Source organism: Streptococcus oralis (assembly GCF_023109315.1).
GTDB lineage: Bacteria > Bacillota > Bacilli > Lactobacillales > Streptococcaceae > Streptococcus > Streptococcus oralis_BS.
The window spans coordinates 1-46,385 of record NZ_JALDUF010000010.1; the positions used below are offsets into that span (position 1 = coordinate 1).

General features: G+C 41.6%; 28 protein-coding genes and 2 pseudogenes. 23 read left to right on the forward strand and 7 right to left on the reverse strand.

Annotated features, from left to right (window positions below; genetic code table 11):
* Positions 1-132: 132 nt before the first annotated feature.
* Entirely contained in the window at positions 133-903 is a 771-nt protein-coding gene (locus tag M1F74_RS09575; protein WP_080980817.1) for a response regulator transcription factor, read from the reverse strand.
* Positions 896-2,545 carry a sensor histidine kinase gene (locus tag M1F74_RS09580; RefSeq protein WP_247946976.1) on the reverse strand — a complete coding sequence of 550 codons (1,650 nt, stop codon included), beginning with the start codon at positions 2,543-2,545 and terminating at the stop codon, positions 896-898. Before M1F74_RS09580 ends, M1F74_RS09575 begins: the two co-directional genes overlap by 8 nt.
* A gap of 147 nt (positions 2,546-2,692) precedes the next feature.
* Between M1F74_RS09580 and leuS the strand changes: the two genes are divergently transcribed.
* The 8 genes from leuS (at position 2,693) to M1F74_RS09620 (ending at position 10,205) form a co-directional block, all read left to right on the forward strand.
* A complete protein-coding gene (gene leuS, locus M1F74_RS09585; protein WP_247946977.1) occupies positions 2,693-5,194 on the forward strand; it encodes a leucine--tRNA ligase in 2,502 nt (833 codons plus the stop codon).
* 257 nt (positions 5,195-5,451) lie between these two features.
* Positions 5,452-5,865: a YjdF family protein gene (locus M1F74_RS09590; protein ID WP_000407103.1), complete on the forward strand. Its 414-nt coding sequence runs from the start codon at positions 5,452-5,454 to the stop codon at positions 5,863-5,865.
* Positions 5,866-6,376: 511 nt separating this feature from the next.
* Positions 6,377-7,243 (forward strand): ABC transporter ATP-binding protein, encoded by an 867-nt coding sequence (locus M1F74_RS09595; protein ID WP_084941155.1) that lies wholly within the window; start codon positions 6,377-6,379, stop codon positions 7,241-7,243.
* A complete protein-coding gene (locus tag M1F74_RS09600) occupies positions 7,243-8,085 on the forward strand; it encodes an ABC transporter permease (protein ID WP_195215977.1) in 843 nt (280 codons plus the stop codon). The genes M1F74_RS09595 and M1F74_RS09600 overlap by 1 nt, the downstream gene beginning before the upstream one ends.
* 18 nt (positions 8,086-8,103) lie before the next feature.
* Positions 8,104-8,559 carry a LytTR family DNA-binding domain-containing protein gene (locus tag M1F74_RS09605; RefSeq protein ID WP_009729708.1) on the forward strand — a complete coding sequence of 152 codons (456 nt, stop codon included), beginning with the start codon at positions 8,104-8,106 and terminating at the stop codon, positions 8,557-8,559.
* A 9-nt stretch (positions 8,560-8,568) separates the two neighbouring features.
* Positions 8,569-8,988, forward strand: coding sequence for a DUF3021 domain-containing protein (locus M1F74_RS09610; RefSeq protein WP_000825488.1), 420 nt, complete (start codon positions 8,569-8,571; stop codon positions 8,986-8,988).
* 93 nt (positions 8,989-9,081) lie between these two features.
* A complete protein-coding gene (locus M1F74_RS09615; RefSeq protein WP_247946978.1) occupies positions 9,082-9,777 on the forward strand; it encodes a GNAT family N-acetyltransferase in 696 nt (231 codons plus the stop codon).
* Positions 9,778-9,788: 11 nt separating this feature from the next.
* Positions 9,789-10,205, forward strand: coding sequence for a GNAT family N-acetyltransferase (locus M1F74_RS09620; RefSeq protein WP_247946979.1), 417 nt, complete (start codon positions 9,789-9,791; stop codon positions 10,203-10,205).
* A gap of 190 nt (positions 10,206-10,395) precedes the next feature.
* Here the strand turns inward: M1F74_RS09620 and M1F74_RS09625 are convergent, their stop codons facing one another.
* On the reverse strand, positions 10,396-11,274 hold the full coding sequence (locus tag M1F74_RS09625; RefSeq protein WP_247946980.1) for an AraC family transcriptional regulator: 879 nt from the start codon (positions 11,272-11,274) through the stop codon (positions 10,396-10,398).
* Between the two features lie 75 nt (positions 11,275-11,349).
* Positions 11,350-12,549 (reverse strand): L-lactate MFS transporter, encoded by a 1,200-nt coding sequence (locus M1F74_RS09630; RefSeq protein ID WP_247946981.1) that lies wholly within the window; start codon positions 12,547-12,549, stop codon positions 11,350-11,352.
* Between the two features lie 218 nt (positions 12,550-12,767).
* Between M1F74_RS09630 and M1F74_RS09635 the strand changes: the two genes are divergently transcribed.
* The 9 genes from M1F74_RS09635 to M1F74_RS09675 all read left to right on the forward strand — a co-directional run bounded on the left by M1F74_RS09635 (position 12,768) and on the right by M1F74_RS09675 (position 24,073).
* Positions 12,768-13,376 carry an NADPH-dependent FMN reductase gene (locus M1F74_RS09635; RefSeq protein WP_049478933.1) on the forward strand — a complete coding sequence of 203 codons (609 nt, stop codon included), beginning with the start codon at positions 12,768-12,770 and terminating at the stop codon, positions 13,374-13,376.
* A 25-nt stretch (positions 13,377-13,401) separates the two neighbouring features.
* Entirely contained in the window at positions 13,402-15,813 is a 2,412-nt protein-coding gene (locus M1F74_RS09640) for a flavocytochrome c (RefSeq protein ID WP_247946982.1), read from the forward strand.
* A 287-nt stretch (positions 15,814-16,100) separates the two neighbouring features.
* Positions 16,101-17,099, forward strand: coding sequence for a Holliday junction branch migration DNA helicase RuvB (ruvB, locus tag M1F74_RS09645; protein WP_282184767.1), 999 nt, complete (start codon positions 16,101-16,103; stop codon positions 17,097-17,099).
* Entirely contained in the window at positions 17,080-17,664 is a 585-nt protein-coding gene (locus tag M1F74_RS09650) for a nucleotidyltransferase family protein (RefSeq protein WP_247946983.1), read from the forward strand. The genes ruvB and M1F74_RS09650 overlap by 20 nt, the downstream gene beginning before the upstream one ends.
* A gap of 209 nt (positions 17,665-17,873) precedes the next feature.
* Entirely contained in the window at positions 17,874-18,632 is a 759-nt protein-coding gene (locus M1F74_RS09655) for an isoprenyl transferase (protein WP_247946984.1), read from the forward strand.
* Positions 18,633-18,640: 8 nt separating this feature from the next.
* On the forward strand, positions 18,641-19,444 hold the full coding sequence (locus tag M1F74_RS09660) for a phosphatidate cytidylyltransferase (RefSeq protein WP_247946985.1): 804 nt from the start codon (positions 18,641-18,643) through the stop codon (positions 19,442-19,444).
* 15 nt (positions 19,445-19,459) lie between these two features.
* Positions 19,460-20,716, forward strand: a complete 1,257-nt coding sequence (gene rseP / locus M1F74_RS09665) for an RIP metalloprotease RseP (RefSeq protein WP_247946986.1) — start codon at positions 19,460-19,462, stop codon at positions 20,714-20,716.
* Positions 20,717-20,732: 16 nt separating this feature from the next.
* A complete protein-coding gene (locus M1F74_RS09670; protein WP_000814035.1) occupies positions 20,733-22,586 on the forward strand; it encodes a proline--tRNA ligase in 1,854 nt (617 codons plus the stop codon).
* A gap of 107 nt (positions 22,587-22,693) precedes the next feature.
* Entirely contained in the window at positions 22,694-24,073 is a 1,380-nt protein-coding gene (locus M1F74_RS09675) for a glycoside hydrolase family 1 protein (RefSeq protein WP_247946987.1), read from the forward strand.
* Between the two features lie 38 nt (positions 24,074-24,111).
* Here the strand turns inward: M1F74_RS09675 and M1F74_RS09680 are convergent, their stop codons facing one another.
* Positions 24,112-24,525 (reverse strand): EamA family transporter, encoded by a 414-nt coding sequence (locus M1F74_RS09680; RefSeq protein WP_045617748.1) that lies wholly within the window; start codon positions 24,523-24,525, stop codon positions 24,112-24,114.
* Positions 24,526-24,739: 214 nt separating this feature from the next.
* On the opposite strand from M1F74_RS09680, the gene glmS reads away from it, so the two are divergent.
* The 3 genes and pseudogenes from glmS to M1F74_RS09695 form a co-directional block, all read left to right on the forward strand.
* A complete protein-coding gene (gene glmS / locus M1F74_RS09685) occupies positions 24,740-26,548 on the forward strand; it encodes a glutamine--fructose-6-phosphate transaminase (isomerizing) (protein ID WP_247946988.1) in 1,809 nt (602 codons plus the stop codon).
* A gap of 111 nt (positions 26,549-26,659) precedes the next feature.
* The gene (locus M1F74_RS09690) at positions 26,660-27,712 is read left to right on the forward strand and encodes an LLM class flavin-dependent oxidoreductase (protein WP_247946989.1); all 1,053 of its coding nucleotides are present in this window, start codon (positions 26,660-26,662) and stop codon (positions 27,710-27,712) included.
* A gap of 105 nt (positions 27,713-27,817) precedes the next feature.
* Positions 27,818-28,321 (forward strand): annotated as a pseudogene (locus M1F74_RS09695) (amino acid ABC transporter ATP-binding protein); the annotation flags it as partial.
* A gap of 202 nt (positions 28,322-28,523) precedes the next feature.
* On the opposite strand, the gene M1F74_RS09700 reads toward M1F74_RS09695, so the two are convergent.
* Positions 28,524-32,240, reverse strand: coding sequence for a pullulanase (locus M1F74_RS09700; protein ID WP_247946990.1), 3,717 nt, complete (start codon positions 32,238-32,240; stop codon positions 28,524-28,526).
* A 442-nt stretch (positions 32,241-32,682) separates the two neighbouring features.
* On the opposite strand from M1F74_RS09700, the gene rpoB reads away from it, so the two are divergent.
* Both rpoB and rpoC read left to right on the forward strand, forming a co-directional pair.
* Positions 32,683-36,294, forward strand: coding sequence for a DNA-directed RNA polymerase subunit beta (rpoB, locus tag M1F74_RS09705; RefSeq protein WP_061598817.1), 3,612 nt, complete (start codon positions 32,683-32,685; stop codon positions 36,292-36,294).
* A 32-nt stretch (positions 36,295-36,326) separates the two neighbouring features.
* Positions 36,327-39,992 (forward strand): DNA-directed RNA polymerase subunit beta', encoded by a 3,666-nt coding sequence (gene rpoC, locus M1F74_RS09710; RefSeq protein ID WP_247946991.1) that lies wholly within the window; start codon positions 36,327-36,329, stop codon positions 39,990-39,992.
* A 71-nt stretch (positions 39,993-40,063) separates the two neighbouring features.
* Here the strand turns inward: rpoC and M1F74_RS09715 are convergent.
* Positions 40,064-40,207: pseudogene (locus M1F74_RS09715) on the reverse strand (ISL3 family transposase); the annotation flags it as partial.
* Positions 40,208-40,495: 288 nt separating this feature from the next.
* Here M1F74_RS09715 and M1F74_RS09720 point away from each other — a divergent pair.
* On the forward strand, positions 40,496-46,385 hold a 5,890-nt coding region (locus tag M1F74_RS09720; protein ID WP_247946992.1), incomplete at its 3' end, for a Cna B-type domain-containing protein.

Sequence of the window (46,385 nt, forward strand, 5' to 3'; positions counted from 1 at the left end):
TATCTTCATAACTCAATTTCATAATAAAACACCCCAAAAGTTAGATTCTTTCTGTCTAACTTTTGGGGTGCAGTTCATTTCGATGGGAAGTACAAAATAAAAAGATTGCTAGAGTTGAGCAATCCTTTTACATCAATGGTTTTTATCCATAAGTTTTAATTCTTTTGGAGAAATATGGAGATACTTTTTAAAAACTTTGGCAAAATATTTATAGTCTGAAAATCCAACTTGTTCAGAGATATCGCTTAAGGGAGAATTAGGGGATTCAGCCATTTTATCTATAGCTTGCTTGAGGCGGTAGCGTAAGATATATTCATTTAGCGTCATTGGGAAGTCTTCTTTGATAACCTTATATAGATAACTTTCGCTATACCCTAGATTCTCTGCAATGGTAGAAATGGTAAAGTGCATGCAGTAGTGTTGATGCACAAATTCCAGAATTTGCTGAATGATTTGGTTTTGTGTATCGACTTGTTGGATAGAGGTGAGTAAAGTTTGATATTCTTCTAAAAAAGGAGTTTCTTGATAAGTGCTAACTCGTAATCGCAAAACAATTTTTTGAAGACATTCTGTCAATTCCTTGGTATCAATTGGTTTGGATAGAAAATCAACTGCCCCATATTGCATGGCTTTTTTGGCATTTTGAAAATCGTTATAACCTGATAAGATAACTTTTTCATAGGAGAGAGTACGAGTGGCTTCAAACATCATAAAAGCATCCATAATTGGCATGGTGATGTCTGTTAAGACAATATGAGGTTCTTTTTCTTGGATGAGTTTCATACCCTCTTGACCGTGACTGGCAGTTCCTACGACTTGGATGCCTAAGGCAGAGTAGTCTACGGCAATCTCTAGCCATTTTCGAATGAGGTGTTCATCTTCTACGATGATGAGCTTAAACATGAGTTAGTCCTTTCGTTACAAATTTTACCCAAGTTTCTCCATGGCGATTGACTCCTAAATCTAGCTGGACATCAGAAAAGAAATTGCTCAATCGTTTGTAGCTGTTAACGATACCATGCTGGGTATGAGGGCTTTCTAAAGAATCTAAAATAGCGAGTCGCTCTTGTTTTGTGAGCCCTCCGGCATTATCCTTGACTAAAAAAGTCAGAGAATCTTCTTCCAAGGTAATGTGGATATCTATATGAAGATCAATACGGTATTGCATCCCATATTTTATAGCATTTTCTACTAGAGGAAGCAAGAAAAGCTTAGGGATAGGCTGATTGTCGACAGTTTCTGGACAGACAATATCATAAGAAAAGTGCTTAAAACGAATCTTATGGATCGTAAGGTAATCCTCTATAATCTTTAAATCCTGACAAATGGTTGTTTCTTTTTCTAAATCGGTGATACTGTAGCGAAGAATGCGCGTGAGATTTTGAATTAGGTCTTGTGTAAGAGCGGCATCCATTAAAGAAGTGATTTTAATTGTCTCAAGTGTATTGTAGAGAAAATGAGGATTGAACTGAGCTTCCAGCATTTTTCTTTCAAAAATCCACTTTTCTTTTTCTATGGTCAACATTTTCTGATGAAGTTGATCTAATTCGTACAACATATTGTTGATTTTTTCTGCCATAAACTCAAACTCATCACCTGTTTGTAGAGAAAGCCTTTTTTCTGCTTGTTTAGGAATTTCTTGAAGTTGGTAAACCAAACTTTCAATAGGAACAGCATTGTGTGTGGCGATTTTATGAGCAATTCGCCTTGCTTGCCAGAAGTAGAGGAAGAATATACATAAGGTGAGAATGGAGGCTAGACCGAGTAAGCTAGGAATGGGAAAGAAGGATTGAAAAGTATAGATTGAAAAAATAGCACCGACTTTTTCTTTTTGAACAATAAGCGGTTCATTCGCATACCAGTGGGTGCGAGAGTGTAGGAGTTTTTCATCAAATTTTTCAAGAGTGGAACGAGTGAACTGATTTGTATTGTTAGAAAACATATTTCCAAAACTATCGGTAATGATGTATTTGGAATTGATCATTGGAAAACTTGAGATGAAATCATTCTCATTTACGAAAGCAATAGTATAGGACTTAACTCGTTGGTTTTGAAGTAGTGGTTTGATAAAGAGTGTGTAGTGTTGCTTGTCTGAAGAGAGTGCAATTTTTTCTGTCACTTTTTCTTGAGAAGGATTTTGAATGAGCAGTTTTAGATAGTAGGGAGATAAAATACTTTCTTGATGATTTCGATTGGTACTAAATAGTAATTCACCTGTATCACTTAGGATAATGAGGTCAGAACTAAGTTTTAATTTAGCTTTTGTCTCGTAAAATAAGCTAAAGACTTCTCGTTCTGTGTGTTTACCATCCAAAAATCCAGGAATCATTTTATGGTTCATAGTAGTCAGGAGTTCATTATTTGCTTCTTTCATTTCTTGAACCTGTTTGACAATCTGTCTCGTATCTTTGGAGAGTTGTTGCTTTTGTAAAAAATAGGAAAAACCAAAAAGTAAAATGAGTAGTAAAAGAGAGGTCACAAAGGCTGCGATAGAGCTTCTATGGAGAATTTCTTTTTGGAGAGATTTTTTAAAGGAATGAGACATCCGCTACCTCCTTGGAAGGGTTTTCTGTTATAAGTATAGCAGTTTAAAAATTCTAGAGCAAGGTAAAATAGAAAAGTATAGAATAGAACGAGACCAAATTCCCTCAAAAATGGTATAATAGTAACATCACAAAATTGGAGAGAGACCATGAGTTTTTACAATCATAAAGAAATTGAGCCTAAGTGGCAGGGCTACTGGGCAGAACATCATACATTTAAGACAGGAACAGATGCCTCAAAACCGAAGTTTTATGCGCTTGACATGTTCCCTTACCCGTCTGGAGCAGGTCTGCACGTAGGACACCCAGAAGGCTACACAGCGACTGATATCCTTAGCCGTTACAAACGTGCCCAAGGTTACAATGTCCTTCACCCAATGGGGTGGGATGCTTTTGGTTTGCCTGCAGAGCAATACGCCATGGATACAGGGAATGACCCAGCTGACTTTACAGCGGAAAACATTGCCAACTTCAAACGTCAAATCAATGCGCTTGGCTTCTCTTACGACTGGGATCGTGAAGTCAACACAACAGATCCAAACTACTACAAATGGACCCAGTGGATTTTCACCAAACTTTACGAAAAAGGATTGGCCTATGAAGCCGAAGTACCAGTAAACTGGGTGGAAGAATTGGGAACGGCCATTGCCAACGAAGAAGTCCTTCCTGACGGAACTTCTGAGCGTGGTGGCTATCCAGTTGTCCGCAAACCAATGCGCCAATGGATGCTTAAAATCACGGCCTATGCAGAGCGCTTGCTCAATGACTTGGATGAGTTGGATTGGCCAGAGTCTATCAAGGACATGCAACGCAACTGGATTGGTAAATCAACTGGTGCTAATGTAACTTTCAAAGTGAAAGGGACTGACAAGGAATTTACCGTCTTTACCACTCGTCCTGATACGCTTTTCGGTGCGACTTTCACCGTTTTGGCTCCTGAGCATGAACTAGTAGATGCCATCACAAGTCCAGAGCAAGCTGAGGCAGTAGCTGACTACAAACACCAAGCTAGCCTCAAGTCAGACTTGGCTCGTACCGACCTTGCCAAAGAAAAAACAGGGGTTTGGACGGGTGCTTATGCCATCAACCCTGTCAATGGCAAAGAAATTCCAATCTGGATTGCCGACTATGTTCTTGCTAGCTATGGTACAGGCGCGGTAATGGCTGTTCCAGCCCACGACCAACGTGACTGGGAATTCGCCAAACAATTTGACCTTCCAATCGTAGAAGTGCTTGAAGGTGGAAACGTTGAAGAATCTGCCTATACTGAAGATGGTCTTCATGTCAATTCAGACTTCCTAGATGGACTAAACAAAGAAGAAGCGATTGCTAAAATTGTGGCTTGGTTGGAAGAAAAAGGCTGCGGTCAAGAAAAAGTCACCTACCGTCTCCGCGACTGGCTCTTTAGCCGTCAACGTTACTGGGGTGAGCCAATTCCAATCATTCATTGGGAAGATGGAACTTCAACAGCCGTTCCTGAAAGTGAATTGCCACTTGTCTTACCAGTAACCAAGGATATCCGCCCTTCAGGTACTGGGGAAAGCCCATTGGCTAACTTGACTGACTGGCTTGAAGTGACTCGTGAAGATGGTGTCAAAGGTCGTCGTGAAACCAACACCATGCCACAATGGGCTGGTTCAAGCTGGTACTACCTCCGTTATATTGACCCACACAATACTGAGAAATTGGCTGATGAGGATCTCCTCAAACAATGGTTGCCAGTCGATATCTACGTGGGTGGTGCAGAACACGCCGTGCTTCACTTGCTTTACGCTCGTTTCTGGCACAAATTCCTCTATGACCTCGGTGTTGTTCCGACTAAGGAACCATTCCAAAAACTCTTTAACCAAGGAATGATTTTGGGAACAAGCTACCGTGACCACCGTGGGGCTCTTGTGGCGACTGATAAGGTTGAAAAACGTGACGGATCCTTCTTCCATGTGGAAACAGGAGAAGAGTTGGAGCAAGCGCCAGCCAAGATGTCTAAATCTCTCAAAAACGTGGTTAACCCAGACGATGTGGTGGAACAATATGGTGCCGATACCCTTCGTGTTTATGAAATGTTCATGGGACCACTCGATGCTTCGATCGCTTGGTCAGAAGAAGGCTTGGAAGGAAGTCGTAAATTCCTTGACCGTGTGTACCGTTTGATCACAAGTAAGGAAATCGTTGGGGAAAACAATGGCGCTCTTGACAAGGTTTACAACGAAACTGTTAAAGCTGTCACAGAGCAAATCGAGTCCATGAAATTCAACACAGCCATTGCCCAGCTCATGGTCTTTGTCAACGCAGCTAACAAGGAAGACAAACTCTATGTAGACTACGCTAAAGGCTTTATCCAATTGATCGCCCCATTTGCGCCTCACTTGGCAGAAGAACTCTGGCAAACAGTCGCAGCAACAGGTGAGTCCATCTCTTATGTAGCTTGGCCAACATGGGACGAAAGCAAATTGGTTGAAGACGAAATCGAAATCGTCGTCCAAATCAAAGGTAAAGTTCGTGCCAAACTCATGGTCGCTAAAGACCTGTCACGCGAAGAATTGCAAGAAATTGCTTTCGCTGACGAAAAAGTCAAAGCAGAAATTGACGGTAAGGAAATCGTGAAAGTGATTAGTGTCCCTAACAAGCTTGTGAATATTGTGGTGAAATAACCAATTTATTTGCTCATTTGCAACCTCAAACAGTTCCCCAAACTGTTTGAGCCAACTAAACTCGTTAATATCGTTGTGAAATAAGATAGGAATCCTTCAGAGTAGAATCTGGAGGATTTTTAAATTGGATTATGCTATAATAGTCCCAACTAAGATAAAAACACAGTTCTGGTTGGTAGTCCAGACGTAGGCAAGCCTATCAGTAACCTTCCTCCTTGGTTGTCCATTCTTAGGGATAGATTTAAGGAGGTGCTGTCGTGGAAATCGTTTCAATTGGCTTGACAGTTTATTTTGAAGATGGATTTTGGCATGGATTGTTTGAACAAGAGTACGAGGGAACTTATCAAGTTTGTCGAGTGACATTTGGTCAGGAACCAAAAGAGGATGAAATTTTGAAACTTTTACAGACTCAGTTTGTTCGGTTATCTTTTAGTCCAGAGGCAACAGTCAAACAGCATGTGAAGATTAAGAATCCGAAGCGTCTGCAGCGAGCTGTAAAGAAACAGGTGAAGCAGAAAGTTTCTTCTAAGTCACAAGAACTTTTACAGTTGCAGTTTGAGGAACGAAAAAAGCATTCAAAACAACAGTCTAGTCTCCAAAAGCAATTGCTCAAGCAAGAGAAATTTGAACGCAAACAGCAAAAACGTAGAGAGAAGCACAAGGGTCACTAGTGACTCTCTCTTTCATAAAATAGAACAGCTCTTCTTGGATAACAAGAGCTGTTTTTGCTTGTATTGAAAATTCCTCTCCTAATAGCTCTACTTATCGTCAAAAATTTTACTAATGGCAGTTTCAAATTCAGGACAATACTTGCTTGCTTTAAATTCAATCCTGTCCTATTCAGCAGTTTCATTTTGCTAGAAGGGAGTGTGTGTCATGATTTCTGATTCATTTTTTATTGTTTGGTTTAGCGAGAACAATACTACCGACTCTTGGATTTTTCTGCCGGATGCTATAAAACACCTCTTTTATAGTGCATGTTTAAAAATATAATGTGTGGTTGTAAGTGATTTTCCACTTCCTCTAGTGATTCGATAGGAGAAAAACGGTTGCAGCCTGAACCACTTTAACTTAGCCCCCATTATTTTACCACTTGTCCTTTCATTTTAACTGTTTATCTCAAAAGTCGATTTTTCTTTCATTCTTTTTGTTAAACTAGTGAGGTAAAGAGGAGGGGAAAATATGATTTTACAAGCTAAACATTTGACTAAACGGTACGGTAATCATATGGCTGTCGATGATATTCAGTTAGAGTTTGAAAAAGGAAGTTTCAATGCTATTTTGGGACCCAATGGTGCAGGGAAATCAACCACTATTTCCATGTTAATCGGTTTGAAAAATCCGACACAAGGTCAGATTCGATATGCGCCAAATACGAAAATTGGAGTTGTTTTTCAAGCTAGTGTACTGGATGAGATGTTGACGGTTAGGGAAAATCTCACGATTCGTGCTCAACAGTATAAGGAGATTGCAGCAAGTCGTGTGGATGATTTGATCCATCAACTGGGTTTGACGGCTTTCCAGAAACAACTCTATGGAACCTTGTCAGGTGGACAAAAACGTCGGGTTGATATTGCGCGTGCTCTTCTTTCGCGACCAGATATTCTTTTCTTGGATGAACCAACGACAGGTCTTGATATTCAGACTCGCAAATCCATCTGGGATCTACTGTATCGACTACAAAAGGATGAAGGGATGACTATTATCTTAACGACTCATTATCTGGATGAAGCAGATGAAGCGGATCAGATCTATATCGTTGATCATGGGAAAGTGATTGCGCAAGGTTCTGCGACTGCTATCAAAAGTCAGTATGCATCTAATATCCTAAAAATTCGTTTTAAGGAAATGAAAGATTTAGAAAAGTTGCTACAGACTGGAATGACAGTAGAGGAAGAAAACAAGTTGGAATATCTTTTTTATCCAAGGACGTCACAGGAAGCCATTGAATATTTGGCAAAAGTTCGAGAAGAAATTGATTCTTTTGAGTTTCGCCCAGGTACTATGGATGATGCCTTTATTGCACTTACAGGAAGAGAGGTTCGCTAATGCTAGCTTTATTGAAACGGAATTTTATCTTATATTTTCGTAATCGTTCGGGAGTATTTTTCTCATTATTGGGGGCATTGATTTCCTTCCTCCTTTATATCATTTTTTTGCAGAAGAACTTGACGGATGCTTGGTCCCAACTCCCTGATAATACGAACCTTTTAAATAACTGGCTGATGGGTGGGACCTTGGCTGTGACTGGGATGACAACCAGTTTTACGGCTCTTACACAAATGGTACAGGATCGTGAAAATCAAGTGGATCAAGATCTCTTCTTGACAGATTTAGGTAACTGGGGCTTACAGACGTCCTATCTAATCAGTAGTATTGTCATTTCTTTTGTCATGCAGGTGTTTATGTATGCTGTTATGAGTTTTTATTTTAAAGAGAGCCCAGTTATCAGTCATTTACCGGAAATCGCTTTGATTATGTTGTTAAGCAGTCTGCTTTCAAGTTTGGTAAATGTTCTCTTGATTTACCGTTTTCAATCTGTAGATAGCCTTGGGAAACTGGCAACGATAGTGGGAACTGCTTCTGGATTTTTAGTAGGAACTTATATCCCTATTGGAGTATTACCTGATTCTGCACAGCTTTTCATGAAATGTACCCCTGCAACTTATATTGCTTCTCTTTATCGACAAGTCTTGATGAAAGATCGGTTAGAGACCGCATTTTCAGGAAACAACAGTCTGTTACAGGAATTTCAAGAAAAAATGGGAATCCAAATCAACTGGCAAGAACTATTGACAAAGGGAGAAACATACTTTATAGTGGTTATTATCAGTCTCGTCGCTATTCTTCTTTGGCTTTTATTTGTTAAAGTGTTTAGCAAGAGAAAATAAAGATGTATTGGAGAGAAAATGAAGATTCGTTTTGAAATGAAGACAGAGTTTTCAGAAAAAGACCCACACATTTTAATTCAGGCAGCTCAGTTAACTGACCAAGCAAGAGAAGTCATGGAGTATTTAGAACAATTTTCAACGACTAATCAGGTGGTCATTCCTATTCGAACGGATGATCATCTGGTTATGGTAAAAATTGAGGATCTTATTCTAGCAGATATCGATAAGAATTTGTTGACCATTTATACGGTAGACGGGATTTATAAAACTAAGGAAACATTGACAAACTTTCAGAATCGGATTAACCGGCGTAACTTTATACAGATATCACGTCATTCAATTATAAACATTGACCATCTAGAGTCATTATCGGATAGTTTTTCAGGAAACATGATGGCTAAGATGACTCGGGGTATCAAATCTAGTGTGAGTCGGAAATACGTTAAGTCCTTAATGGATTATCTAGGTTTATAGGAGAAAATCATGAAGCGATTGATTGCTTATTTTGTATCGGGAATGCGTACGGCCTCCTTTGTTTATTTGAGTTTGGTGTTATTGGCTCAGTTTTATTCAGGTATTACCTATCCCACACCAACGACAAAAAATATTCTAGCTTTGTTTTTGATGAGCGGAATTATGGGGGTATTGACCTTAATCCTTGAAAGGCTAGAGTTTCTTGCTTATAGTATGCGTGTAGGAGTTCATTTGTTAGCGACAGCTACTATTTTAGTATTAACCTACCTATTTTTTGGCTGGGGTTCAGCATTGTTGAGTCCCTTGCTTTGGTTCTTTTTCTTATTAATTTATGGACTGATATGGTTGTACCAGATCTGGCAAACTCACAAGCTCACCCAACGGATTAATCAAGCCTTAGAAGATAAAAGAAAGAAAACGAATCACTAATGTAGTGAGTGGATGAGGTTTGAGGAGAGTGCTAGTTTCCATATAGAGCAAATTATGATATAGTATTTTCAGCGTAAAGCAAGGAGAAAAACGATGCCAGTAAATGAATATGGTCAGATAATTGGTGAGTCAATGGAAGGTTATACTCCAGGAGAATTGCCTTCCATTGATTTCTTAGAAGGGCGCTACGCTCGGATAGAGGCTCTTTCGGTGGAAAAGCATGCGGAGGATTTATTAGCTGTTTATGGTCCAGGTACTCCTCGGGAGATGTGGACCTACCTCTTTCAGGAACCAGTGGCAGATATGGAGGAACTGGTTAGCCTTTTAAATCAGATGTTGGCTCGTAAGGATCGCTTTTACTATGCGATTGTAGACAAGGCAACTGGTAAGGCCTTGGGAACTTTTTCTCTCATGCGCATTGACCAGAATAACCGAGTAATAGAAGTGGGTGCCGTCACTTTTTCTCCAGAGCTCAGGGGAACACGTATAGGGACAGAGGCTCAGTATCTCCTAGCGCGATATGTTTTTGAGGAGCTTAACTATCGTCGCTACGAATGGAAATGTGATTCTCTTAATCTGCCATCCAGACGAGCTGCGGAGCGTTTGGGCTTTGTCTATGAAGGAACCTTCCGTCAGGCAGTCGTTTATAAGGGGCGTACGAGAGATACGGATTGGTTGTCTATGATTGATAAGGACTGGCCTCAAGTTAAAGCTCGTTTGGAAGTATGGTTGGCTCCTGAAAATTTTGATAAAAATGGACGGCAGTACAAGAGCTTGAGAGAACTTTAAGAGGTGTTGACATGATCACTATTAAAAAGCAAGAAATTGTCAAGTTAGAGGATGTTTTGCATCTCTATCAGGCTGTCGGTTGGACAAATTATACACATCAACCTCAGATGTTGGAGAAGGCCTTATCTAACTCATTAGCAATTTATCTAGCACTTGATGGCGATGCCGTGGTGGGCTTGGTCCGTTTGGTCGGAGATGGTTTTTTATCGATTTTTGTCCAGGATTTGATCGTTTTGCCTAGCTATCAGCGCCAAGGGATTGGTAGCAACTTGATGAAAGAGGCTTTAGGTGACTTCAAAGATGCCTATCAAGTCCAACTAGTGACCGAACAGACAGAAAAAAACTTGGGATTCTATCGTTCTCTAGGATTTGAAACCTTATCTACTTATGATTGTACAGGAATGATTTGGGTGGATCGAAAAAGATAAAAAAATTATTTTTTCTTAAGTAAAGTTTAAGCCTTTTCCTGTATTATATAATCATTAAATAAAGACCTCCTAACTTTATTTAATGAAATCCTAAACTTTTCTTTTTCATAATAATCTCCCTAAAAAAGCCACCTGATTAGGTGGCTTTTTTGTTTGAAAAAACTCCTTAGAAAAGACTAAGGAGAAAGAATTATGTTTTCTTTTTAAGTTGTTGGTTTCGATACTGTCTAGGTGTTAGGTGATAGTGCTGCTTAAATTGACGGTTGAAGTTTGAAAGGTTGGTGAAACCGACTTGGCTTGCAATTTCTTGAATGCTGAGGTTGGTTTGGACGAGTTTCTCACAGGATTTCTCAAGACGTAACTGGAGCAGGTAGTCCATACAACTGGCTCCAGTATGTTGCTTGAAAATACTCATAAAGTGATTTTTACTATATCCAAATGTTGCAGCCAGTTGCTCAATATGAATGGGTTCTGCGTAGTGCTGTTCAAGGTAGCAAATCACTTCTTTTAGTTTTTGGTATTTTTGGTAGGTATCATCTGTATAGTGTCGATTGACATATCGATACTTGAAGAGAAGATGAAGCAATTCGTATAGTTTAGATTTTATGAGTAGATCGTAGTATATGCCTTTTTCTTCAAGGATAGAAAAGAGGGAAAGAAGGCAGGATTGAATTTGATCATAGGCCTTATCGCCTGGTGATATTTGGGGAGTAAGGCAAAAGTGACCAGAGTGGAGGGGTTGGATATAGCGTTGGCTAAAACTGTCAATTTGACTTCTACCTAGGAAATCTAAATGGATACGAAAAACTGCTGAAATTTGTTCTTGATTTTCAATAGGGTAGATAGCGTGAGGAGACGTTGGCTGAATTAGAAAAATATCACCCTCATGACTTTCAAAGCGCTCAGAGTTGATATAGAAGGTAGCAGTTCCTTTTTTGACATAGATTATCTCGAGTTCAGGATGCCAATGGTAAATTGTATTAGAAGATTGCTTGGACAGGATTTGTTTTTCAAAATCATATGGGAAGTCAGATGGGTTATCTCGTAAGAAACGTGAACGGTCTGCCATGGTAAATCCTCCCAATATACTATTACTACTTTTATTATACCAAAAAAACTTCCTTATATAGGAAGTTCTCTTTTTTTAGCCTTTTTTCTTCATATATAGGAGGTTAAGGAGAAGCCCAACAGCTGCGAGAGCGATAGCCACATAAAAAGCTACACTATAATTTCCATTATTAGCCATTGCCATTTGAACAGCGACTTTGGGAGCGAAAAATGCTGCTAAAGAATATCCAGTGAAGACGATGCCGTAGTTGACCCCTTGATTTGCAGGACCGTAATTTTCCATGACGATAGATGGGAAGACCCCCATAACACCACCAAAGCAGATACCAAGCCCAATAATTCCTAAGGTAAACCCGAATTGACCAGGAACGATAGTTAGGGAGAATAAAGCTAGGACAATGACAGAGTAGATAATCAATAAGGTCTTTGAACGGCCAATTTTATCAGAAAGTGATCCCCAGATAAAACGACCACTAGAATTTGCGATTGAATAAAGAGAGACATAGAGAGCTGCAGTACCAGCAGAGAGTCCAAACATTGATTGACCGATTGGTGATGCTTGAGAGGCAATCATCAAACCAGAAAAGGCTCCAACAAAGAACATACTAATGATAATGTAAAACAGAGGACTTTGTAGCATTTGTTTCCAGTTTTTATTAGTAGCTCCTTGCTTGGTTGGGATAGGAGCTTTCCAGCCTGCTGGTTGGTAGCCGCTTGGAGCTGCCTTGATAAAGAAAATTGCACAGATGATAACAACAATATAGACTAGTCCAATTGTACGAAAAGCAAAGAAGGCGTCTTGTTGTTGAATGAGATTGCTTGCGACTGGAGAAGCGATGACTGCGGCAAATCCCATGCCGCCTGTCAGAATTCCAGAGGCTAAGCCACGTTTATCAGGGAAGAGGCGAAGTGAATTGGAGAGGGCACCCGAATAGGCAAAACCTTGACCAAGCCCGGCCATTAATCCATAGGTCAAATAAAGCATGGCTGGTGAATTGGCATAGCCGGTTAAGTAAAATCCGCTAGCAAATAGGAGAGCACCGAGGGCGATGGTCCATTTTACGTAACCTTTGTCAACTAAATAACCTCCAAGAATCATGGGGATAGGACCGATTGCAGAGTTGATAGCAAATGCTAACATAATATCAGACATGGACCAGCCTGTTGAACTGCTAAGTGGTCCGGCAAAAACAGAAAAGGAATAGACGGCACCTGTGCAAAGAAGAATGGCTGTAGACGCGACTAAAATCCTCCAACGATTGAATGTCTCTTTCATAAAAACATCCTCCTTAAATGTATATTTTTTCACCAAGACTATATCATAGTTAAGGAAGCCGGTCAATAGTTTATGAAGATATTTTGTTAATTTTTTCACGAACTTGTACTAAAGTACGATAATCTGATAGAATAACACGGTCTTTATTATCAAGGATTTACAAGATTTTCTAAAGTAGTATAATGAAAGTAGATTAAATAAATGAAAGGGGTACCAAGATGAAACTAGTTGCTATCGTTGGAACCAATTCGGATCGCTCAACCAATCGGAAACTCTTGAAATTTATGCAAAAGCATTTTTCGGATAAAGCCGACATTGAGGTATTGGAAATCAAACAATTGCCAGCATTTAACGAACCTGAGGACAAGCTAGCGCCAGCTGAAGTTCAAGCTTTTTCAGAAAAAATTCTTGCTGCAGATGGTGTGATTATTTCAACCCCGGAATACGATCACACAATACCAGCACCTTTGGCCTCTGCTTTAGAGTGGATTGCTTATACCAGTCGTGCCTTGGTTAACAAACCAACTATGATTGTCGGAGCTTCTCTCGGTTTGCTAGGAACATCTAGAGCGCAGGCGCACTTGCGTCAGATTTTAGATGCGCCGGAGCTTAAAGCAAGAGTTATGCCGGGTACAGAGTTCTTTCTAGGTCATTCTGAGCAAGTCCTAGATGATGAGTGTCATTTGAACAATCCTGAAAAGGTTGCAGAACTAGAAGAACATTTTTCAGAGTTTCAAAATTTTGTTGAATTAACAAAAGCTTTAGTAAAACCTGAAGATACAAATCGAAAAAAATCATTCATCTGGGAAGAATGGTTAAAAGCCTAGGGAATTAATGAAAGGAGAAGAGTCAATGAAATTAGTAGCTATTGTTGGGACTAATGCAAAAAAATCCTATAATCGCAACCTGTTGCAATTTATGAAAAGACATTTTGTTTCAAAAGCGGATATGGAGATTTTAGAAATAACAGATGTACCGATGTTCAATGAAACAGATGATCAAACAGATACACCTATTATTCAGAAGTTTAATCAAGCTATTTCAGAAGCTGATGGTGTCATTATCTCGACACCCGAGCACAATCATACGATTCCATCAAGTTTGAATAGTTTGCTCGAGTGGTTGTCTTTTAACATTCATCCACTAGATGGAAAGCCGACAATGATTGTCGGAGCTTCCTACGATATTCAAGGTTCTTCACGTGCCCAACTTCATCTTCGTCAGATTTTGGATGCTCCTGGGGTAAATGCAACAGTTATGCCAGGTAGTGAGTTTTTACTTGGTCGAGCTCATCGAGCATTTGATGATAATGGAGATTTGATTGAGGAGCGAACTGTTGATTTCTTAGATAGCTGTTTCTATCGTTTCCTTCGCTTTGTATCCGTTGCAAACCAAATAAATCTTCCTGAAGAAGTTCGCTTTGAACCGGGGACTTACCATGTTACAACTGAAGGCCATAATGGTAAATTACCGATGGATGTAACGGTTTCTGAGGACCGTATTGAAAAAATCGAAATCGATTCTTCTGGAGAATCTTCAGGAATCGCAGATGTCGTCTTTACCCGTATTCCAGCAGAAATCATTGAGGGACAAACCTTAAATGTTGATGCGGTGTCAGGAGCTTCTGTGACTTCAAATGGTGTTTTAGATGGAGTTGCGCGTGCAGTCAAACAAGCCGGTGCAAATCCAGATGTTTTACGGAAACGCTCAAAAGCACCATCCGCCTTAGATAAAGAAGATAAAACCTATCAGGCAGACGTTGTCATCGTCGGAGGCGGAGGAGCTGGATTAGCTGCAGCAGCTGCAGTCTTACAAGCTGGTAAGAAGCCAATTGTTGTTGAGAAATTTCCTGCAATTGGAGGAAATACTGTTCGTGCAGGTGGTCCAATGAATGCACCAGATCCAGCATGGCAAGGAACCTTCGCAGCTCATCCAGGTGAGGCGCATACGCTTCAAGAATTGATTGCGACAGATGAATCAACGATTGATCCAGAATATCTAGAGGACTTTAGAGCCTTGAAAGTTGAGGTTGAACAGTATTTGCAGAACCCGAGCTATTTGTTCGATTCTACCTTACTTTACCGTATCCAAACCTATATTGGTGGGAAACGAAAAGATTTACAAGGAAATGAAATTCATGGCCAATACGATTTGGTTTCTGTATTAACCGAGCGAGCCCTAGAGTCTGTTCGTTGGTTGGAAGACATCGGCGTTGAATTTGTTCGTAGTGAAGTGACAATGCCAGTTGGAGCCCTTTGGCGTCGTGGCCATAAGCCGGTTCAACCAATGGGGTATGCCTTTATATCTGTCCTACAAAAATATGTTCTAGAACATGGTGGCAAGATCTTGACTGACTCTCCAGTTAAAGAATTGCTTGTAAAAGACGGGGCTGTCAAGGGTGTCAGAGCAGAAGGTCGAAACGGTCAAACCATCATTGTCAATGCAGATGCCGTTGTTCTAGCTTCTGGAGGATTTGGTGCCAATACAAAGATGCTACAAAAATACAATACCTACTGGACTGAAATTGCAGATGATATTGCTACATCTAATACACCAGCTGTAACAGGAGATGGTATTCTTTTAGGGCAAAGTGTAGGTGCAGATTTAGTGGGTATGGGCTTTAGTCAAATGATGCCAGTATCCGATCCAGTGACAGGAGCTCTTTTCTCAGGACTTCAAGTTCCTCCAGCAAACTTCATCATGGTAAATACTGAAGGGAAGCGCTTTGTAGATGAGTACGGTAGCCGAGATAAGCTATCTCAAGCGGCGATTGATAATGGAGGCTTGTTCTATCTAATCGCAGATGAACGTATCAAGGAAACTGCCTACAATACTAGCCAAGAAAAAATCGATGCCCAAGTCAAAGCAGGTACTCTCTATCGTGCAGATACGATAGAAGAGTTGGCGGTTCAGATTGGTGTAGATCCACAAGTTCTAGTGGAAACGATTAAGAATTACAATTCCTATGTAGATGCAGGTTTTGATCCTGAATTTAATAAAGGTAGTTTTGATCTCAAGTGTGAGGTTGCGCCATTTTACGCAACACCGAGAAAACCAGCCGTTCACCATACAATGGGTGGACTCAAGATTGATACTTCAACACACGTTTTGAATCAAAACGGTCAGATTATCCCTGGTTTGTATGCTGCCGGAGAAGTCGCAGGTGGACTCCATGCAGGTAACCGTCTAGGAGGAAATTCGCTTACGGATATCTTTACTTTTGGACGTATTGCAGGTCAAACAGCTGTTCAAGAAAATTGTTAGTGATTGATTTAAAAATTAAGGGAATTTTAAGTCTCCTTGTGTATCATATAATCATTAAATAAAGACCTCCTAATACTCTTCGAAAATCTCACCAACCTTCGTTAGAGTCGACTTAGCTAACTATAGTTATGCTTGCGTCTATCTGCCTAGTCTGATTTCGATTTTCATTGAGTACCCTTTATTTAATGAAATCCTAAACTTTTCTTTTTCATAATAATCTCCCTAAAGAGGCCACCCAATCAGGTGGCTTTTTTGTTTGTGGCTTGGATTTTTGATATAATAGAGCCATGAGTAGAATTTTAGATAATGAAATCATGGGTGATGAGGAGTTGGTAGAACGTACCCTCCGTCCCCAGTATTTACGTGAATATATTGGGCAGGATAAGGTCAAGGACCAGCTGCAAATCTTTATCGAGGCTGCCAAAATGCGGGATGAAGCACTGGACCATGTTCTTTTATTTGGTCCTCCAGGTTTGGGGAAAACAACCATGGCTTTTGTTATTGCCAATGAATTGGGTGTCAATCTCAAGCAAACATCAGGTCCTGTCATTGAAAAAGCTGGTGATCTGGTAGCGATTTTGAATGATTTGGAGCCTGGAGACGTTCTCTTTATTGATGAGATTCATCGCTTGCCCATGTCGGTGGAAGAGGTGCTCTATAGTGCCATGGAAGACTTTTACATTGACATCATGATTGGCGCTGGAGAGGGCAGTCGCAGTGTCCATTTGGACTTGCCGCCTTTTACCTTGATTGGTGCAACGACACGTGCGGGGATGCTCTCAAATCCTCTACGGGCACGTTTTGGGATTACAGGTCATATGGAATACTATACCCATGCTGACTTGACAGAGATTGTTGAGCGGACGGCAGATATTTTTGAGATGGAAATCACTCATGAGGCAGCTTCAGAGTTGGCCTTACGTAGTCGAGGAACCCCTCGTATCGCCAATCGTCTCCTCAAGCGCGTGCGTGATTTTGCCCAGATTATGGGGAATGGGGTTATTGATGATGTGATTACCGATAAAGCTTTGATCATGCTGGATGTTGACCGTGAAGGCTTGGACTATGTGGATCAAAAAATCCTCCGTACCATGATTGAGATGTACGGTGGTGGTCCTGTCGGGCTGGGAACTCTCTCCGTTAATATTGCCGAGGAGCGCGAAACGGTCGAAGACATGTACGAACCCTACCTGATCCAGAAAGGCTTTATCATGCGAACACGGTCTGGACGGGTAGCGACTGCTAAGGCATATGAGCATTTAGGGTATGAATACAATGAAAAATGAACAAGAAATTCTAGATGCTTTCAGAGAAAATCCGGATATGATGACCATTCTGACCATCATTCGTGATCTTGATCTGAAAGATTCGTGGTTGGCAGCGGGTTCGGTTAGGAATTTCATCTGGAATCTCTTGTCAGACAAATCCCCTTTTGACCGTGAAACGGATGTGGATGTGATTTTCTTTGATCCAGATGTTTCTTATGAGGAAACAGTATCCCTAGAGAACAAGCTGAGAGAAGATTTCCCTCAGTATCAGTGGGAGTTGAAAAATCAGGTCTATATGCATCTACACAGTCCCCACACTGCGCCTTACACAAGCTCTCGTGATGCCATGAGTAAGTATCCAGAACGCTGTACGGCGATAGGCCTTCGCTTGCATGCCGATGCAACTTTAGAGCTCTTTGCGCCTTATGGTTTAGAGGATATTTTTAACTTTCACGTATCCCCAACTCCTCATTTTTTAGAGAATGAGGACCGGATGGAGCTCTATCAAGAACGCCTGTCCAAGAAAAATTGGCAAGAAAAATGGGAAAATCTCACTTTTTCAAAAAACTTAAGAAAAATTTAAGTTAGGAACGGTATACTAAGTCCATAAGTTAAGAGAAACTTAACTTAAACTCCTAAAACTTTTTCATAATAATCTCCCTATAAAATAAAGTCGCCCAATCAGGCGGCTTATTTTTTGTTACTTACAAGTAATGATAGTAACTTAGCAATAGAAGAAAATAGGGAAGTATGGTATAATAAAACGATAGATTTTTGAATAGGAATAAGATCATGTTTGGATTTTTTAAGAAAGATAAAGCTGTAGAAGTTGAGGTTCCAACACAGGTTCCTGCTCACATTGGCATCATCATGGATGGAAATGGTCGCTGGGCTAAAAAACGGATGCAACCACGGGTTTTTGGTCATAAGGCAGGGATGGAAGCCCTCCAAAAGGTGACCAAGGCAGCTAATAAGATGGGAGTTAAGGTCATCACAGTCTATGCCTTTTCAACGGAAAATTGGACACGTCCGGATCAGGAAGTCAAGTTTATCATGAACTTACCAGTCGAGTTTTATGATAACTATGTTCCTGAATTGCATGCAAATAATGTTAAAATTCAGATGATTGGTGAGACGGACCGTCTGCCTAAGCCGACTTTTGAAGCTTTGACAAAAGCAGAGGAATTGACTAAGAACAATACGGGTTTGATTCTCAATTTTGCTCTTAACTATGGTGGACGTGCTGAGATTACACAGGCTGTTAAGCTGATTTCTCAGGATGTTTTAGATGCGAAAATCAATCCGGGTGATATCACAGAGAAATTGATTGGCAACTATCTCTTCACCCAACATTTGCCTAAGGATGTGCGAGATCCGGACTTGATTATTCGTACCAGTGGAGAATTACGCTTGAGCAATTTCCTTCCATGGCAGGGAGCTTATAGTGAGCTCTATTTTACGGATACCCTGTGGCCTGATTTTGACGAGGCAGCCTTGCAGGAAGCAATTCTTGCCTACAATCGTCGACAACGCCGATTTGGAGGAGTTTAGGAGAAAATATGACCAAGGATTTACAAGAGAGAACACTGTTTGCCGGACTGGCTCTGCTTATCTTCCTTCCCGTCTTGTTTGTTGGCGGGCTCCTGTTGCAGATAGGGATTGGCTTGTTAGCAATGCTAGGCGTCCATGAGCTCCTGCACATGAAGGGACTAAAGACTATGACCATTGAGGGCACCTTGACCCTCCTTGCAACCTTTGCCCTCACAATCCCCTTAGAAAATTACCTAACTTTTTTGCCGGTTGATGGCAATGTAGTTGTCTACAGTGTTTTGATTACAATAATGTTAGGGACAACCGTTTTCAGTAAAAACTATACGATTGAAGATGCTGCCTTTCCGATTGCTGTGAGTTTCTATGTTGGTTTTGGCTTCAATGCCTTACTAGATGCTCGTATAGCTGGATTTGATAAGGTTCTCCTGGCTCTCTTTATCGTTTGGGCGACAGATAGTGCAGCTTATCTGACGGGGGTGAATTTTGGCAAGCATAAGTTAGCCCCGAGAGTTTCTCCTAATAAGAGTATTGAGGGCTTTGTTGGGGGTATTCTAGGTGCGGTACTGATAACAGTACTCTTCATGCTAGTGGACAGTACAGTTGCTCTTCCCTATGGAATTTATAGGATGAGTCTTTTTGCCGCCTTCTTCAGTGTAGCAGGCCAGTTTGGTGACTTGATTGAGAGTGCCATGAAACGCCATTTTGGTGTCAAGGATTCTGGAAAATTTATCCCTGGACATGGCGGTGTGTTGGATCGCTTTGACAGCATGCTGATTGTGTTTCCAATGATGCACTTATTTGGCCTGTTTTAAAGAAAGGAAGATTGAATGATTGGATTGCTAACCTTTATCCTCGTTTTTGGGATTATAGTGGTGGTGCATGAGTTTGGACATTTTTATTTTGCCAAGAAATCAGGCATTCTAGTTCGTGAATTTGCCATTGGTATGGGGCCCAAGATTTTTTCCCATATCGGTAAGGATGGCACTGCTTATACCATTCGGATCCTTCCTCTAGGAGGCTATGTTCGTATGGCAGGCTGGGGTGATGATGCGACAGAGATCAAGACAGGAACTCCAGTCAGTTTAACACTTGCCGACGATGGCAAGGTCAAACGGATCAACCTCTCAGGAAAGAAGTTGGATCAAACGGCCCTTCCTATGCAGGTAACCCAGTTTGACTTTGAAGACAAGCTCTTTATCAAGGGGTTGGTCTTGGAAGAAGAAAAGACTTTTGCAGTGGATCATGATGCGACGGTTGTTGAAGAAGACGGAACCGAAGTACGCATCGCTCCTCTGGATGTACAGTATCAAAATGCTTCTATCTGGGGTAAGCTTATCACCAACTTTGCAGGTCCTATGAATAACTTTATCTTAGGTGTTGTTGTTTTTTGGATCCTGATCTTTTTGCAAGGCGGTGTTAGAGATACTCAGACCAATCTCTTTCATGTCATGCCAGAGGGAGCTTTGGCTAAGGTAGGTGTAGCTGAGACCGCTCAAATTACCAAGGTCGGCTCGCATGAGGTTAAGAATTGGCAAGACTTGACCCAGGCTGTGGAAGCCGATACCAAGGACAAGACCTCTCCGACCTTAGATGTGACCATTTCTGAAAATGGTAGCGAAAAACAAGTCACGGTGACTCCAGAAGAGAATCAAGGGCGTTACATTCTCGGGGTTCAACCGGGAGTCAAGTCAGACTTTCTATCCATGTTTGTTGGTGGATTTACAACTGCTGCTGACTCAGGGCTCCGTATCCTTTCGGCTCTGAAAAACTTGATTTTCCATCCAGATTTGAACAAACTCGGTGGTCCCGTTGCTATTTTTAAGGCAAGTAGCGATGCTGCTAAAAATGGTCTTGAGAATGTCCTTTACTTCTTAGCTATGATTTCCATCAATATCGGGATTTTTAACTTGATCCCTATCCCAGCTTTGGATGGTGGAAAGATTGTGCTCAATATCCTAGAGGCTATCCGCCGGAAACCCCTTAAACAAGAAATTGAAACCTATGTCACCATGGCTGGTGTAGTTATCATGGTTGCCTTGATGCTAGCTGTGACCTGGAATGACATTATGCGACTCTTCTTTTAGATAATCGAGGAATATTATGAAACAAAGTAAAATGCTAATCCCAACGCTTCGCGAAATGCCAAGCGATGCTCAAGTTATCAGCCACGCCCTTATGTTGCGTGCTGGTTATGTTCGTCAAGTTTCTGCCGGTGTTTATTCTTACCTACCACTCGCTAACCGTGTGATTGAAAAGGCTAAGAATATCATGCGCCAAGAGTTTGATAAGATTGGTGCGGTGGAGATGTTGGCTCCTGCCCTTCTCAGTGCTGATCTTTGGCGTGAATCAGGCCGTTATGAAACCTATGGTGAAGACCTTTATAAACTGAAAAACCGTGAAAAGTCAGACTTTATCCTAGGTCCGACACACGAAGAAACTTTTACAGCTATTGTTCGTGACTCTGTCAAGTCTTACAAGCAATTGCCACTCAACCTTTACCAAATCCAACCGAAATACCGTGATGAAAAACGTCCACGTAACGGTCTTCTCCGTACGCGTGAATTTATCATGAAAGATGGTTATAGTTTCCATGCTAATTACAATAGTTTGGATGTGACTTATGACGAGTACAAGGCGGCCTACGAACGTATCTTCACTCGCAGTGGTTTGGATTTCAAGGCTATCATCGGTGACGGTGGTGCCATGGGTGGTAAGGATAGCCAAGAATTTATGGCCATCACTCCTGCTCGTACAGACCTTGACCGCTGGGTTGTCTTGGACAAGTCAGTTGCATCATTTGATGAAATTCCTGCAGAAGTACAAGAAGAAATCAAGGCAGAATTGCTCAAATGGATGGTTTCTGGTGAAGACACCATTGCCTACTCAAGTGAGTCTAGCTATGCAGCTAACTTAGAAATGGCAACAAACGAGTACAAACCAAGCAACCGTGTCGTTGCGGAAGAAGAAGTGACTCGAATGGAAACTCCAGGTGTTAAATCCATCGATGAAGTCGCAGCCTTCCTTAACGTGCCAGAAGAACAAACGATCAAAACCCTCTTCTACATGGCAGATGGTGAGCTTGTTGCAGCCCTTCTAGTTGGAAATGACCAACTTAATGAAGTCAAGTTGAAAAACCATTTGGGTGCAGATTTCTTTGATGTGGCTAGCGAAGAAGAAGTAGCAAGTGTTATCCCAGCAGGATTTGGTTCGCTTGGCCCAGTTGCTTTGCCAGAGAATGTGAAAATCATTGCAGACCGTAAGGTGCAAGATGTTCGCAATGCTGTTGTGGGGGCTAATGAAGATGGCTATCACTTGACGGGCGTGAACCCAGGTCGTGACTTCACTGCAGAATATGTGGATATCCGTGAAGTTCGTGAGGGTGAAATTTCACCAGACGGACAAGGTGTTCTTAACTTCGCGCGTGGTATCGAGATTGGTCATATTTTCAAACTCGGAACTCGCTACTCAGCAAGTATGGGTGCAGATGTTTTGGATGAAAATGGTCGTGCTGTGCCAATCATCATGGGATGTTACGGTATCGGTGTTAGCCGCCTCCTTTCAGCCGTTATAGAGCAACACGCTCGCCTCTTTGTTAACAAAACGCCAAAAGGTGAATACCGTTATGCTTGGGGAGTTAACTTTCCTAAAGAATTGGCACCATTTGATGTGCATTTGATCACTGTCAATGTCAAAGATGAAGAAGCGCAAGCCTTAACAGAAAAACTTGAAGCAAGCTTGATGGAAGCTGGTTACGAAGTCTTGACAGATGACCGTAACGAACGTGTCGGAGTGAAGTTTAGCGATAGCGATTTGATTGGTCTTCCAATCCGTATCACCGTTGGGAAGAAAGCGGCTGATGGTATCGTAGAAGTTAAGATTAAGGCGACTGGTGACACCATTGAAGTTCATGCAGATAACTTGCTCGAAACCCTTGAAATCCTAAGCAAGAAATAAAAACTATAATCAGAAGAAAAACAAGGCAAAAATGTAACTAGTTTTTACCTTGTTTTTTCTATATAATGGGAATGAATAAATACATAATCAAGTTAAGAGGTATAAGTATGCTAAAATTTCCAAAGGACTTTGTCTGGGGCTCCTCGACTTCTGGCCCACAGACAGAAGGACGTGTAGCTGGTGATGGTAAGGGAGATAATCTCTGGGATTATTGGTACCAAGTAGAACCCAATCGCTACTATAATGAGATTGGTCCAGATAAAACATCAACCTTTTACGAAAACTGGGAAAAGGATATCGAGCTCCTGGTAGAAACAGGTCATACGGCCTTTCGCACTTCTATTCAGTGGTCTCGACTTTTCCCGCAAGGCCGTGGAGAGATCAATCCTCAAGGAGTGGCTTTCTACCGTCAGGTCTTTGAAGCCATTAAGGCCAAGGGGATTCGTCTTTTAGTCAATCTCTATCACTTTGACCTTCCTTTTGCCCTGCAAGAAGATGGGGATGGTTGGGAAAATAAGGCAACTATCAAGGCTTACGAAGACTATGCGCGTTTCTGTTTTGAGACCTACGGTGACTTGGTGGACCAATGGATTACCTTCAATGAGCCTATCGTTCCTGTTGAGTTTGGTTATTTTTATGATGCCCATTATCCACACAAGGTAGATGCCAAAGCAGCGGTTCAGGTAGCCTATAATACGCAACTGGCTAGTAGTCTTGCGGTGAAGGCCTGTCATGAGCTTTTACCTGATTCCAAGATTGGGATTGTCCTCAACTTGACACCAGCCTACCCACGTAGTCAACATCCTGCGGATGTGAAAGCAGCTCGTATTGCGGATCTTTTTCAAGCCCAATCTTTCCTAGACCCGTCTGTCTTGGGAGCTTATCCAGAGGAATTGGTGGAAATTTTAGCTGAGCATGATTTACTACCAGATTCTACAGAAGAAGAGTTGGAAGTCATTCGGGAGCACGCAGTGGACTTTCTTGGAGTCAATTACTACCAACCTTTGCGCGTTATGGCGCCGCGTTTTGCTAAACATCCAGACAGTCCCCTCTTGCCAGAACATTTTTACGAGCCTTATATCATGCCGGGCCGTAAAATCAATCCTCACCGCGGTTGGGAAATCTACGAGCAGGGAATTTATGATATCGCCCAAAATATCAAGGAAAACTATGGTAATATCGAGTGGATGTTGACAGAGAATGGCATGGGTGTTGAAGGGGAAGAAAAATTCCGTGAGAATGGCATGATTCAAGACGACTATCGTATCGACTTTGTCAAAGGGCATCTTCGTGAACTATACCGTGCGATTGAAGACGGTGCTAACTGTAAGGGCTACTTAATCTGGACCTTTATTGATTGCTGGTCATGGCTCAATAGCTATAAAAACCGCTATGGTTTGGTTGAATTAGACTTGGAAACACAAGAACGCCGTCTGAAGAAATCAGGGCACTGGTTCAAGGAACTCAGCGATCATAATGGATTTTAAAAATAAAAAAAGTGAGATGGTGTTCATCTCACTTTTTATTACAATATCATCACCAAGGTTCCGATCGTAATCAGGATACAGCCAACAATTGTTTTAAACGTCAGGATATCTTGTAGGAAGAAAAAGGCTAGAACGAGGGTAATGACGAGACTGAATTTATCGACAGCAGATACCTCAGTCGCATTGCCCATCTGTAGGGCCTTGTAGTAGCAGAGCCAGGAGGCGCCAGTGGCCAAGCCTGATAAGATGAGAAAGAGCCAACTTTTTCTACTGATGTTGACAATTTCGGTCTGACTATTGGTCAAGAAAACCATGGCCCAGGCCATAAGAATGACAACGACCGTACGAATAGCGGTTGCTAGATTGGATGGAACTCCCTCAATCCCAATCTTGGCTAAAATTGACGTTAAGGCTGCAAAGACAGCTGATAAAAGTGCGAAGAAAAACCACATGGCAAATACCTCCTCTTTTTATTATAAGTAATTGATGCTGACTTGTCAGGTATCAAGTGAAATTCTGATAAAATATCAGATAGAAAACTATACCAATTTTTATCCTTGACAAGTGATAAAAACAAGTATATACTGTCTTTGCTGGTTCTGTAAAACGAAAATCAGACTATACCAATTTAAGGAGAAAGCACAGCTGGTCTGTGTCGTATATACTATGTGTGGAATTGTTGGTGTTGTTGGAAACACAAATGCAACTGATATTTTGATTCAAGGGCTTGAAAAGCTCGAATACCGTGGCTATGATTCTGCGGGGATTTTTGTCCTAGGTGGTGCTGAAAATCATCTAGTTAAGGCTGTTGGTCGTATTGCAGAATTGTCTGCTAAGACAGCTGGTGTTGAGGGAACAACTGGTATCGGGCATACGCGTTGGGCAACTCATGGGAAACCAACTGAGGACAATGCTCACCCACACCGCTCTGAGACAGGACGTTTTGTCTTGGTGCACAATGGGGTGATTGAAAACTATCTCGAAATCAAGGAAGAATACCTTGCAGGTCACCACTTCAAGGGGCAAACAGATACGGAAATCGCCGTTCACTTGATTGGGAAATTTGCAGAAGAAGATGGTCTTTCAGTTCTTGAAGCCTTCAAAAAAGCTCTTCACATCATCCGTGGTTCTTATGCCTTTGCCTTGGTTGACTCTGAAAATCCAGATGTCATCTATGTCGCTAAGAACAAATCACCACTCTTGATTGGTCTTGGAGAAGGCTACAACATGGTCTGCTCAGATGCCATGGCTATGATTCGTGAGACCAACCAATACATGGAAATTCATGACCAAGAGTTGGTAATCGTCAAGGCTGATAGTGTCGAAGTTCAAGACTATGATGGCAATCGCCGTGAGCGCGCTAGCTACACTGCTGAGCTAGACTTGTCAGATATCGGTAAGGGGACTTACCCTTACTACATGCTCAAGGAAATCGATGAGCAACCAACTGTTATGCGTAAACTCATCCAAGCCTACACAGATGAGGCAGGTCAAGTTGTCGTAGATCCAGCTATCATCAAGGCTGTTCAAGACGCAGATCGCATCTACATCCTTGCAGCTGGAACATCTTACCACGCAGGATTTGCTTCTAAGAAGATGCTGGAAGAATTGACGGATACACCAGTTGAACTTGGAATTTCATCTGAGTGGGGCTACGGTATGCCACTTCTCAGCAAGAAACCGCTCTTCATCTTTATCAGCCAGTCTGGTGAAACAGCTGACAGCCGTCAGGTTTTGGTTAAGGCTAATGAAATGGGCATTCCGAGTTTGACAGTGACAAACGTGCCAGGTTCAACTCTTTCACGTGAAGCCAACCATACCATGCTTCTTCACGCGGGTCCTGAAATTGCCGTAGCATCAACAAAGGCCTATACGGCGCAAATCGCAGCCCTTGCCTTCCTTGCAAAAGCAGTTGGAGAAGCAAACGGCAATGCCAAAGCCCAAGCCTTTGACCTGGTTCATGAGTTGTCAATCGTAGCTCAGTCTATCGAATCAACTCTTTCTGAGAAAGAAACCATTGATGCTAAAGTTCGTGACCTTCTTGAAACAACTCGCAACGCCTTTTACATCGGACGTGGTCAAGACTACTATGTAGCCATGGAAGCCAGTCTTAAGCTAAAAGAGATTTCTTACATCCAGTGTGAAGGTTTTGCGGCTGGAGAACTCAAGCATGGAACCATTGCCTTGATTGAAGAAGGAACGCCTGTCTTGGCCCTCTTATCAGATTCAGTCCTTGCCAACCATACTCGTGGAAATATCCAAGAGGTCGCAGCCCGTGGTGCCAAGGTTCTCACTATCGCAGAAGAGAATGTTGCTAAAGAGACAGACGATATCGTCCTTACGACTGTACACCCATACCTTTCACCAATCTCAATGGTCGTACCAACGCAATTGGTCGCTTACTTTGCAACTCTACACCGTGGACTCGATGTGGACAAACCACGTAACCTTGCTAAGTCAGTAACAGTAGAATAAGCTAAGAAAGTCTAGTTGATCTAGGCTTTTTCTAATGAGCAAATTCATTGAAAATAAAACTAATTAGTGATAAAATACCCTAAAAACTAAAAGAGATAGCGAGGAAATAGGATGGTAGAATTAGGAATTTCAACATTTGGTGAAACAACTGCTCTGGAAGCAACTAGGCAGATTTATAGTCATGATGAACGCATTCGTCAGTTGGTGGCAGAGATAGAGCTAGCTGATAAGGTTGGTTTGGATGTGTACGGGATTGGGGAGCATCATCGGGAGGACTTTGCGGTATCGGCGCCAGAGATTGTTCTTGCAGCTGGTGCGGTTAATACCAAGAAGATTCGTTTGACCAGTGCAGTCAGCATTCTCTCGAGTATGGATCCGATTCGCTTGTTCCAACAATATGCTACCATCGATGCCTTGTCAAATGGTCGTGCAGAGATTATGGCAGGGCGTGGTTCATTCACGGAATCATTTCCTCTGTTTGGCTATGACTTGAAAGACTACGAAACTCTTTTTGATGAAAAGTTAGACCTGCTTCAGCTGGCAAATGAAAGCACCAAAGTGAATTGGCAGGGGCAATTGACCCAAAGCATTGCTGGAAAAGAAGTCTATCCTCGTCCTGTTCAGGACAAATTGCCATTGTGGGTGGCGACAGGTGGTCATGTAGAGTCAACAGTGAAGATTGCTCAGGCGGGGTTGCCGATTGTCTATGCCATTATCGGTGGCAATCCGCGTTATTTTAAAAAGTTGATTCAGGCTTATCGTGAGATTGGGAGCGAAGCCGGTCATGCGGATAAAGACCTGAAAGTGGGAGCTCATTCTTGGGGCTGGATTGCTGAGGATGGCGAACAGGCTGTAAAAGATTATTTCCATCCGACCAAGCAAGTGGTGGATGCGATTTCCAAGGACCGTCCACACTGGCAGGAGTTGATCTATGAGCAATATTTGGAGCAAGTTGGTCCAAATGGTGCCATGTTTGTGGGAAATCCAGATCAGGTAGCAGAAAAATTGATTCGCATGATTGAGGATTTAGACTTGGACCGTTTTATGCTCCATCTACCGCTTGGTTCTATGCCACATGATCAAGTTTTGAGAGCTATTGAACTCTTCGGCACACAAGTGGCGCCCAAAATACGTGCTTACTTTGCCATGAAAGAGGGGTTATAAAAAATTCAATCAGTTGAGTCTATTGGTGAGGAACACCTATGGATTCAGCAACAGGTGGAAGTGGTACAAGCGATTCGAGAGACCTTTACCGAAGAGATTGCTTCTTTCTACAATCTCTTTGCAAATAAAACTGCTCTGGAAAATATTCTAGAAGGCCTAATTATAGCTCGTAGAGTTCCCAAGGAAGAAGCGCTCAAACGTGCAGAATCTGCCTTAGAAAAAGTTGGTTTACTGGCCTACAAAGACTACTACCCTTCCCAGCTATCTGGAGGGCAACAACAACGAATAGGAATTGCGCGTGCCATTGCCGTCAAGCCCGAGGTCATTTTGCTAGATGAACCAACATCGGCACTAGATTCTGAGTTGGTTGGAGATGTTTTGGATGTTCTGAAACAGTTGGCGGGAGAAGGTGTGACCATGGTGATCGTCACGCATGAGATGGGATTTGCTAGAGATGTCGCTAACCACGTTATTTTCATGGACAGAGGCCGTATCGTAGAGGAGAACAATCCCCACGATTTCTTTAGTCGTCCACAAGAAGAACGAACCAAGCAGTTCCTGGCTCGTATCTTATCAGATGCTAGCTATAGTGTAGAATATATGATTTGATAGATAAGTGTATCATAAAAACAACACCCCATGACTAGAAGATTCTTCTGACCATGGGGTGTTTTCTCTATAGGAGGGCTAGGTTATATTCTTTGAAAATATCTTCAAACCAGGTCAACTTCGCCTTATCTACAACCTCAAAGCTGTGCTTTGAGCAGCCTGTGGCTAGCTTTCTAGTTTACTCTTTGATTTTCATTGAGTATCAGTTCTCTTTCTTGTTTTTTATCAACCATCCAAGTCCGAGAAGGGCAAGGATACTGAATCCAGCAAGGACAAGGAGGGATTTACTCTCAGTTCCTGTGTTAGGAAGGACTTTCCGAGAAAGAGCCTCTGCAGCAGTTTCTTGAGTTTCAGGATTGGCTACTAGGTTTTGAGCTTGGCCTTGTTCTGGTTCAACTTCCAAGCTAGAAAGATCAAATTCTGGTTTTTCTTCCACAGCTGGAGCGACGATGGCGCCACCTTGAGACAAGCGGAGAACAACGGCAGTGAGAGCGTTCAATTTCAAGCCTTTTTCAGTCCATTCGATACCTTGAGGGTTAGCAATTCCTACTGGTCCGGCTTGGTTTTCGTCTGCCAGGACTTCAGCCTTTCTCAAGTGAGCAAAGGCAGTTCCTAGAGTAAATTCGCGAGCCTTATCATCCGCATTGACAAAGACAGCGTAGACATCACCGTTTGGAGCAGTGATTTGGTAGCCGATGACCACGTCTTCTTTTTCAACGCCATTTTGGCCTGGGACAGTAATGAGTTGGACGCGCTCTTTGATATCTTGTAGACTCTTGAGTCGGAAGGCGTCTGTAGATTGACGAAGGGCAATCAGACCTTTCATGTAGTCACGGCTCTTGACATTTTCAGGATATGCTTCGCCATCTGTAGCCTTAGTCCAATCAAACTTGTTGACAGCATCACTAGAGTCGTAAGAGTCATGGATAAAGTAAGGATAGACAAATGGCTTGCCGTCCTTGTCACGCAACAAGTGAGACTTGTTTGGAACCTTATCCTCTGGAACAGGAGTCTTATAGGCTGGATCAAGGAATTGTTTGGTACGTCCATATTCTTGACCAGAGTGGATAAACGGAGTTCCTTGAGCAGTCAAGACCATGAGATTTCCAAGTCGCAAACGGCGATGAATCTCAGCGTAGTTTTCCGCCTTGCTAGGGTCTTTTTTGATAGACTGGGCAATGATGTCAAAGAGGGTCAAGTTATCATGGGCTGCGATATACTGGATAACATCTCCAGGATTGTCAGCCTCAAAGTTAGTTGGTTGGGCAATGAGATTTTTAAAGATGGTATTGATATCGCGTTTGCCACCTGTGATAAAGGCAGGTTGACCTTCGTTTGGATAGCCAGACTTGAGGTTGTTACGGATGTCGTCTGAAAAGACAGCGACAGTATCTGTTTTCTTCATCCAATCTTGGTCAGCAGGTTGTACAGGCGTATTTTCATCACCAGTATAGGTTCTCCAGCCTTCACCTAGCATGATAAGATTTGGATTGAGGGCGCGTGCAGCCTTGTAAGCTTCTTCAATAGAAGCTGCATCGTGATCACCCATCATATCGAAGCGGAAACCATCCACTTTGTAGGTTTCAACCAGATACTTGATAGAGTCTACCAAGACACGTTTAGACATGTAGTGGGTAGTTCCCAAACGTCCACCACCAAAGCTAGTACGTGGAGTTCCGTCTGCGTCCATAAAGTGATAGTAGTTTGGCTCAATATCCTCAAAAATATCAACGTTGGCAGTATGGTTGTAGACCACGTCCAAGATAGCCCCCATGCCACGTTTGTGGATTTCGTTGATGAGGTTTTTGAATTCGGCAATACGTTTTTCTGGATCCTTAGGATCGCTTGAGTACATACCAGTCAAGGAGAAGTAGTTTTGAGGGTCATATCCCCAGTTGTAGTTGCTGTTGCTTGAAGCATAGGCAGACAAACGTTCTTGGTTCTTCAATTCGTTGACAAAGTAGTAGGACAAGACTGGAAGGAGTTGGATATGAGTCACACCCAAGTCTTTTAGATAGTCTAGTTTTTCGATAAAGGCTTCAAAGGTACCAAATGGCTTGGTCAAGTCTTTTGCGATGGCAGGATCCGAAGTGAAGTCACGAACATGAGCTTCGTAGATAACGGCATCTTCACGCGATTTGAAGTTTCGAATCTTCCCATAGGTCAAGTCTTGCGGACCTAACTTTGCTGGATCGACGAAGGCAGCTTTAGCGACCTTATGAGCGGCATCTGTTTTTGCTAGGTCGCTATTCCAAGCCGCTAATGATTTGGCATAAGGGTCAAGAACGAGGACAGTTTTACCTTGGCGCTCGATTTGGTAGTGGTAGTAGTAGCCAGTGTAGTTGCTGATACCTAGACCTGAGTTTGCGTCCAAAGTTTGTTTCCAGGTTCCTTTTTCTCCTTTTTCAAGAGCGACAGTTCCGACCACTTTTTCAGGGTCTTTCTTGTCATAGACGACAACGGAAACCTTATCAGCACTTGGAGACCAGAGGGTAAGGTCGACACGCTTGCCATCTTCTTTTAGGGTTGCGCCGAGTGGACCGTCATAACTGTAGGTCTCATCCTTGAGGCGCCAGCTTGAACGTGTGGTAAAACGGTCTGAATTGTAGCTGACAGTGTAAGGGTGTTGGGTATCAGAGAAGTCGCCAATGTAGGTCACTTTCTTACCAGCTTCATCTACTTCCACGTCTGTGATGGCTACTTTGTTCCCTTGATGGTCAGTGATGTTGGAGTGCTTAAGAATGTCTTCTTTCTTGGCTCCGACTAGGGTAGAAAAGCTGCTTTCAATACGAGACTTAGCTACGTGTTGAGCACCAGTCATGCGGATGTCGTGCACGTAATAGGGGTTGGTGTAGATGGTTTCGTCATCATCTTTGAGAAAGATTTGACTGTGATTTTTCAAATCTGTAAATTTGTAATCCTCTTTTCGGATTTTCACATCATCGCCTTTCTTGCTTTCGTCTAGTAATAAAAATCCAAATTCTCTTGCAGCTTCATTGAGTGGAATATCAATGTAACGGCCATATTTTCCAGTTGCAGTAAAGTCTGTCCCGTCAGGCCATTCTCCACTGCTTGGATTCTTGACATCGCCCCAATACCAGAGAGATTTTTTGTCATAGTTCCCGTCGGTGCGATAGTAGTTGACACGGACAGTTCCTGCTGGTTGAGGACGGTAGTTGTATACCTTGTAGTTTTCATCTAGCCAGGCCTCGTTCATTTTTGGAGAGAGGCGCTCTACCGAACGGTCCCCTGTCAGGTTATCCCCCTTGGTATTGTTGATAAGGAAGCTGACTTTCTTGGCTTGCTCATTTTTGAGTTTGACATCTAGATAATAGCCGTAGTCATCTTGCTTGGCATCCTTGAAGGACTTGGCTCCATTGGGCCAGTTTTCAGAAGGTTTTTCAACATCGTCCCAAGTCCAAAGACCTTGGGAATCCTTGTTTTCCTCAGGAAGTTTTTTCACATGAATGCGGAAGTAGTTGTCTTCGATTGGTTCTTCAGAACTAGTGTCTGCTTGTGGTTTTTGATCAGAACTTGGCGTCGAAGTGCTAGTATCTACTTTCTCTTCTTTGCTGTTGGGCTGGCTTGTAGTAGCGTCTTCTTTTTTAGGTGTTTCAGCTGCTAGAGCAGTGTCAGTTGCTAGGGCTTCCTTTTTAGTGTCAAGGGAAGCGTTTGCATTCTTTTGTTCAGAAATAGGCGTTTCCTTTTGAGTTTGACTCGTTTCAGTCTCAGTAGGGGCCTTGGTCACAGCGCTAGTATTTTCCTGAGTTTGAGGAAGGTTTTCGTTAGCTGAAATAGTTGGCATTGCAGCAGAAAGCAAGACAATGCTGGCACCAATAAGGATAGAACCAGTTCCGTTCTTCAAGGAACGGATACCATAAATCATTTTTTTCTCAGTTTGAGATGGGATCTTTTTCATCACAATTCTCCTTGTGTAGTTGTTCCCTAACAGTATAGCACGAGGTAAACATTAGTGCAAGCGTTTTCCTAGTTTTGAAGAGAAAATATAATGCTTCATTCTCTTGAAATTTTAAAATAATATATAGGAAAAGATTGTTTAAAAAGTAGTAAAAAAACCTTGAAAAATCTGGCTAAATAAGGTATAATATGAGTAATCATTTGTCGTAGGTTTTGTCTGAAATATTGTCCAGACAAGGCTCACAGCAGTTAAATCTTCTGAAAAAGTCAGATTTAGCTGCTCTTTTTGTGCTTTTTTTCAGGTTTTTGAGTGCTTGTAACAAAGATTTAAAGATTCTGAAAATTCATCAAAGGGACACGGTGATAGGGGTTTTTAAAACCATATGACGATTAGAAAAGCCTGATTGATAAGGCTTGGAATTTATTTACAAAGGAGAATCATCTTGGCAGGACATGACGTTCAATACGGGAAACATCGTACCCGTCGTAGTTTTTCAAGAATCAAAGAAGTTCTTGACTTACCAAATTTGATTGAAATTCAAACGGATTCATTCAAAGATTTCCTAGACCACGGACTTAAGGAAGTATTTGAAGATGTATTGCCAATTTCAAACTTCACAGACACAATGGAGTTGGAATTTGTTGGCTATGAAATCAAGGAACCAAAATACACGCTCGAAGAAGCTCGTATCCACGATGCTAGCTACTCAGCACCAATTTTTGTAACCTTCCGCTTGATCAATAAGGAAACTGGCGAAATCAAGACCCAAGAAGTCTTCTTTGGTGATTTCCCAATCATGACTGAGATGGGTACTTTCATCATCAATGGTGGTGAACGTATTATCGTTTCTCAGTTGGTTCGCTCACCAGGTGTTTACTTTAATGACAAAGTAGACAAGAACGGTAAAGTGGGTTACGGTTCTACTGTTATCCCTAACCGTGGAGCTTGGTTGGAACTTGAAAGCGACTCAAAAGACATCGCTTATACTCGTATCGACCGTACTCGTAAGATTCCATTTACGACCTTGGTTCGTGCGCTTGGTTTCTCAGGTGATGATGAAATCTTTGACATCTTTGGTGATAGCGAATTGGTTCGCAATACTGTTGAAAAAGATATCCACAAGAATCCAATGGACTCTCGTACAGACGAAGCCTTGAAAGAAATTTACGAACGCCTTCGTCCAGGTGAGCCTAAAACTGCTGAAAGCTCACGTAGCTTGCTTGTGGCACGTTTCTTTGATCCACGTCGCTATGACTTAGCAGCCGTTGGTCGTTACAAGATTAATAAAAAATTGAACATCAAAACACGCTTGCTCAACCAAACCATCGCTGAGCCATTGGTAGATCCTGAAACCGGTGAAATTTTGGTAGAAGCTAATACAGTTATGACTCGTAGCGTGATTGAAAGCATCGAGCACCACTTGGATGGCGACTTGAACAAGATTGTTTATATTCCAAACGATGCAGCTGTTTTGACTGAACCGGTTGTCCTTCAAAAATTCAAGGTTGTTGCGCCAACGGATCCAGACCGCGTCGTGACCATCATCGGGAATGCCAACCCTGATGACAAGGTTCGTGTTGTAACTCCTGCGGATATCCTTGCTGAAATGAGCTACTTCCTCAACTTGGCAGAAGGTATCGGACGTGTGGATGATATTGACCACCTTGGAAACCGTCGTATCCGTGCAGTTGGTGAATTGCTTGCCAACCAAGTACGTCTTGGACTTTCTCGTATGGAACGTAATGTCCGTGAACGCATGTCTGTTCAGGACAATGAAGTTTTAACACCACAACAAATTATCAATATCCGTCCTGTAACAGCTGCAGTTAAAGAATTCTTTGGTTCCTCACAGTTGTCCCAGTTCATGGACCAACACAACCCGCTTTCTGAGTTGTCTCACAAACGCCGTTTGTCAGCCTTGGGACCTGGTGGTTTGACACGTGACCGTGCTGGATATGAAGTACGTGACGTGCATTACACTCACTATGGTCGTATGTGTCCAATTGAGACACCTGAAGGACCTAACATCGGTTTGATCAATAACTTGTCATCTTACGGACACTTGAACAAGTATGGATTTGTTCAAACACCATACCGTAAGGTTGACCGTGAAACAGGTGTTGTGACCAACGAAATCGTTTGGTTGACAGCCGATGAAGAAGATGAATTTACTGTAGCACAGGCTAACTCTCGCCTCAACGAAGATGGTACTTTTGCTGAGAAGGTTGTCATGGGACGTCACCAAGGGGTCAACCAAGAGTATCCAGCAGAAGTAGTTGACTACATGGACGTTTCACCAAAACAGGTAGTTGCCGTTGCGACTGCATGTATTCCTTTCTTGGAAAACGATGACTCCAACCGTGCCCTCATGGGTGCCAACATGCAACGTCAGGCTGTGCCGTTGATTGATCCAAAAGCACCTTACGTTGGTACTGGTATGGAATACCAAGCAGCCCATGACTCTGGAGCTGCGGTTATTGCTCAGCATGATGGTAAAGTTACCTACGCAGATGCGGACAAGGTAGAAGTTCGCCGTGAAGATGGTTCCCTAGATGTTTATCACATTCAAAAATTCCGTCGTTCAAACTCAGGTACTGCCTACAACCAACGGACTCTCGTTAAAGTTGGTGATGTCGTTGAAAAAGGCGACTTTATCGCTGACGGACCTTCTATGGAAAATGGAGAAATGGCGCTTGGACAAAACCCAATCGTTGCCTACATGACTTGGGAAGGTTACAACTTCGAAGATGCCGTTATCATGAGCGAACGCTTGGTGAAAGACGATGTCTACACATCTGTCCACCTTGAAGAATACGAATCAGAAACGCGCGATACAAAGCTTGGGCCTGAAGAAATTACTCGTGAGATTCCAAACGTTGGGGAAGATGCCCTTAAAAACCTTGACGAAATGGGGATTATCCGTATCGGTGCTGAGGTTAAAGAAGGCGATATCCTTGTAGGTAAAGTAACGCCTAAAGGTGAAAAAGATCTTTCAGCTGAAGAACGCCTCTTGCACGCTATCTTCGGAGACAAGTCTCGTGAGGTGCGTGATACTTCTCTTCGTGTACCACACGGTGCCGATGGTGTCGTTCGTGATGTTAAGATCTTTACACGTGCAAATGGAGATGAGTTGCAATCAGGCGTTAACATGCTGGTTCGCGTCTACATCGCTCAAAAACGTAAGATCAAGGTCGGAGATAAGATGGCCGGACGTCACGGAAACAAAGGGGTTGTCTCTCGTATCGTTCCTGTAGAAGACATGCCTTACCTTCCAGACGGAACTCCAGTTGATATCATGTTGAACCCACTTGGGGTACCATCACGTATGAATATCGGTCAGGTTATGGAGCTTCACCTTGGTATGGCAGCACGTACTCTTGGTATCCACATCGCAACACCAGTCTTTGACGGAGCAAGTTCTGAAGACCTTTGGGACACTGTTAAAGAAGCAGGTATGGATAGCGATGCCAAGACAATCCTTTACGATGGCCGTACTGGTGAACCATTTGACAACCGTGTATCAGTTGGTGTCATGTACATGATCAAACTCCACCACATGGTTGATGATAAATTGCACGCGCGTTCAGTCGGGCCTTACTCAACCGTTACCCAACAGCCACTTGGAGGTAAAGCTCAGTTTGGTGGACAACGTTTCGGTGAGATGGAGGTTTGGGCCCTTGAAGCCTACGGTGCGTCAAATGTCCTTCAAGAAATCTTGACTTACAAGTCTGACGATATTAACGGACGTTTGAGAGCTTATGAAGCTATTACAAAAGGAAAACCAATTCCAAAACCAGGTGTTCCAGAATCATTCCGAGTTCTTGTGAAAGAATTGCAATCTCTTGGTCTTGACATGCGTGTCCTTGACGAAGATGACCAAGAAGTGGAACTTCGCGACTTGGATGAAGGAATGGACGAAGATGTCATCCACGTAGATGACCTTGAAAAAGCCCGCGAAAAAGCAGCCCAAGAGGCTAAAGCAGCCTTTGAAGCTGAAGAAGCAGAGAAAGCAACAAAAGCGGAAGCAACAGAAGAAGCTGCTGAACAAGAATAAGCAGTTCACTTAGAATAGAAAGGGAAGAAATAGTGGTTGATGTAAATCGTTTTAAAAGTATGCAAATCACCCTAGCTTCTCCAAGCAAAGTCCGTTCATGGTCTTATGGAGAAGTCAAAAAACCTGAAACAATCAATTACCGTACCTTGAAACCAGAACGTGAAGGACTCTTTGACGAAGTCATCTTTGGTCCTACAAAAGACTGGGAATGTGCTTGTGGTAAGTACAAACGCATTCGTTACAGAGGGATTGTTTGTGACCGTTGTGGGGTTGAAGTAACGCGTACAAAAGTTCGTCGTGAGCGTATGGGGCACATCGAGTTGAAAGCTCCTGTATCTCACATCTGGTATTTCAAGGGAATTCCAAGCCGTATGGGCTTGACCCTTGATATGAGCCCTCGTGCCCTCGAGGAAGTTATCTACTTTGCGGCTTATGTGGTGATTGATCCTAAGGATACACCACTTGAGCACAAGTCTATCATGACAGAGCGCGAATACCGTGAGCGCTTGCGTGAGTATGGTTATGGATCATTCGTTGCCAAGATGGGTGCCGAAGCCATCCAAGACCTTTTGAAACAAGTAGATCTTGAAAAAGAAATTACTGAACTCAAAGAAGAGTTGAAAACAGCTACTGGACAAAAACGTGTCAAAGCCATCCGTCGTTTGGATGTTTTGGATGCCTTTTACAAGTCTGGAAACAAACCTGAATGGATGATTCTCAATATCCTTCCGGTTATTCCACCAGACCTTCGTCCAATGTTGCAGTTGGATGGTGGCCGCTTTGCCTCATCTGACTTGAACGACCTTTACCGCCGTGTTATTAACCGTAACAACCGTTTGGCTCGCTTGCTTGAGTTGAATGCACCAGGTATCATTGTTCAAAATGAGAAGCGTATGCTTCAAGAAGCGGTTGACGCTTTGATTGACAATGGTCGTCGTGGCCGACCAATCACAGGACCAGGTAGCCGTCCGCTGAAATCATTGAGCCACATGCTCAAAGGTAAACAAGGACGCTTCCGTCAAAACTTGCTCGGTAAACGTGTTGACTTCTCAGGACGTTCCGTTATCGCCGTTGGTCCAACTCTTAAGATGTACCAATGTGGTGTGCCACGTGAAATGGCGATCGAGCTCTTTAAACCATTTGTGATGCGTGAAATCGTTGCCCGCGACATCGTGCAAAACGTCAAAGCAGCTAAACGCTTGGTAGAACGCGGAGATGAACGTATCTGGGACATCCTTGAAGAAGTAATCAAAGAACACCCAGTACTTTTGAACCGCGCACCGACCCTTCACCGTTTGGGTATCCAAGCTTTCGAGCCAGTCTTGATCGATGGTAAGGCCCTTCGTTTGCACCCGCTTGTCTGTGAAGCCTACAATGCCGACTTTGACGGGGACCAAATGGCCATCCACGTACCGCTTTCAGAAGAAGCTCAAGCAGAAGCTCGTATCTTGATGTTGGCTGCTGAGCATATCTTGAACCCGAAAGATGGTAAACCAGTTGTTACTCCATCTCAGGACATGGTTTTGGGTAACTACTACTTGACTATGGAAGAAGCTGGCCGTGAAGGTGAAGGAATGGTCTTCAAAGATCGGGACGAAGCTGTTATGGCTTATCGCAATGGCTATGTTCACCTCCACTCACGTGTTGGTATCGCGACAGACAGCCTCAACAAACCATGGACAGAAGAGCAAAAGCACAAGGTCTTGCTTACAACAGTTGGTAAAATCCTCTTCAACGACATCATGCCAGAGGGTCTACCTTACTTGCAAGAACCAAATAATGCGAACTTGACAGAAGGGCTTCCGGCTAAGTACTTCTTGCCACTAGGTGGCGATATCAAGGAAGCCATTCGCAACCTTGAACTCAATCCTCCATTCAAGAAGAAAAACCTTGGAAATATCATCGCTGAGATTTTCAAACGTTTCCGTACAACAGAAACCTCTGCATTCTTGGACCGATTGAAAGACTTAGGCTATCATCATTCAACACTTGCTGGATTGACAGTGGGGATTGCTGATATCCCAGTGGTTGAAGACAAGGCTGAAATCATTGAAGAATCTCATAAGCGTGTAGAACAAATCACAAAACAGTTCCGTCGTGGTTTGATCACTGATGATGAACGTTACAATGCTGTTACAGCTGAATGGCGTGCAGCTCGTGAGAAATTGGAAAAACGCTTGGTCGATAACCAAGATCCGAAGAACCCAATCGTTATGATGATGGACTCAGGAGCTCGTGGTAACATCTCGAACTTCTCACAACTTGCCGGTATGCGTGGTCTGATGGCCGCTCCGAACGGACGTATCATGGAATTGCCAATCCTTTCAAACTTCCGCGAAGGTTTGTCAGTACTCGAAATGTTCTTCTCAACTCACGGTGCCCGTAAAGGTATGACCGATACGGCCCTTAAGACAGCCGACTCAGGTTACTTGACTCGTCGTTTGGTTGACGTCGCCCAAGACGTTATCATCCGTGAGGACGACTGTGGAACAGACCGTGGTCTCTTGATCCGCTCTATCGCGGAAGGAAAAGAGATGATCGAGTCTCTTGAAGAACGTCTCAATGGTCGTTACACTAAGAAAACTGTTAAACACCCAGAAACTGGCGAAGTTATCATTGGTCCAAATGAGTTAATCACAGAAGACAAGGCACGCGAGATTGTCAATGCTGGTGTGGAAGAAGTGACTATCCGTTCCGTATTTACATGTAACACTCGTCATGGTGTTTGCCGTCACTGTTACGGTATCAACTTGGCGACTGGTGATGCGGTTGAAGTTGGTGAAGCAGTTGGTACAATCGCTGCCCAATCTATCGGGGAACCTGGTACACAGCTTACAATGCGTACCTTCCACACGGGTGGGGTTGCCTCAAATACCGATATCACTCAAGGTCTTCCTCGTGTCCAAGAAATCTTTGAAGCCCGCAATCCTAAAGGGGAAGCGGTCATCACAGAGGTCAAAGGACAAGTTACAGCTATCGAAGAAGACGCGTCAACCCGTACCAAGAAAGTCTTTGTTAAGGGTGAAACTGGCGAAGGTGAGTACGTGGTTCCATTTACAGCACGTATGCGTGTCGAAGTTGGAGACCAAGTCTCTCGCGGTGCAGCATTGACAGAAGGTTCTATCCAACCAAAACGTCTCCTTGCTGTTCGTGATGTCTTATCAGTTGAAACTTACCTCCTCGGTGAAGTCCAAAAAGTTTACCGTAGCCAAGGGGTAGAAATCGGTGACAAACACATCGAGGTTATGGTTCGTCAAATGATCCGTAAAGTCCGTGTCATGGATCCAGGTGATACAGATCTTCTCATGGGTACCCTTTTAGACATCAACGATTTTACAGATGCGAACAAAGATGTCCTTATCGCCGGTGGAGTTCCAGCGACTGGTCGCCCAGTCCTTATGGGAATCACCAAAGCCTCACTTGAAACAAACAGTTTCTTGTCAGCGGCTTCCTTCCAGGAAACAACTCGTGTCCTTACAGATGCAGCCATCCGTGGTAAGAAAGACCATCTCCTTGGACTTAAGGAAAATGTTATCATCGGTAAGATCATCCCAGCAGGTACTGGTATGGCTCGCTACCGTAACCTTGAACCACAGGCAATCAATGACGCAGAATATCTGGCTCCTGAACAAGAGGAGGCAGAACTTGCTCCAGTGGATGAAACTGTGGAAATCCAATCTGAAGAAACTGTAGAATAAAAAGTAAACAAGAGAACCTTCGGGTTCTCTTTTGTTTGGCCTCTTTTTCAACTGTAGTGGGCAACATATAACTAAGTACGAGAGAGAATCATATTGGTTCTTTCTTTTGTAATGTTGAAAGCGACAAGAATTTTAGTTTTAATGTTTTTAAAGTTTCAAAAATCGAATGCATGACGTCTCATGTTCTTGACGAGCGTGTTGGTCGCCTCCAATTTTATTTCGAGCAATTCTGTGGTGCTTTCATTATAGTTTTTGTGCTACTTTTTGTCTGCGTTTAAAAAGCTCCATAATATCTGAGGAGGTGTTATCCACTACAAATATTATAGAGCTAAAATGAATGAAAAAGGTAGATTTTTCAAACTGTTCTTGGTATAATATTCAATGCTTAAACTGCTATAGATATGCTATATTTATAGGCATTTAATTACTATCTAAAAATAAATTTTTATTTTCAAGATTGAAATATAAAATATTTTAATATGGATTTGAGTGGAGAAGATTTGATGAATAATAGGATGACATTGCAAAAAGTAACAGCTTTTTTCTTAGTTGTTATAATACTATTAGGGATAATTGTTCCGAATACTATTGCTTTTGCAGAGGGAGTAATAGCTAAAGATACAATTACAGATGTCAAAAAAACTGATAAGGAAACTAAAGAAAAGATAGATCCTGAGGAACAAGCAGATAAACGGGACAATAAAACAGATTCTAAAAAAAATGATAAGGAAGCTGAAGAAAAGATAAATCCTGAAGAACAAGAAGATAAAAAGGACAATCAAGCTGAAGTAAAAGATGAGGAGTCAGAAGTTAAAGAAGAAACAATTAAGCCTAAATTTAATAACTCTTTAACGAAATCAGTTTCTTTGAATCCCGGAGCTCCAATGGATAATGGTAAACTTATGGTATATGATGACAATCATAAGATTAAAGATACATCAAATGGAGATGGAACATCAGTAAATCCATATAATTTGGCAACTATGACGGATACATTGTTTACCATAAACTATACTCCTTTTTTCCGTACAAAAGATGATGGGAGTAATGAGTTTGGAGATCAAAAAATTGTTGTCGATTTACCAACTTACGGATTTAAATTAGCGAATCCCGGAATTGAAGGAGTTCAGTTTGAAAAAATTACATTGCTTGATGCAAGGGGGAATGTAATACCATTAGATTCAGCAGCACAAACTAATTATGATAAAGTTACAAAAATTATCTATGATATCAATGATAATTTCCTTCGATCTTTGGGCGGAGGTTCAAGTTTGGTATTTAATATCGCCTTTAATAGACGTAGTTTAACAGATGAAGAATGTAAAAAGTGGATTGCTGAAGGAAAACTTGAAACAAAACTGAATGTTACTGCCTGTGAAGGAGAAAATAACACACCGATTAATAGTACAGGAAATTCATCAGAATATAAATGGAGAATGTCACCAACAAATTATGACGATCCTAAAACTACAGTAACAGGAAATCGTCATCTAAATGCAAGTAGTCTGGCGAAGATTGCGAATTCTGGATTCATAAGATTTTATGATACAGATCCTGCAAGTGGTCCATTTACTGGTAACAAAGATTACTATTATTATAAGCAAGGAACAATTCATGACGCGGATACTCCTCTAATGAGTTTAAAACATATCAAGGTTTATGTTCCGAAAAATGGAAGTGTTGAAGGAAATTTCATTTTACAAAAATTACAAATCAGAAATGGTTTATATGATTTAGATCTTGCTTATTATGCGACAGTCAGTGAAATGAAAAATGATGGTGATGGAAAGGGAAATTATTATCTCATAACACCAAGGAAACCTCTCTATAATAATGGAAGTGACCACAAATGGAACGATGCATTTACAAAGGGATTTTCACCTATTTGGCAAGTTCCTGATGGAATCGACAATATTGGTTCAGATACTTTATATGAAGCTACAACACCTGAATTTGTTTTTGAAACTCCAAATGGTACAGACGGCAAAAAGGAAGTTGTTATCAGTGCTGATGGACAAGGCGTAAAGATTAAAACTATGAAAGCCAATACTGTCGATGGATATGAAATTCATAGTTTTGCTGGACCTGGATATCAACTTTATAAAAATGCAGGAGGATTTTATACTGCAAATGCAGTTTCTGCAGATGCAAAGTATTCTGATGTTGGCTATACACGTTTAAGTAATGAATATTATATTCTAAAAGATGCTAACGGAGAATGGAATGAGTATTTTCCAAAGAATAAGACTGGTGCGACAGTTGAAACTTATGAGTTTCCTGAAGAAATTCAACCTACTGCATGGAAAGGAACTGCTCAAACATGGAATACAGATTCTTATAAAGTAGCAAAAGTAGTTTATACTACAGCAGATGGTAATGAACATACAGCAGAAGTTAACTCTCCTATTCATTTAGCAAATAAAGTCCATAATTTTCCGGAAGTCAAGTTTGATACTTCTGGTGGAAGAGTAACTAAGGTTGACGTTCATTGGGAGTATTTGAATAACGACACCTTTAATGCTAGTACACATTTTGCAGGAAGATATAACGAAAATGTTAGAAGACAGTCATTTGCTCAAAGTAAATTTGATATTTATGTTACTCCTACAGCTACAGGACATTTGCAGGTGAAATATGCTGCAAAATCAACTGATCCAACTGCGGATGCAAATGATAATTTTGATTATGAAGCTAATAAAGCTGTGAAAAGTCCTGTTAATAATGTGAGTGGAAAAGCAAAGGATGATTTCTTCTGGACAACTGTAACTCAAAAGAAATGTACACCTTTGAAAGCTGAGAGTACTGGTGATAGATTAAAGGAAAATGTATTATATCCAAACCAAGCGGAGAATGGGACTTTTTATGATACTTGGAAGTTGTTCTTTGATTATGGAACGAAGAAAGAATTTTCTCCAGTAACGAAAAATCCTAGAATTGATATGACAGTAGGAACTTTGAATGTCAAAGGACTTGATACTAAGGCTGACAAAACTGGACTTTTGACTGGGAAATTTACAGCAAATAAATCCTTAAGTGGTTGGAAAATCATTTATAAAACTGCGGATAATGTACTTGGAATAGAGGGTACAGAAAAAGTATATAATATTGGAAATATCGAAGATGGAACAAAAATAGACCTTGGAATTAATAGGGATATTGAACATCTATCAAGTATTGTTTTAACTTATGATGGAGTATATAATATTGAGCCATTTGCCGATAAAGAAACAGGAGAAGCAGTATTATTTTCCAATATTGAATATGAACTTAGAAATACTGATTTTAAAGGCAATCCATTGACGATAGAGAAGGAAAAGGGAGTTGCTTGGTATGGACCTAATTACTTTATTCAGAATTTAGAAGGTAAATACTATAATGAAAGTTGTAGAGATTCAAATCATATTCATGATGCAGGAAAAGGGCAAGACTTTGGTGGTAGAACATGGAATAGTATAAAACTACCGCAACGTTATGGTATTCTTACTAGAACTTATATCGTTACAAATAAGACTGCCGATAATGTGATTGAGCCTTCAGGTAATGATACAAATAATTCTATTTCTCAATCAGGAACAAGTACTCAAAAGGTTAAATTTAATACAAAAGCTTACGCTTATGCTATGAACTCAGACATGCCTGAAGCGGGTAAGATGCCTTATGGAATTCCTGAATCCGCTTATGTAGAAATAAAAGATAAACAATTTGCTGCAGATGTAGATAAGTGTAAGTTTTTAGGATTTGATAATGCATCTGGCAATGTTATTATTAAACAAGTTACAGATGCTGATGGTAGAGTATGGATTAAAATGTCTATTACAGAAGCGGGCATACAAGCTTTAAATAGACAATTTAGAGAAATTACTAAGAATAAAGCTTTTTCTTACTATTATTACTACAATGATAGTGTACTTAAATTTATGGAAGCTCCAGTTGTCATTGCACTGAAGAGTTTTAGATACACAAGTGTTACATCTCCAGGAGAAAATGAGCATCGTCCATATGGAATGGTTTATTATGATATGAGCCCACTTGAAACGAAGCTGGATGGAAGTAAAAATGAATATTATAGCCATGCAAAGCTTGAAGGAGATTTATTCCAACTTTCTGAAAATGCTGCAAAAGCTCTTGATGCTACGAAGGAAAAGAAATTATTTGGAATTGATTTGAGCAAGGTGGAAGTTGTTGTATCCAAGAATACGGCGGTAGGATCAAATATATTCCCTGGGAAATATGATAATATCGTCTATGGAACAGCGGGAAGTAAATTTCCTACACAGACTTTCTATCCAGATGAAAGAGATAATTTACGTGGAGACTTCTTCGTTCAAGCTCCAGACTCAGATGGATTTAAGGACTTTAAGGCTATCTTAGAAATTCCTAAAAAGGATAAATCTATATCCTATACACAAAATAATGAAACTGTTCAAACACCAAAAACACAAGTGGATATGTATTTGACTGGTGAAGTTGAGGTAATGGGAGATAGTCGTCCTGGTAAACAAGAATTTAGTTATAGCATAGATGGTGGAAATACATTTATTTCTGCAGCGGATGTAAAAGATTGGGGAAAAGTAACCCATGTTAAACTTGATTTGGGAGAACTTCCTAAAGGTAGTCAAGTAAATATTAAATTACCACTTAAGACTCATGAAAAAACTACTATTGATGAGCTTGAAGCATACATTGGTGGAAGTTTTGAAACGACTGATTATACAGGAGTTAAAACGAGTGGATATATAAATCCTGCAAAATATATTTATGGGAATTATGCAGTTATTTCATCAGATGTATGGTGGGATAAAAATGAAAATGGAAAACTTGATGAGGGGGAAACAAAAGCAAAAGGTGTTAAACTTGAACTATATTCTCCTAATCATGATATGACTATTAATAACAAGTTAATTCCTGCTAATACTTTGATTCATAGTTCAACTACAGATGAAAATGGAAAATATGAATTAAAGAGTTTTATGAATGAGGCTGGTCAATGGGTAAAAGTTACGATGCCAGATGGCGAAACTAAACTAACATTGAAAGCAAATCATTCTGATATGGAAGAAACAAAAAATTCTGACTTTGATAGAACAAGCTATATAACAGCTGAATTACCTGAATTAGTAAAAGAAAAACCTCTTGAAATTATAGGTTGCGGACTTATAAGAGTACCCAAGATAAAAACAGAGCCTGTTAAGATACATGTTGGAGAAGAGTCAGAAGAAGGAGCGGCAAAAGCTGTTGCAACAAGTGATCATCCTACTGTATCTCCTGAATTAAAATATATTGAGTTGCAAAATGATGTGGCTGATGTTGATGGTGGTGGTAAAATAAGAGGAAAGTCTACGGGAAAAATTAAAGCTGAAGTTACAACAACAAACACATTAGCTAGTAGCGATCAGGCAATACCTGAAGATACCGTAAAGGCGGAGTACGATATTATTGTTTATGGAAAGGTAAATTATAATAAAAATCACGCTGATGTAACTGGAGAAGCACCAAAGGATAATAACGAATACTATCCATCCATTACAGAAAATGGAAATGATGCCGATACTGATAAGGTAACTGTCTTAGATGCAGGTACGATGAAACGATCTGGATATCTCTTCAAGGGATGGAATACACAAGCTGACGGTAAAGGCACTATGTATTCAAAGGGAGATACATTTAAGACAGGAACAATTGATAAAGATGTAGAGTTATATGCAATTTGGTCTTTAATATGGGCACCAATGGAAATTCCAACCCGAGCGATCACGGTCACAAAAGAGTGGCAAGACTCAGCTGGTAACGATGTATCCGCGCCTGTAGATAGTGTCAAAGTAGAACTCTATAAAGACGGCGTAGCCACAGGTCAAGTACAAGAGTTGAAGTCAGCCAATAACTGGACAGCCACCTTTGAGCAATTACCAGTATCCGCGATTTTGGGTGGAGCGGCTCATGAATATACCATTAAAGAAGTTGGCGAAATCTTAAACAACATTTCACTTGCAGGCAAGTGGTATGGAGTCGGTTACGCAGGAAGCATGAAAGATGGCTTCACGATTAGCAATAAAGAAAAGACTCCGTGGGCTCCAATGGTCCCACCAACCCGATCTATCACCGTCACAAAAGAATGGAAAGATTCAGCTGGTAACGATGTATCCGCGCCTGTAGACAGTGTCACAGTCGAACTCTATAAAGACGGCGTGGCCACAGGTCAAGTACAAGAGTTGACCAAAGCCAACAACTGGACAGCCAGCTTTGAGCAACAGCCAGTCTCTGCGATCCTCGGTGGCGAAGTTCATCAGTACACCGTCAAAGAAGTTGGCGAAATCTTAAACAACATTCAAGTGACAGGCAAATGGTATGGAGTCGGTTACGCAGGAAGCATGAAAGAAGGCTTCACCATCATCA

Coding starts and splice junctions, on each gene's coding strand:
- M1F74_RS09615 (WP_247946978.1), top strand. CDS start 9,082: ATGCCAGTAAATGAATATGGTCAGATAATTGGTGAGTCAATGGAAGGT.
- M1F74_RS09675 (WP_247946987.1), top strand. CDS start 22,694: ATGCTAAAATTTCCAAAGGACTTTGTCTGGGGCTCCTCGACTTCTGGC.
- M1F74_RS09635 (WP_049478933.1), top strand. CDS start 12,768: ATGAAACTAGTTGCTATCGTTGGAACCAATTCGGATCGCTCAACCAAT.
- M1F74_RS09655 (WP_247946984.1), top strand. CDS start 17,874: ATGTTTGGATTTTTTAAGAAAGATAAAGCTGTAGAAGTTGAGGTTCCA.
- glmS (WP_247946988.1), top strand. CDS start 24,740: ATGTGTGGAATTGTTGGTGTTGTTGGAAACACAAATGCAACTGATATT.
- M1F74_RS09580 (WP_247946976.1), bottom strand. CDS start 2,545: ATGTCTCATTCCTTTAAAAAATCTCTCCAAAAAGAAATTCTCCATAGA.
- ruvB (WP_282184767.1), top strand. CDS start 16,101: ATGAGTAGAATTTTAGATAATGAAATCATGGGTGATGAGGAGTTGGTA.
- M1F74_RS09680 (WP_045617748.1), bottom strand. CDS start 24,525: ATGTGGTTTTTCTTCGCACTTTTATCAGCTGTCTTTGCAGCCTTAACG.
- M1F74_RS09595 (WP_084941155.1), top strand. CDS start 6,377: ATGATTTTACAAGCTAAACATTTGACTAAACGGTACGGTAATCATATG.
- M1F74_RS09650 (WP_247946983.1), top strand. CDS start 17,080: ATGAATACAATGAAAAATGAACAAGAAATTCTAGATGCTTTCAGAGAA.
- rseP (WP_247946986.1), top strand. CDS start 19,460: ATGATTGGATTGCTAACCTTTATCCTCGTTTTTGGGATTATAGTGGTG.
- M1F74_RS09610 (WP_000825488.1), top strand. CDS start 8,569: ATGAAGCGATTGATTGCTTATTTTGTATCGGGAATGCGTACGGCCTCC.
- M1F74_RS09690 (WP_247946989.1), top strand. CDS start 26,660: ATGGTAGAATTAGGAATTTCAACATTTGGTGAAACAACTGCTCTGGAA.
- M1F74_RS09670 (WP_000814035.1), top strand. CDS start 20,733: ATGAAACAAAGTAAAATGCTAATCCCAACGCTTCGCGAAATGCCAAGC.
- M1F74_RS09630 (WP_247946981.1), bottom strand. CDS start 12,549: ATGAAAGAGACATTCAATCGTTGGAGGATTTTAGTCGCGTCTACAGCC.
- M1F74_RS09700 (WP_247946990.1), bottom strand. CDS start 32,240: ATGAAAAAGATCCCATCTCAAACTGAGAAAAAAATGATTTATGGTATC.
- M1F74_RS09600 (WP_195215977.1), top strand. CDS start 7,243: ATGCTAGCTTTATTGAAACGGAATTTTATCTTATATTTTCGTAATCGT.
- M1F74_RS09620 (WP_247946979.1), top strand. CDS start 9,789: ATGATCACTATTAAAAAGCAAGAAATTGTCAAGTTAGAGGATGTTTTG.
- M1F74_RS09640 (WP_247946982.1), top strand. CDS start 13,402: ATGAAATTAGTAGCTATTGTTGGGACTAATGCAAAAAAATCCTATAAT.
- leuS (WP_247946977.1), top strand. CDS start 2,693: ATGAGTTTTTACAATCATAAAGAAATTGAGCCTAAGTGGCAGGGCTAC.
- M1F74_RS09660 (WP_247946985.1), top strand. CDS start 18,641: ATGACCAAGGATTTACAAGAGAGAACACTGTTTGCCGGACTGGCTCTG.
- M1F74_RS09605 (WP_009729708.1), top strand. CDS start 8,104: ATGAAGATTCGTTTTGAAATGAAGACAGAGTTTTCAGAAAAAGACCCA.
- M1F74_RS09575 (WP_080980817.1), bottom strand. CDS start 903: ATGTTTAAGCTCATCATCGTAGAAGATGAACACCTCATTCGAAAATGG.
- M1F74_RS09625 (WP_247946980.1), bottom strand. CDS start 11,274: ATGGCAGACCGTTCACGTTTCTTACGAGATAACCCATCTGACTTCCCA.